Source organism: Polyangiaceae bacterium, assembly GCA_020633235.1.
Classification (GTDB): Bacteria; Myxococcota_A; Polyangia; order Polyangiales; family Polyangiaceae; genus JACKEA01.
This window is the reverse complement of sequence record JACKEA010000002.1, coordinates 402,138-458,716: the sequence shown is the minus strand read 5'-3', so window position 1 is coordinate 458,716 and position 56,579 is coordinate 402,138. Positions and strand designations below refer to the sequence as shown.

At 68.8% G+C, this 56,579-nt stretch carries 55 protein-coding genes (2 of these 55 cut by a window edge); 31 read left to right on the top strand and 24 right to left on the bottom strand.

Annotation, left to right across the window (positions count from 1 at the left end; genetic code table 11):
• The 3 genes from H6717_12625 to H6717_12615 all read left to right on the top strand — a co-directional run.
• On the top strand, positions 1-996 hold the 3' portion of the coding sequence (locus H6717_12625; GenBank protein MCB9577858.1) for a two-component sensor histidine kinase. 336 nt of this gene lie to the left of the window's left edge; only the last 996 of its 1,332 coding nucleotides appear in the window; the start codon falls outside the window, past its left edge; the stop codon is at positions 994-996.
• Between the two features lie 172 nt (positions 997-1,168).
• Positions 1,169-1,765 carry an ABC transporter substrate-binding protein gene (locus tag H6717_12620; protein ID MCB9577857.1) on the top strand — a complete coding sequence of 199 codons (597 nt, stop codon included), beginning with the start codon at positions 1,169-1,171 and terminating at the stop codon, positions 1,763-1,765.
• A gap of 175 nt (positions 1,766-1,940) precedes the next feature.
• A complete protein-coding gene (locus H6717_12615; protein MCB9577856.1) occupies positions 1,941-4,142 on the top strand; it encodes a tetratricopeptide repeat protein in 2,202 nt (733 codons plus the stop codon).
• Positions 4,143-4,189: 47 nt separating this feature from the next.
• Here H6717_12615 and H6717_12610 read toward each other — a convergent pair whose 3' ends face one another.
• Positions 4,190-4,879 carry a hypothetical protein gene (locus H6717_12610; GenBank protein ID MCB9577855.1) on the bottom strand — a complete coding sequence of 230 codons (690 nt, stop codon included), beginning with the start codon at positions 4,877-4,879 and terminating at the stop codon, positions 4,190-4,192.
• Between the two features lie 108 nt (positions 4,880-4,987).
• On the opposite strand from H6717_12610, the gene H6717_12605 reads away from it, so the two are divergent.
• Positions 4,988-5,518: a hypothetical protein gene (locus H6717_12605; GenBank protein MCB9577854.1), complete on the top strand. Its 531-nt coding sequence runs from the start codon at positions 4,988-4,990 to the stop codon at positions 5,516-5,518.
• Between the two features lie 34 nt (positions 5,519-5,552).
• Here H6717_12605 and H6717_12600 read toward each other — a convergent pair whose 3' ends face one another.
• Genes H6717_12600 through H6717_12585 form a run of 4 tightly spaced genes read right to left on the bottom strand, consistent with a single transcriptional unit; the run spans position 5,553 to position 10,979 of the window.
• On the bottom strand, positions 5,553-6,758 hold the full coding sequence (locus tag H6717_12600) for an aspartate kinase (GenBank protein MCB9577853.1): 1,206 nt from the start codon (positions 6,756-6,758) through the stop codon (positions 5,553-5,555).
• A gap of 49 nt (positions 6,759-6,807) precedes the next feature.
• Complete coding sequence (locus H6717_12595; protein MCB9577852.1) at positions 6,808-7,986, bottom strand: hypothetical protein; 1,179 nt, start codon at positions 7,984-7,986, stop codon at positions 6,808-6,810.
• Entirely contained in the window at positions 7,983-9,635 is a 1,653-nt protein-coding gene (locus H6717_12590; GenBank protein MCB9577851.1) for a HEAT repeat domain-containing protein, read from the bottom strand. Before H6717_12590 ends, H6717_12595 begins: the two co-directional genes overlap by 4 nt.
• Positions 9,636-9,638: 3 nt before the next feature.
• Positions 9,639-10,979 (bottom strand): hypothetical protein, encoded by a 1,341-nt coding sequence (locus tag H6717_12585; protein ID MCB9577850.1) that lies wholly within the window; start codon positions 10,977-10,979, stop codon positions 9,639-9,641.
• A 35-nt stretch (positions 10,980-11,014) separates the two neighbouring features.
• On the opposite strand from H6717_12585, the gene H6717_12580 reads away from it, so the two are divergent.
• The 6 genes from H6717_12580 to H6717_12555 are packed head-to-tail and all read left to right on the top strand — an operon-like array spanning position 11,015 to position 15,202.
• Positions 11,015-11,248 carry a DUF4911 domain-containing protein gene (locus H6717_12580; GenBank protein MCB9577849.1) on the top strand — a complete coding sequence of 78 codons (234 nt, stop codon included), beginning with the start codon at positions 11,015-11,017 and terminating at the stop codon, positions 11,246-11,248.
• A 46-nt stretch (positions 11,249-11,294) separates the two neighbouring features.
• A complete protein-coding gene (locus tag H6717_12575) occupies positions 11,295-11,960 on the top strand; it encodes a hypothetical protein (protein ID MCB9577848.1) in 666 nt (221 codons plus the stop codon).
• Positions 11,957-12,484 carry a TlpA family protein disulfide reductase gene (locus H6717_12570; GenBank protein ID MCB9577847.1) on the top strand — a complete coding sequence of 176 codons (528 nt, stop codon included), beginning with the start codon at positions 11,957-11,959 and terminating at the stop codon, positions 12,482-12,484. The genes H6717_12575 and H6717_12570 overlap by 4 nt, the downstream gene beginning before the upstream one ends.
• Positions 12,481-13,287, top strand: coding sequence for a 2-oxo acid dehydrogenase subunit E2 (locus tag H6717_12565; protein MCB9577846.1), 807 nt, complete (start codon positions 12,481-12,483; stop codon positions 13,285-13,287). Before H6717_12570 ends, H6717_12565 begins: the two co-directional genes overlap by 4 nt.
• Positions 13,284-14,495, top strand: coding sequence for an argininosuccinate synthase (locus tag H6717_12560; protein MCB9577845.1), 1,212 nt, complete (start codon positions 13,284-13,286; stop codon positions 14,493-14,495). The genes H6717_12565 and H6717_12560 overlap by 4 nt, the downstream gene beginning before the upstream one ends.
• Complete coding sequence (locus H6717_12555) at positions 14,492-15,202, top strand: histidine phosphatase family protein (protein ID MCB9577844.1); 711 nt, start codon at positions 14,492-14,494, stop codon at positions 15,200-15,202. The genes H6717_12560 and H6717_12555 overlap by 4 nt, the downstream gene beginning before the upstream one ends.
• Before the next feature lie 2 nt (positions 15,203-15,204).
• On the opposite strand, the gene H6717_12550 is transcribed toward H6717_12555, so the two are convergent.
• Together H6717_12550 and H6717_12545 are read right to left on the bottom strand one after the other, a co-directional pair.
• The gene (locus H6717_12550; GenBank protein MCB9577843.1) at positions 15,205-16,020 is read right to left on the bottom strand and encodes a hypothetical protein; all 816 of its coding nucleotides are present in this window, start codon (positions 16,018-16,020) and stop codon (positions 15,205-15,207) included.
• Positions 16,021-16,102: 82 nt separating this feature from the next.
• Positions 16,103-16,750, bottom strand: a complete 648-nt coding sequence (locus H6717_12545; protein MCB9577842.1) for a DUF4230 domain-containing protein — start codon at positions 16,748-16,750, stop codon at positions 16,103-16,105.
• Positions 16,751-16,882: 132 nt separating this feature from the next.
• On the opposite strand from H6717_12545, the gene H6717_12540 reads away from it, so the two are divergent.
• The 3 genes from H6717_12540 to H6717_12530 all read left to right on the top strand — a co-directional run bounded on the left by H6717_12540 (position 16,883) and on the right by H6717_12530 (position 20,435).
• A complete protein-coding gene (locus tag H6717_12540) occupies positions 16,883-17,491 on the top strand; it encodes a hypothetical protein (protein ID MCB9577841.1) in 609 nt (202 codons plus the stop codon).
• On the top strand, positions 17,488-17,838 hold the full coding sequence (locus tag H6717_12535) for a hypothetical protein (GenBank protein ID MCB9577840.1): 351 nt from the start codon (positions 17,488-17,490) through the stop codon (positions 17,836-17,838). The genes H6717_12540 and H6717_12535 overlap by 4 nt, the downstream gene beginning before the upstream one ends.
• Positions 17,839-18,056: 218 nt before the next feature.
• A complete protein-coding gene (locus H6717_12530) occupies positions 18,057-20,435 on the top strand; it encodes a hypothetical protein (protein MCB9577839.1) in 2,379 nt (792 codons plus the stop codon).
• Between the two features lie 211 nt (positions 20,436-20,646).
• Here H6717_12530 and H6717_12525 read toward each other — a convergent pair whose 3' ends face one another.
• Both H6717_12525 and H6717_12520 read right to left on the bottom strand, forming a co-directional pair.
• Positions 20,647-21,228, bottom strand: coding sequence for a hypothetical protein (locus H6717_12525; GenBank protein ID MCB9577838.1), 582 nt, complete (start codon positions 21,226-21,228; stop codon positions 20,647-20,649).
• A gap of 118 nt (positions 21,229-21,346) precedes the next feature.
• Positions 21,347-22,165, bottom strand: coding sequence for a Uma2 family endonuclease (locus H6717_12520; protein ID MCB9577837.1), 819 nt, complete (start codon positions 22,163-22,165; stop codon positions 21,347-21,349).
• A 341-nt stretch (positions 22,166-22,506) separates the two neighbouring features.
• On the opposite strand from H6717_12520, the gene xth reads away from it, so the two are divergent.
• The 7 genes from xth (at position 22,507) to H6717_12485 (ending at position 29,667) form a co-directional block, all read left to right on the top strand.
• On the top strand, positions 22,507-23,271 hold the full coding sequence (gene xth, locus H6717_12515) for an exodeoxyribonuclease III (protein MCB9577836.1): 765 nt from the start codon (positions 22,507-22,509) through the stop codon (positions 23,269-23,271).
• Positions 23,272-23,329: 58 nt separating this feature from the next.
• The gene (locus tag H6717_12510; GenBank protein ID MCB9577835.1) at positions 23,330-24,391 is read left to right on the top strand and encodes a phosphotransferase family protein; all 1,062 of its coding nucleotides are present in this window, start codon (positions 23,330-23,332) and stop codon (positions 24,389-24,391) included.
• Positions 24,392-24,394: 3 nt separating this feature from the next.
• Positions 24,395-25,345 (top strand): DUF72 domain-containing protein, encoded by a 951-nt coding sequence (locus tag H6717_12505; protein MCB9577834.1) that lies wholly within the window; start codon positions 24,395-24,397, stop codon positions 25,343-25,345.
• Positions 25,342-26,319, top strand: coding sequence for a DUF72 domain-containing protein (locus tag H6717_12500; protein MCB9577833.1), 978 nt, complete (start codon positions 25,342-25,344; stop codon positions 26,317-26,319). The genes H6717_12505 and H6717_12500 overlap by 4 nt, the downstream gene beginning before the upstream one ends.
• A gap of 877 nt (positions 26,320-27,196) precedes the next feature.
• Complete coding sequence (locus H6717_12495) at positions 27,197-27,619, top strand: rubrerythrin (GenBank protein MCB9577832.1); 423 nt, start codon at positions 27,197-27,199, stop codon at positions 27,617-27,619.
• Between the two features lie 103 nt (positions 27,620-27,722).
• Positions 27,723-29,093 carry a hypothetical protein gene (locus H6717_12490; GenBank protein ID MCB9577831.1) on the top strand — a complete coding sequence of 457 codons (1,371 nt, stop codon included), beginning with the start codon at positions 27,723-27,725 and terminating at the stop codon, positions 29,091-29,093.
• Between the two features lies 1 nt (position 29,094).
• Entirely contained in the window at positions 29,095-29,667 is a 573-nt protein-coding gene (locus H6717_12485; protein ID MCB9577830.1) for a DUF3501 family protein, read from the top strand.
• A gap of 21 nt (positions 29,668-29,688) precedes the next feature.
• On the opposite strand, the gene H6717_12480 is transcribed toward H6717_12485, so the two are convergent.
• The gene (locus H6717_12480; protein MCB9577829.1) at positions 29,689-30,093 is read right to left on the bottom strand and encodes an acyl-CoA thioesterase; all 405 of its coding nucleotides are present in this window, start codon (positions 30,091-30,093) and stop codon (positions 29,689-29,691) included.
• A gap of 57 nt (positions 30,094-30,150) precedes the next feature.
• On the opposite strand from H6717_12480, the gene H6717_12475 reads away from it, so the two are divergent.
• From H6717_12475 to H6717_12455, 5 genes are read left to right on the top strand one after another with little or no spacing between them, the layout of a single operon-like run.
• Positions 30,151-30,840, top strand: a complete 690-nt coding sequence (locus tag H6717_12475) for a hypothetical protein (GenBank protein MCB9577828.1) — start codon at positions 30,151-30,153, stop codon at positions 30,838-30,840.
• Between the two features lie 48 nt (positions 30,841-30,888).
• Entirely contained in the window at positions 30,889-31,449 is a 561-nt protein-coding gene (locus H6717_12470) for a hypothetical protein (GenBank protein MCB9577827.1), read from the top strand.
• Between the two features lie 57 nt (positions 31,450-31,506).
• A complete protein-coding gene (locus tag H6717_12465; GenBank protein MCB9577826.1) occupies positions 31,507-32,916 on the top strand; it encodes a protein kinase in 1,410 nt (469 codons plus the stop codon).
• Between the two features lie 19 nt (positions 32,917-32,935).
• Positions 32,936-33,991, top strand: coding sequence for a tetratricopeptide repeat protein (locus H6717_12460; protein ID MCB9577825.1), 1,056 nt, complete (start codon positions 32,936-32,938; stop codon positions 33,989-33,991).
• Positions 33,991-35,097, top strand: a complete 1,107-nt coding sequence (locus H6717_12455) for a hypothetical protein (GenBank protein ID MCB9577824.1) — start codon at positions 33,991-33,993, stop codon at positions 35,095-35,097. The genes H6717_12460 and H6717_12455 overlap by 1 nt, the downstream gene beginning before the upstream one ends.
• A gap of 59 nt (positions 35,098-35,156) precedes the next feature.
• On the opposite strand, the gene gcvPA is transcribed toward H6717_12455, so the two are convergent.
• Genes gcvPA through H6717_12410 form a run of 9 tightly spaced genes read right to left on the bottom strand, consistent with a single transcriptional unit; the run spans position 35,157 to position 45,439 of the window.
• Positions 35,157-36,512, bottom strand: coding sequence for an aminomethyl-transferring glycine dehydrogenase subunit GcvPA (gene gcvPA, locus H6717_12450; GenBank protein MCB9577823.1), 1,356 nt, complete (start codon positions 36,510-36,512; stop codon positions 35,157-35,159).
• On the bottom strand, positions 36,512-36,910 hold the full coding sequence (gcvH, locus tag H6717_12445; protein MCB9577822.1) for a glycine cleavage system protein GcvH: 399 nt from the start codon (positions 36,908-36,910) through the stop codon (positions 36,512-36,514). The genes gcvPA and gcvH overlap by 1 nt, the downstream gene beginning before the upstream one ends.
• A 9-nt stretch (positions 36,911-36,919) precedes the next feature.
• On the bottom strand, positions 36,920-38,035 hold the full coding sequence (gcvT, locus tag H6717_12440) for a glycine cleavage system aminomethyltransferase GcvT (GenBank protein ID MCB9577821.1): 1,116 nt from the start codon (positions 38,033-38,035) through the stop codon (positions 36,920-36,922).
• Between the two features lie 43 nt (positions 38,036-38,078).
• A complete protein-coding gene (locus H6717_12435; GenBank protein ID MCB9577820.1) occupies positions 38,079-38,588 on the bottom strand; it encodes a hypothetical protein in 510 nt (169 codons plus the stop codon).
• Entirely contained in the window at positions 38,585-42,238 is a 3,654-nt protein-coding gene (locus tag H6717_12430; protein MCB9577819.1) for a hypothetical protein, read from the bottom strand. Before H6717_12430 ends, H6717_12435 begins: the two co-directional genes overlap by 4 nt.
• 10 nt (positions 42,239-42,248) lie before the next feature.
• Positions 42,249-42,929 (bottom strand): hypothetical protein, encoded by a 681-nt coding sequence (locus H6717_12425; protein MCB9577818.1) that lies wholly within the window; start codon positions 42,927-42,929, stop codon positions 42,249-42,251.
• Entirely contained in the window at positions 42,923-44,185 is a 1,263-nt protein-coding gene (locus H6717_12420) for a prepilin-type N-terminal cleavage/methylation domain-containing protein (GenBank protein ID MCB9577817.1), read from the bottom strand. Before H6717_12420 ends, H6717_12425 begins: the two co-directional genes overlap by 7 nt.
• A 1-nt stretch (position 44,186) precedes the next feature.
• The gene (locus H6717_12415; GenBank protein ID MCB9577816.1) at positions 44,187-44,780 is read right to left on the bottom strand and encodes a prepilin-type N-terminal cleavage/methylation domain-containing protein; all 594 of its coding nucleotides are present in this window, start codon (positions 44,778-44,780) and stop codon (positions 44,187-44,189) included.
• Positions 44,777-45,439 (bottom strand): prepilin-type N-terminal cleavage/methylation domain-containing protein, encoded by a 663-nt coding sequence (locus H6717_12410; protein ID MCB9577815.1) that lies wholly within the window; start codon positions 45,437-45,439, stop codon positions 44,777-44,779. The genes H6717_12415 and H6717_12410 overlap by 4 nt, the downstream gene beginning before the upstream one ends.
• Positions 45,440-45,632: 193 nt before the next feature.
• On the opposite strand from H6717_12410, the gene H6717_12405 reads away from it, so the two are divergent.
• Complete coding sequence (locus H6717_12405; GenBank protein ID MCB9577814.1) at positions 45,633-46,730, top strand: hypothetical protein; 1,098 nt, start codon at positions 45,633-45,635, stop codon at positions 46,728-46,730.
• Positions 46,731-46,787: 57 nt separating this feature from the next.
• On the top strand, positions 46,788-47,933 hold the full coding sequence (locus H6717_12400; protein ID MCB9577813.1) for an acyl-CoA dehydrogenase family protein: 1,146 nt from the start codon (positions 46,788-46,790) through the stop codon (positions 47,931-47,933).
• A 59-nt stretch (positions 47,934-47,992) separates the two neighbouring features.
• On the opposite strand, the gene H6717_12395 is transcribed toward H6717_12400, so the two are convergent.
• The 3 genes from H6717_12395 to H6717_12385 are packed head-to-tail and all read right to left on the bottom strand — an operon-like array spanning position 47,993 to position 50,181.
• Entirely contained in the window at positions 47,993-48,502 is a 510-nt protein-coding gene (locus H6717_12395) for a peptidyl-prolyl cis-trans isomerase (GenBank protein ID MCB9577812.1), read from the bottom strand.
• The gene (locus H6717_12390) at positions 48,499-49,332 is read right to left on the bottom strand and encodes a peptidyl-prolyl cis-trans isomerase (protein ID MCB9577811.1); all 834 of its coding nucleotides are present in this window, start codon (positions 49,330-49,332) and stop codon (positions 48,499-48,501) included. The genes H6717_12395 and H6717_12390 overlap by 4 nt, the downstream gene beginning before the upstream one ends.
• Positions 49,333-49,341: 9 nt before the next feature.
• A complete protein-coding gene (locus tag H6717_12385) occupies positions 49,342-50,181 on the bottom strand; it encodes a MaoC family dehydratase N-terminal domain-containing protein (protein ID MCB9577810.1) in 840 nt (279 codons plus the stop codon).
• A 112-nt stretch (positions 50,182-50,293) separates the two neighbouring features.
• On the opposite strand from H6717_12385, the gene H6717_12380 reads away from it, so the two are divergent.
• The gene (locus H6717_12380) at positions 50,294-51,028 is read left to right on the top strand and encodes a flagellar biosynthetic protein FliR (GenBank protein ID MCB9577809.1); all 735 of its coding nucleotides are present in this window, start codon (positions 50,294-50,296) and stop codon (positions 51,026-51,028) included.
• Positions 51,029-51,084: 56 nt separating this feature from the next.
• Here the strand turns inward: H6717_12380 and H6717_12375 are convergent, their stop codons facing one another.
• Positions 51,085-51,801 carry a hypothetical protein gene (locus H6717_12375; protein ID MCB9577808.1) on the bottom strand — a complete coding sequence of 239 codons (717 nt, stop codon included), beginning with the start codon at positions 51,799-51,801 and terminating at the stop codon, positions 51,085-51,087.
• The gene (locus tag H6717_12370) at positions 51,798-53,735 is read right to left on the bottom strand and encodes a protein kinase (protein ID MCB9577807.1); all 1,938 of its coding nucleotides are present in this window, start codon (positions 53,733-53,735) and stop codon (positions 51,798-51,800) included. Before H6717_12370 ends, H6717_12375 begins: the two co-directional genes overlap by 4 nt.
• 220 nt (positions 53,736-53,955) lie before the next feature.
• On the opposite strand from H6717_12370, the gene H6717_12365 reads away from it, so the two are divergent.
• The 3 genes in view from H6717_12365 to scpB are tightly spaced (at most 1 nt apart) and all read left to right on the top strand, a layout consistent with a single transcriptional unit that may run on beyond the window.
• On the top strand, positions 53,956-54,621 hold the full coding sequence (locus tag H6717_12365) for a site-2 protease family protein (protein MCB9577806.1): 666 nt from the start codon (positions 53,956-53,958) through the stop codon (positions 54,619-54,621).
• Positions 54,618-55,541 carry a segregation/condensation protein A gene (locus H6717_12360; GenBank protein MCB9577805.1) on the top strand — a complete coding sequence of 308 codons (924 nt, stop codon included), beginning with the start codon at positions 54,618-54,620 and terminating at the stop codon, positions 55,539-55,541. Before H6717_12365 ends, H6717_12360 begins: the two co-directional genes overlap by 4 nt.
• Before the next feature lies 1 nt (position 55,542).
• A protein-coding gene (scpB, locus tag H6717_12355; protein MCB9577804.1) for an SMC-Scp complex subunit ScpB crosses the window boundary here: on the top strand, positions 55,543-56,579 show its 5' portion. It continues 289 nt past the right edge of the window; only the first 1,037 of its 1,326 coding nucleotides appear in the window; it begins with the start codon at positions 55,543-55,545; its stop codon lies off the right edge, out of view.

Genomic DNA, 56,579 nt, shown 5'->3' with positions numbered 1-56,579 from the left:
TCCAGCGGAGCGACGTCGTTCTATGGACTCAGCTGTCTGGTCGGCGCGGTGTACACGGGGCTCCGCGGCGCGGGCATCGCGGGCGCGGCTGGGGCCGGGGCGTTCGGCGGTTTGATCTTGGCGCTGCGCCAAGGCTGGCTGGCGCCGCCACCGGATCAGCCGCGGGCGCTGTATCAGATCTCCTCCAGCGAGCTTTCCTATTACATCGCCGTCAACCTGCTGATGCTGGTGGTGGTCACGCTGCTCGCGGGCTACCTCGCCGAGCGCTTGCGGCTGACGGGGGGTCAGCTGGCTCAGGCGGAAGAGCGTGCGGAGCAGGCTGAGCGCATGGCGGCCCTCGGACGGCTGGCCGCGGGGCTCGCCCACGAGATCCGAAACCCCTTGGGCTCCATCGCGGGCTCCATCCAGCTGCTGCGCGACAGCCCCGCGCTCAACGACGAAGATCGCCAGCTGTGCGAGATCGTGCAACGGGAGGCCGCGCGCTTGAACGATCTGGTGACGGACATGATGGATCTGTCCCGGCCGCGCGTGCCGAGCCTCACCCAAGTGGACGCCGCGGCGGTGGTGCGCGACGTGGTCGAGCTGGCGGCGAAGTCGGGCCGCGCCGTGTCCGACGTGCAGGTGAGCTACTCCGGCGTCGAGCACGCGCCGGTGCTGGCGGACGCCGCCCAGCTGCGTCAGCTGGTGTGGAACCTGGTCCGCAACGCCGTGCAGGCATCGAGCGCGGGGGATGACGTCGACGTCTCGATCTCTCTCGTGGACGACGATGTCGTGCTCGAGGTCGCGGACCAGGGTATCGGCATCGACGCGGACGCGCGGGAACGCCTGTTCGACGCGTTCTTCACCACCCGCTCCCACGGTACCGGCGTGGGGCTGGCGGTGGTCAAGCGCATCGCCGACGATCATGGCTTCGTGGTGGAGGTCGAGAGCGAGCACGGCCGGGGCGCACGCTTCCGCGTCCACCTCGGTCGGCTGGCCGTGAACGCTGGTGCGTGACGCCCCTGCCACAGGAGTCACCCCCGACGCCCCTTCCGGCCCGTGGGACGGGAAGCCGAGGGCTACCAATTTCCTTCGTTTTCGTGGATTTAACGCCGAGTACGCCCCCGGCATTGAAGGATTGGCACCCGAGTTGCGTACAACGGACTGAGTCCCAACATTGAGGAAACCCATGAATCGCCGTTTCGTCCTGTCCCTGCTGGCTGCTTTCGCCTTCGTCTTCGCCCTGCCTCGCGTCGCCGCGGCGGAGCCGACACCGGAAGGCTTCGTGAAGGATCAGCAAGCGAAGCTCACCGACCTGCTCAAGAAGGGCAAGTCCGCAGACGCCAAGGTGGATGCCGCCTTCGACGAGATGCTCGACTACGACACTCTCGCGAAGGAGTCCCTCGGCAAGCACTGGGACGGGCTCAAGGACGAGCAGAAGAAGGACTTCCGTGACGTCCTCAAGCGCCTGGTGCGCAACGCCTATCGCAAGAACCTGAAGAAGACCCTCGACTACGACGTCAGCTACAAGGGCGCTTCCGACGCCAAGGCGGGCAAGCTGGTCCGCACCGTGGCCAAGAGCAAGAACAACAAGCGCGAAGAGCCCGTGAGCATCGACTACGTGGTGCACAAGGTGAAGGGCAAGTGGCGCGTGTTCGACATCGTGACCGAGGGCTCGAGCCTGACGCGGAACTACAAGAGCCAGTTCAACCGCGTGATCAAGAAGAAGGGCTTCGACGAGCTGCTCAGCCGCATGAAGAAGAAGGCCGCCAAAGAAGACGTGTGAGCCTTGCCGCGGGGGTGCTCGGGCGGACTTCGGCACAGATGCCGGAGGCCGCCCGAGACGCGTTCGGGCCTTTGGCGCTGGATGTCGGGGCAGCGCGGAACCGGAAATGTCGCACTGCGTCAGCCTGGTTCGTCGCGAATTACCGGCCGGGCCGGGCGGCTGATACGATCCCTCGGTGACGCCGCCCCACTCGTCCCCGGCCCCGCCTCTGGTGGGGTTGTCGCCCCCGCCGGTCGACCCGGTGGACGACCGGGTGCCGCTCCGGCTCACGGTCGCGCGCGGAGCGTTGGGCATGGAGCTGTACGAGCCGGTGGAGATCGGCCCGCTCGTGGTGGCTCAGCTGTCCTTCACCCTGCCAGGGCTCAAGTTCCCGTTGGATCTCGCCGGCGGAGTTCCGAGCTTTCGTCACCGCCGCGGCGATCTGGAGCACGTGCGCGTGGAGCTGAGCTTGGATCGCCTCGGACGCTGGCTGCACTCACGAGTGGGGGACGTGCTCGGGCCGCTGTCGTCGCCGCCCCGCGCTTGGGGTGCGCCGGACGGCATCGCCATCGGCATCGCGTCGGAACGCTCCGCGCTGTGCTTCGAGCTGACCTGGGCGCCGATGCTCGGCAGCGCGCGCTTCGTCGTCGGACGCGCCCGCGGCGTGGGGCTCGATGGGCCGGCCCTCGGCTACGCGCTGCGCGCGGCGGACACCGTGCTCGGCAACATCTTTCAGCGCAGCGGGCGCGTGCTCTCGCTGCCACGGGTTGGCGCCCGCATCGGTCGCGTGGTGCTACCCGCGATCGGTACGCGCGTGCCGGCGGCGGAGCGCGTGCGTTTCGGCAGCATGGTGGTCACGGGAGATCGCGTCGCGGTGGAGCTCGACTCCACCTTTCTGCCGGCCGAGCTCGGCGAAGTGAGCGCGCGCGCTCTTTCCCTCGCGGACCTCTGCCGCGAGGCCGACGACGCCCTCGCCGCCGGAGATGTGGAGGGCGCGCGCCGGGCGTACGTCGCGGCGCTGTCCTCGGCGCCGCGCCACCCGGAGCTGGTCAAGCTGGTCGCGGAGATCGACGCTGCTCACGGCGACCGCGCGGAAGCGGCGCTGGGCATGCTGCACGAGACGGTGGCGGTGACCGAAGCCGGTGCTTTCGCGGCGGAGCTCTTGGCGCGCACGGGGGAGCTCGATGCCGCCGCCGAAGCGATGCGGCATTCCCTGAACGGCGAGGTGTACGCGCCGCTGGCCGCCCTGGGCCACTTGAGACTCTCGGAGCTGTCGCCGGGGGCGCGGGAGCGGCGCGCGGCCCTCGACGAAGCGGTGGCCCGAGCGCCCGGGCTCTTCGCGGTGCGCTGGGCCCGGTTTTCCGAGCGCCTGGGGCTCGGCGACGTGGACGCAGCCTTGGCGGACGCCGAGCATCTGGAAGCCGCAGCGCTCAGCGCGCGGGAGCGCCACGACGTGTGCCTGCGCGCGGCGCGGGCGCTCGCCGATCGCGGCTTCGTGCGCGACGCGGGCCGCGTGTACGAACGCGCGCTGCGCTACGCGCCGGATGACGCCGCCGCGACGGCGGGCCTGGCGCGGGCACTGATGGAAGTGGGCAAGAGCGAGCGCGCCTTCGCGCTGCTCTCGCGCGCGGTGACGCTCAGCGAGGAGAGCGGCCGCGCCGACGCCGACGCATTGATCGACATGGCGCGCTTGATGGCGCGGGATCTCGGCGACCTGCCGGGAGCGGTCGCGCGGGTGCGGCAGGTGCCGGCGTCGTCCGCGCGCGTGGTGGAAGCGCGCTACCTGGAGGCGACGTGGCGCGCGGCCATCGGCGATCTCGCCGGGGCGAGCCTCGGCTACGCGCGGCTCCGGGACGTGATCGAGCTCGCCGACGCGCCGCCCGAGGCGTCCGTCACCTGGCTCGGCGAAGCCGCGCGCTTCGAGCGCGAGGTGGTGCGCGACTGGGTCGCGGCGGAGCGCCACCTGGCGGTGGCGCTCCGCATCGCCCCGCGCGACGCCCACGTCGCGGCGGCTTATCGCGAGGTCGCGGCGGCCCTCGCTCTCAGAGCTCGGCGCGAGCGGGAACCGGAACCGGAGTCGAACGCGACGCACGACACCACGCCGCCCGAAGCCGAAGACACGGACGAGCGCGCCGAACGCCTCTCCGCGGCGCTCCGTGCGGATCCCGACAATCTCGAGCTCGCCGTCGAGCTCGCCGACACGTTGCTGTCGCTGTCCCGGGTGGAAGAGGCCCACGCCGTCTTGAGCGCGCGCATCGAGGACGCCACGGACGCCGAGCGCGAGCGGCTCCGCCCGCGAGTGCGGGAGACGCTCGCACGCCTCGTCGAGCGCGCCCGCGACAGCGGGCGCCTCGACGAAGCAAGCCTGTACCAAGCCGAGCTCGAACGCTCGAGCTGACCAGCGAGCCGCGGCGGTCTCGAGGCTCTTGGCTTGGAACGGAGAGCTCAGCCGTTGCAGAAGCCTGCCATCAGCTCACCGAGCAGGACGGTCAGGCACGCATGGGGATCCGCGGCGGAAGTCGTCTGCGTGCAGTGCAGCGCGGGAGAGTTGGGGTCATTCGGGGGATCCGGAAGCGTCGGGCAGCACGCAGAGAGCTTGCCGCACCAGTCCTGGTCCCAACCACCGACGCAGATGTTCTGGGCGTGCAGGGCGCCCAGGGTGCTTCCGCAGCTTGCGTCGTCTCCTTGAGCGTACTGGGTGAGACATGCGGGTTGCTCGGCCGCGGAGAGCAGGTTGCAGCACGCCGTCGTCGGGCCGCAGCCGTAGCCGTCGGCGCAGGTCCCGGGCTGATCCGGAAACGAAGGATCGATGAAGCTGCACGGTACGTCCAGCGGACCGGAGAGGTTCAGCGCGGCGGCGCTCTCGGAGCTGACGTAGTCCGGAAAGCTCTTCGCACACGCCGCGAGCTCCTGGCAGCTGGGGGCGCCCGAAGCTCCCGCCGTCCCGCCCGCGGCGCCCGCGCCCGCGCCCGCCCCCGCGCCCGCGGCTCCGCCCCCGCCGCCGGCTCCGGAGCTGCCACCGCTGGCGGCGCCGCCGCCGTCGTTGCCGTTCGCGGGTCCACCGCCGGAGCCGGAGCTGCACGCCGCGATCGCCAGCCCGAGGCCCAGGAATGCCGCGCACCGCATCTTCGTCATCACGTTTGCGAGCGTACTACAGCGCGGGCCGCCCCGGCTGACGCCCGGTGTCGATCGAAGAAATCAGTCCCATGGGCTCTTCGAGCCGTGGTTTGATCGGCTGACGCCATGAGCGCTCGGTCCGACGACGACATCTACGCGACGGTCCGCACGCTGCTGGGGTTGCACGGGGGAGACCGGCGGGTGGGAGCGTTCGTCCGCGGACACCGCGGCAAGCTGCCGAGCTTCGCGGCGGGGAGTGGCTTCGCCAGCGCGGACTTGCGACGCATTGGCGTGCGGCTGCTGTTCTGGGTGGGTTGGGGCAAGGGCGGTCCTGTCGGCAGCTACGCGGTCAAGAGCGGCACGCTCGTCGAAGCGCAGTTCTTCCAAGAGGGCATCGAGCGTTACCACGCCTTCGCGGGAGCTCTGCCTCGGGGCTTGCACGTCGACATGAGCCGTGACGAGCTCACGGCTGCGCTCGGTGCACCTTCGGAGGTCTGCGACTGCGGACAAGAGCCGCCCTGCTTCTTCGCTTGGCACGTCAGAGAGTTCGATGCGCCGCTCGAAGCGCACGTGACGCATCACGCGAAGCACAAGGGACGGACGCGCCCGCGCGCCGGGCGCGTGGACATTTGCGTGCACCTGCCGCGGGTGGAGTGACGCGGCGCGAGGGTTCGCGCCGCGCCAAAAAAAATCAAGCGGACAGCAGCGTGCCTTCGGCGGAGCCCACGAACGCGGAGTGCCAGCTCTTGGCCGCGTCTTCCAGCTGGTCGACGGGCAGCGCCACGCTGAGGCGCAGGGGATGCACGAAGCAGGCGCGCGGCGCTTCGGCGAGGAGGCCGAGGGCCTTGCCCAGGAGCTCGGGGCGCGCGGCGATCTCAACGCCCACCAGGCTCAGCAGGCCGAAGCCGTGCTCGACGACGAGCCCGGGGATCTCCGCGCTCTCGAGGATGCGCTCTGCCTCGCCGAAGTTCGGCACGTTGGTGAGCGGCGCCCAGGCCACGATGCCGTCGCTCGCGGCGCTGAGGTCCCCGAGGGGCACGGCGGCGCGAGCGAGCGCGGTGAAGAGCCTGCCTGCCGCGTTGCCGGAGGCGGACAAGAGCGCGGTGGCGCGTTGCACCACCACCGACAGCTGGCGGGCGCCGCCATCCGTGCTGACGATGGTCTCCCGCGGCGGGCTCTCGCGCAGCACGTCTCCGGTGCGGCGGGCGAGGATGGCGACGCGGTTCTTGCGGGCCCACTCCACGGCCTGGGCGTTCAGCACCTTGGCGCCGCTCTCGGCCATCTCCTGCATGGTCTCGTAGTCCAGCGTCGGCAGGTGCACGGCGTCGGGGACGATGCGCGGGTCGGCGCTGTAGACGCCGTCCACGTCACTGTAGATCTCGCAGCGCTCGGCACCGAGGGCTGCGGCCAAGGCCACCGCGGTGGTGTCGGAGCCGCCGCGCCCCAGCGTGGTGATCTCGCGCTTGTAGCTCATGCCCTGATAGCCGGCGACGATCACGATGCGCCCGCGGGCGAGCTCGTCCTCGATGCGATGCGGTCGCACTTCGATGATGCGCGCGTCGAAGTGGCGATCGTTGGTGATGATGCCGGACTGTGAGCCCGTGAAGCTCACGGCGTCGTGGCCCCGCGCCTGAATGGCGATGGAGAGCAGCGCCATGCTGACGCGCTCCCCGGTGCTCACGAGCATGTCGAGCTCGCGCTTGGGCGGCTCGGCGGCCCCGTCCGCGGCCTTCTGGGCCAGGGACAGGAGGTTGTCGGTGGTCTTGCCCATGGCACTGACCACCACGACGACGTCGTTGCCGTGCTCCTTCGCACGGACGACCTGATCGGCTACGGCGCGGAGCTTGTCGATGTCGGCGACGGAAGACCCGCCGTATTTCTGGACGACGACGGACATGCTCGGCGCGTACCACGGTCGTCTTGGCTGGGCCAAGAGACGGCGGTCGTCACAGTGACAGCTGCGCTACCCGGCATGGATCGCGAAGCACGGCGGCCCAGGGACTCAGGGCGATGCCCTCGGGGCCGAGCACCAGGGCGCCGCTCAGGGCCGCGGGCTCCTCGGACGCCGAAAGCAGCTCGAGCAACGCCTCGCCAGGGGCGCCGCGGGCGACGGACAGGCTCTCGCCGTCTTCGTCAGTCAGGGTAATGCTGCCGCCCTTGCCCACGGTGATGGTTGCGGGCGCCAGGAACACCGCCCGGGGCAGCGCGGCCAAGAGCAGTGGGCGCTCGCGGATGTCGCGCGGCAACGCCAAGGATTTCTCGGCAAAGCCGAGGGCGCGCTCGAGCTCCTCGCCGCTGGCGGCGGGCCGGAACTCGTATTGGAAGATGCGCAGGCGCTCCGGTGCGCCGCTCTCCTCGCGACTGCCGAGGTCGACCATCAGCTTGCGACCGCTCGGGCCGTAGGAGAGCTGCGCCGGTAGCCCGTGCTCCCGATACAGGATGCCCGTCGCCAGCTCCACGAGCAGCCGAGTCTCGGTCGTGAAGTGCATCCGCTCGCGGTGCCGACCCACGTCCACGAGCTCCGTGGCCCCGATGGGCACATCCTCGCTCGCGCGTTGGCCGAGCTCGGCGAACACGGCCGGCGGCTCTCCGCTCTCGAGCACGTCCACGACCTCGGCGATGGCGCCGAGCAGCAGCGCGGTCTCGTCGCCGGCGCGCTCGTCGCCGAGGGCGACGTCGAGGCGCGTGAGGAGCCGCGCGACGGCGGACAGCTCCTGCGCGACGACCAGCTCCGCTATGGCGTCGATGGCTTCGTCCACGCTCTCCGTGAGCGTGAGACTTCCGACGCGCAGCACCGCGCTGTTCAGAGCGCGCAGGCGATCCGCGAGGGACTCGAGGCGGCCGGCGACGGCTTCCGGCGGCGGCGTGGACACGTTGACCGGCGGCGGCGTCGCGCTGAGGCGCACGCTCGGGGGCGGTGCGGTGGCCAGGGGCGCCGCGGGCCGCAGCGAAGCCGGAGCGCCGAGGCCCAGGCGCGCGAGGGCGGCGTTCACCTCGGCGCCCGTGGCAGGCCCCGCGACGAACACGCGCTGAGTCGGGCTGTCGGGGTTTCGCACCACCACGGTGCTGCCACCGTGATCCGACTCCAGCTCGATGCTCACGCTGCGAATGCGCGGCTCGCTCACGACTGGCTCTCCCCGGGCAGCGATGCGATCGCCATGCGACGGCGACGGCGACGGGCGGCGTGGCGCACGTGGGCCGGGACGCTGGAGAGATCCAGGAACATGAGCTCGTCGACCAAGGCGCGGGCCGCTTCCACGCGTTCGGCGCGCAACAGCTCGTCGGTGCGTGCCAAGTAGGTGGTCGTGATGGCGGTCATCACGTCGGCGTTTGTCGCGAGCGTCTCGGGAGCGATGCCGAGCGCGCGGCGAAAGGCCGCGACGGCGCGGCTCCGGTCGCCGGACGACAGCCACAGCCGGCCTTGATACAGCGCCGGTCGGTACCAGCCGGGATCGGCCGCCAGCGCGCGCTCGCACAGGCTGCTGGCGGTCTCGCGCAGACCCACGAGACGCGCGAGCACCGCGCGCAGCATGAGGAGCCAGGCCGCGAAGCGATGACGCTTGGTGGGCGGAGCGCCGAGCTCCCGCGTGAGCGCCGTCACCTTGGGGGCCGCGCGCCGGGTCCGCTCCGCCAGCTCGTCGGCAACCTCGCCGCGCATCTCGATGCGCGCCAGGATGGCGCTCTGGGCGGCGCGCGCGTCCCGAGCCACGGCCTTCGAGTCGAGCAACTCGTCGAGCCAAGGCAGCGCGCGCTCGTCTCCGGCGCGCCCCACGGCGCGCAACGCTGCGCGCTGTTCGTCGGGGCTCTCCGAACGCGCGGAAGCCATCGCCAGCTCCGCCAGGCTCGGGTCGTACAACGCCTCCAGGGCGAAGATCCGGAGGCCCTCCCGGGGATCCGCCAAGCACTCTCGCACGATGTCGCTCCCGCGCATGTCGCCCCAGATGCCGAGGGCCTCCGCCAGCGCCAGCCGCTCCCCCACGTCCGAAGCGCGGGCGGACGCTGCCGAGAGCAACAGTGGTACGCGACGATCGTCGATGCGCGCGACGGCGCGAGCCGCTTCGGCGCGCACCTCGCTGCGCGGGTCGTCGAGCAGCGCCGCGGCGAGCACCGGCAAGGTGCGCCGATCCGCCGCGGGCCGCAGGGCCGCCAGGCGATCGCACGCATCCATGGTGTTGCCCCCGTCGAGCAACTGCTGCAGGCGATCGCAGACGAAGGCGACCACTCTGTCAGGGGCGGCACGCAGGTGCAGCATCAGCCGCGCGCGCTCGTGGGGATCGAGATCCAAGAAAGGATCACCTCCGCGCACGCCGTCCAGCGTGCGCATCGCTTCAACGGCGAAGCGCTCGATGGTGGCTTCTGCGGCGCGCGTCTCACGGCCTGCCGAGCGCGCACCCGCGAGCTGGCGATCGCGCTCGAGCTCCGCTTCCAGCTCCAGGGAGTCCAAGTCGATGTCGTCGCAGTCGAGCGCGGCGAGGCGTTGAAGCGCGGCGCGGCGTTCGAGCAAGGTGCCGCCGCGAGCGGTGGCCCACAGCGTGCTCACGTCACTGCTGGCCGCCAGCGCTTGTCGGCGTACGCGAGCCGCGACGATGGCTGCTTCCATCGAGCGGCTCGACTGCGACGCCGCGACGGGCACCGCCGGTGCGGCGCGCGCGAGCCGCGGCCCGAGCTCCCGAACCACGCGCAGGAGGAAATCGTCGACGACGTCGGAGAGCTCCGCGTCGGGGGCATCCCCCGCGAGCAGTCCGGACTCCACGCGTCGATACAGTTCTTCCAAGTGTCAGCTCGGTGCCAAGGCCAAGAGCCCGCGGCATCCGTGGATCCACAGGATATCCCCATCCCAGGCCAAGGTGCGGGCGACCGGCTCGTCATCCTCCGCGTCGGGGTCCGGTCCCAGCTCCGCCACGGTTTCCGCGCTCAGGCTCGTGGGATCCACCCGCACGATGCGGCAGGAGCCATCCAGCGGGCTCGCGACGCTCAAGAACACCGCGGCCTCGGTGACCAGCGCGGCGACGGTGCCTGCCGTTCCCGGCACGCTGTCGAAGCTCGCGCCGCCATCGCGGCTCACCAGCGCGCCGCGCTCGCGGCTGCCCAGCACCACCACGTCTCCGCGCGCCGCGAAGCTGGGTTCCGGGTCCTTGGCCACGCGCGCGGCGTCCGCCGACAGCGGCCACCACCGATGGCGCCACACGCCAGCTTCCGAGAGCACGACGCGGGCGTGGCGCGCGAGGGCGATGCCTTCCACGGTGGTGGTCGCGAGCGTGGATCCAGCGCCTGCGTGGAGCTGCCCCGCGATCAGCGCGAGCAAGGTGTCGCCCTCGCGCCCCACTACGGCCAGCGAAGGTTCCCGCGGTGCGGCGAACTCGACGGTTTCGACGCCGTCGCAGCGCACCAACAGCAGCGTGCCGCGCACGGTGGCGACCAGCGCGCTGGTGCCGGCATCGTTGGCGGCGACGACGTCCACGCAGTGTTCGTCCAGAGCGATCTCGCCGATCAGCGATCCCTCGCGGTCCACCCAACGCACGCCGCTGTCGGAAGCGAGCAGGGCGCGTCCGCCCGCCGCGTCCATCGCGATGGCATCGTGCTTCGCCAGGTCAAGCGCGACCCATGTCACTTCGGCCAGGGGAGGGGGTTCTTCGTCGCCCACGCTGTCGAGCTCTGCCCAGCTCGGTTCTTCGAAGTCACCCTCGGCGTCGGCGTCCATGCCCGGAAGCTCGTCGGACACCAGGGATTCTTCGTCATCCACCCCCAGAGCGTCATCGCTCGTGGAAGCGTCGTCGACGGGCTCGCTCAGTCCCGCGGAGGGATCGAAACCGACGGGCCCGGCGGTATCGTCGTCGTCGCGGGTTTCCTCCTCGTCGATGCTCAGCAGCGAGGCGATATCCAGCACCAGCTCGCCTTCGGGCTCATTGTCTTCGCCTTCCGGCTCGCCCAGCTCCAAGCCCACGTCCAAATCAGCGGCTTCTTCGTCGTCGAGGTCGATGCTCGCGTCGTCAGCAATGTCGATCAGAGTTTCGATGTCATCGCCGACCGGACCATCGCCACCCGCCTCATCATCCAAATCCAGCGGAGGCAGATCGGCGGGCAGGTCGGAATCACGGGGAATCGTCAGTCGTTGCATGGGTTTGTCCGCGCTCTCGCTATATCATGCCAAACATGCCGGTCGCTCCGCTGCTGGATTCCGACTTGATAACGCGCAGTGTGCGCGTGCGTCCGCGGGACGTCGTGTTCGTCAAGGGCGTGTTCGAGGCGAGCGAGGGACTCGGCGCCCTGTTTGCGGAGCGCGGCGGCGATTTGGTGATTGCCGCGCACGAGAGTCGAGCTCGAGAGCTCGACGAAGTGCTCGCCGATCTCGCGCGGGAGCTCGACGCCATGGTGGTCTCGGATTGACGACACCGTTGCAGGGTCTCGTGTGATCCTCTAGCTTGCCGCTGTCATGACGCGCGTGCCCAGTCAGCCCGAGCTCCTCGCGGAGTCCGCCGGTGTGGACGCGCGCGTCGCTGCCGCTTGGCGAGAGTGGCTCGGCGCCATGGCGACGGACGCCGAAGCAGCGTTGGCGGCGGCCATGGCGTACGAGGATCTCGACGCCGAGGATCGCGATCGCTGGCTCTTGGCGCTGGAGAACGACGCCCCGAGCCTGGGCGTTCCGCGCATCGCGGTGTACGCCCCGCTGCTCGCGGTGGAGTCGGACCCGGAGCGGCGCCAGCGCATCACCGCGGCCATCGGCCCGGACGAAGAGCTGGCGCTGCCGCGAACGGATCCTCGTGGACTGTCGGGCAGGGCAGGGGACGGCACGCGAGTGGCCACCGTGGTGTGGCCGCTCTATCTCGACTTCGTGCAGGTGCTCGCCTGCGGCTATCGACCCAGCGAGGGCTTCACCTGGGTGCGGCACGATCCCATCGTGCAGCAAGACGCCGCGCCGCGCCCCGGACAGGTGCTCTTGGGTGCGTTGTTGGAGACGGCGCCCCTCAAGGCGTTGGTGGACGAGCTGGCGGTGACGGTGCTGGCCCACAAGCGCAGCGGCCGCGCCCTGCCGGAGGCCCTCAAGGTGTTCGCGGACCTGTTCGGGCCGCTCGTGGGGCCCGCCCCGGCCGTCCCGTGAAGTGGCGCCTGTTTTGCGTCCTCGCGCTGGTCGCCGGCTGCGGGGGTGAGCCGCCCGCCCGAGCTCCCGAAGCGCAGGCTGGCGGAACCCCGGTGGGGTTCGTGTACACCACCACCACGGGAGACGAGCTGTCGACGGACACCACTCGGGGACGCGCCACGGCCCTCTTGTTCGTGACGACCTTCGATCTCGCGAGTCAGTTGATGGCCAAGCGCCTCGACACCGTGCTCCGGCGTCACAAGCCGCGGGCCAACGGCGCGGCCATCGTGCTCGAGGCGCCGAAGTACTCGGTGATGGCCGACGCCTTCGGTTCCGCCCTGGGGCTGTCGTACCCCATCGCCATGGCCGACGAGTGGGGCAGCGGTCAGCCCGGCCCCTTCGGCTTGATCGACCGCGTGCCGACCCTGGTGGTGGTGGACGCGTTCGGAGTGGAGACGTTTCGGCGCTTTGGAGTGCTGTCCGAGGCCGACGTCGAACAAGCCCTTGCGGCCGCTCAAAAGCGCGGCTTTGCTCCGCCGCCGTGAGCTTCCGCCGCCTCCGTGACGTGCCCGAATGGCGATCCATGGCGATCCACGCCTGGAACGCGCCGCGCGACCCGACCGTGTACGGCGTCCTGGACGTCGATGCGGAGAACGCCATGGCCTACGTCGAGCGGCAACGCGCCGAGAGCGGCCAGCGGGTGACCCTGACGCATGTCATCGGCAAGGCCGTGGCCGTGGCCATCGCCGAGCGTCCGGAGGTGAACGCCATCGTGCGCCGGGGGCGCCTCTACGTGCGGGACAGCATCGACGTCTTCTTCCAGGTGGCGTTCGATGAAGGCGAGAACCTCGCTGGCGCCAAGTTGACCGGGGTGGATCGCATGCGCGTGCCGGAGATCGCCGAGGCTCTGGGCCGCCGCGCGGAGCGGATCCGCACCAAGAAGGACGACCCCACCCAGAAATCCGCCTCCATGCTGTCGCGCCTGCCGCCGCTGGCAATGCGCATCGCGATGCGCGCTGCGGAGCGCCTGACCTACGACATCGGTCTGAACCTGTCCTCCGTGGGCGTGCCCTACGACGCCTTCGGATCGGCAATGATCACCAACGTCGCCGGTTTCGGCTTGACGGTAGGACAGGCTCCGCTATTTCCCCCCTCCCGCACGCCGGTGGTCCTCACCGTCGGCGCGGTTCGCGAAGCGCCCATGGCCGTGGATGGCAAAGTGGTCGTTCGTCCGGTGCTCACCATCGGAGCGGCGTTCGACCACAGAGTCCTCGACGGCTATCAGGCGGGCCGAATGGCCAAACGTTTCCGCGAGGTCCTGTCGGACCCCGAGAAGGAGCTGCCGTGAAACCCATCAAGAAGGTCGTGCTCGCCTATTCCGGCGGGTTGGACACCAGCGTCATCCTGCGCTGGGTGAAGGAAACGTACGACGCCGAGGTCGTGGCCTGGTGCGCCGACGTCGGCCAAGCGGAGGAGCTCGACGGGCTCGAGAAGAAGGCCCGCGACACCGGTGCTTCGGAGTACGTGCAGGTGGACCTGCGCGAGAACTTCGTCCGCGACTTCGTGTTCCCGTCTCTCAGGGCCAACGCCCTGTACGAGGGCGAGTACCTGCTCGGCACCTCGCTGGCCCGCCCGTGCATCATCCAGGGCATGATGAAGACGGTGAAGGACGTGGGCGCGGACGCCATCGCCCACGGCGCCACCGGCAAAGGCAACGATCAGGTGCGCTTCGAGCTCGGGGCCATGTTCTTCGACCCCGAGGTGCAGGTGATCGCTCCCTGGCGCGAGTGGGACCTCAAGAGCCGCACGGACTGCATCGAGTACGCGAAGAAGCACAAGATCCCGATCACGGCCACCGCGGAGAAGCCGTACTCCATGGACCGCAACCTGCTGCACCTCTCCTTCGAGGGCGGCATCCTCGAAGATCCGTGGAACGAGCCGCCGAAGGACATGTTCATCCTCAGCAAGAACCCCGAGGACGCGCCGGCGGAGCCCGAGTACCTCGAGATCGGCTTCGAGCAGGGCAATCCCGTGAGCATCAACGGCCAGTCCTTCGCGCCCGTGGCGCTGCTGGCGCGCATGAACGAGATCGCCGGTCGTCACGGCGTGGGCCGCGTGGACCTGGTCGAGAGCCGCTACGTCGGCATGAAGAGCCGCGGCGTGTACGAGACGCCCGGTGGCACCGTGCTGCACAAGGCGCACCGGGCGATGGAGAGCATCACGCTGGACCGCGAGCAGATCCGCATTCGCGATGGGCTGATCCCGGAGTATGCGAGCTTGGTGTATCGCGGGCTGTGGTTCTCGCCGGAACGCGAGATGCTGCAGAGCATGATGGACGCGATCCAAGAGGTGGTGAGCGGCGTCGTGCGCGTGAAGCTGTACAAGGGCAGCGTCACCGTGGTCGGTCGCAAGAGCGACAACTCCCTCTATCGCGAGGACTTCGTCACCTTCGAAAAGGACGAGGTGTACGACCAGCGGGACGCCACTGGTTTCATCCGCTTGGCGGGGCTTCGCCTCCGTCTGGAAGCACTGCGTCGGCAGAAGATGAAGAAGTGAGCCAGCTCCTGCTCGTGCGCCATGCGCAGGCGTCGTTTCTCGACGGCGACTACGATCGGCTGAGCGAGCTGGGGCGGCGACAGAGTCGGACCCTGGGTCAGCGCTGGGCGGCGCTGGGCCAGGGTTTCGACCGCTTCGTGGCAGGTCCGCGCACGCGGCAGCGCGACACCGCCCTCGAGTGTCGTGGGGTGCTGGTCGCCCACGGCGTGGCCGTGCCCGAGCTCGAAGTGCTGGACGGCTTGGACGAGTATCCTGCGGAAGAAATCCTGCGCGGCCTCGCCCCCGAGCTATCCGCGGAGCACGAGAGCTTTGCCGAGCTCGGCCGCGTGTTCGCCAGCGATGCGGATCGCCGGACCCGCGGCCGCGCCTTCGACAAGATGCTCCAGCGTGCGCTGTACGCTTGGGCGGAGGGACGCACCGTACCCGGCGTGGAGAGCCACACCGCGTTCGTCGAGCGCATCGAAGGCACACTTTCCGAGCTCACGCGTGGCCGCCAGGTGCGCGTCGCGGCGTTCTCGTCGGCGGGCAGCATCGGCGCGCTCTTGGGAGTCGTCCTTGGCACCGACGCCCGAAAGACGCTGGAGCTCGGTTGGATGCTCGAGAACGCCAGCGTGTCCGAGATGGCGTTCTCACGCGGGCGCGTTGGCGTCGCCCGCGTGAACACCATCGGTCATCTGCCGGATCCAGCGACCTGGACCCGGCGTTAGAGCTACTTGGGAACCTCGGAGCAGTCCGCCATGGAGTAGTAGGCGTCGATCTTCGGATCGTCGCCGATCACGTGCCAGGTGGGCACGTTCACGTTCTGGAACTGCGGATCGAAGGTGACGCGCACGGTCTTGTCGCCGGTGAGCCCTTTGGACGCCAGGGACGCCGTGACCTGCTTTAGCGTGCAGGTGGGCGGCGGCGGCGGCACCACGTTCTTCCACTGATTGGTGGCGTTCCACTTCTTGGAGAAGTCCACGCCCACGGTGGAGAACTGGAACTTCTTGATGCTGTCCTCGCGCAGCTTCTTGCTCACGCTCTGGACCTTGCTGGGCGAGACGTACTCCACCACCGCGCCCTTATCGAGCAGCACGGTGCCGTCCGCGCGCACGGCTTGGTAGTTCACCGACCACCACACGGCGTCCTTCTTCCACTTGGTGGCTAGGCCGGACACGCTGGTGATCATCTTGTCGCCGTCGGCCTTGCTCTTGTCGATGCCGAGCTGGCCGTACCCGATCTTCCCCTTGCCACCACCGCCGAAGAAGTAGGACTTCACGTACCAGCCGCCGATCGACAGTACGCCGATCACGATCGCGCCGCCCACGCCGGCGATCATGCGCCCGACCGGGAAGCCGCCGCCGCTGGCCGCGCCCATGTTGGGCATGCCGGGGTACTGCTGCGGGGCTGCGGCTTGCGGCGCACCGCCCGCGAGCGTGTTCTGAGTATGGCAGGACGGACATATCCCCATGCCGGTGGCCTGGGGGATCCACACGACAGTTCCGCACTTGGAACAGGGCTGCTGGGTAAATCCGGCTTGTTGCACGAGCTCTCCCTTCCGGGAGGCTCCTCCGTCCCCCCGTCGCGCCGCATCCTAGACGAAGCCGCGTACGCTCGGGGGCCGATTTTCACTTCGGCCGCGGTGACTCGACCGTCACCGAGTCGTAGCCCAAGGACCGCACCAAGCTCTCTACCGTGCGCTCGGCGTTCTTCTGCGCGCGGGCCAAGATGCCGTTTTGCCGGGCGCCCTCCACGATGCTCTTCTCGGCTTCCTGACGCGCGCGGCTCTCCAAGGACTCTTGCCGTTTGGCCAGCACGTCCGTGGAGCGTGAATGTACGTAAGTGTGGTCGTTGTCCAGCTTGGAGCCGAGGATCTCCGCCTTGGGCAAGCGGATGTGAGCGGTCTTCTTCTCGGAATCGACCTGCACCGCGTCGTCCCCGAGCTTCGACAGATCCACGCCCGCCGTCACCGTACCCGTCGCCACCAGCAAGAGCGCGTCCTCTGCCTCGACCAGCCCGAAGAAGCGCGACTGCTTGTCGCGCAGGTCCAACACGCGCTCCACGTGGAACTCCGCGCTCTCGAGCCGCGCCAGGTCGCGCACCGCCGTCACCACGTTGGGCGTTGGGCGAATCACGGTTACCGTCGCCGCCGGCTTCGGCGCCGGAGTGGAAGCGAGGCGCCCCGCCACACCCCCGGCGATCGCCCCCGCCAACAGCGCTCCGACGAGCCAGCCGATGGAAAAGCGTCGGTCCGTCGTCGGAGCGGGTTCGTTCATCGCACGCAGTGTCACCACGGATGCTGGACGGCGCAAGCCGAGGCCCCAATCTCCTTTGCCGGAGATCCTTTTGTTGGCTCGCCGCGGAACCTCGCGCGACGCCGGCCCGCCGGGCCACGCTATAGTCCCGTCGTGCAGCGTCCGCGCATCACGGCGTTCGTCGTCGCTCTCGTCGTCGCGGCGCCCGCCCGCGCGGAGCGTCCCTTGTCCGTCGTCGCGGCGCCCGCCCGCGCGGAGCGTCCCTTGTCCGTCGTCGCGGGTCCCACGCTGGGCGGCAGCACCGGGAACGGCTGGAGCGGCGATGGCGTGATCCCGGGCGCGCAGCTCCGCGCCGGCTACCGCTTTGCAAACCTCGTTGGCCCCGTGTTCGTCGGTCGCGAGGCCTACGCCAAGGAAGATGAGCGGCTGCTCACGCTGATCAGCCTCGGGGCGCAAGTCTGGTGGCCGCCCATCGAGCCGCGCCCCTACGCGCGGCTCTCTTGGGTGCACCAGCACGAGGAGTTCGTGGGCTACGCCCAAGACGAGCCTTTCGGCGTGCTGTTCGGAGTGGGCAACGGCATCCGGCACCGGGGCGGCGTGGAGCTGGCCCTCGGCACCGACATCCGCTTCGCGGAATCCGAGAGCATCGACTGGCTCCTGTCTCCGGAGCTGTACGCGGACTGGATCCTCGCCAGTGAAGCGCCGGGACCGAAGTACTACCTGGGCGGCGGCTTGTCCGTCGGCCTCGCCTTCGCACCATGAAACGGCCGTTCCTGCTGGTCCTGCTCATTGGCCTTTCGGGCTGTCTCGACTTCACCACCATCGACGACGTGGACTGTCCCGACGGCGGCACGCCGCTCACGTACGACAACTTCGGCCGCCCGTTCATGGCCGTGTGGTGCAACCGCTGCCACTCCGCCCGGGTGGAAGACCGTCAGGGCGCGCCGGTGGACGTCGTGCTCGACACGAAAGAGCGCGTGCGCGCGCTCCGGGATCGCATCTTCGCCCGCGCCGCCGCGGACAACGACTCCATGCCTCCGGGGCCCGACAATCCGCCCCGAGCGGAACGCGATCGACTCGCCGTGTGGCTCGCCTGCGGCGCGAACTGATCCGCGAGCTACATTGCTCGAAAGCGCACGGGGAACTACCGCGTCACTTCTGGCCCGAGCGCCCGCAAAGCCCGGTCGAGGCCGAGGCTTCGGCGAGCACCGAAGCGGAGCGTACTCGAGTACGTGAGCATCGGAGCGCAGCCGAAACGCTGCCATCGGCCAGGATCTGCGGGAGTGGTAACTGTGTCGAAATCACGCAGTAGTGCTACCATCGTGGCATGGTGACCTCCTTTTCGCGCGCCACCGTCGCGCTCTGGCTTTCCGTCGTGGTGGCCGCGGGTTTTGCGGCCTGCGGTGGCAACAGTGACGTCGCGAGCCCGGGCGACAAATTCCCCAACAAGGACGCCAGCGTGGAGGGCAGCGCGGGCGACTCGGGGATCATCAACGAGGGCGGTGGCATCGACGTGGGCGTCAACGACGCGCCCCAGACCTTCGACGTGCAGCCGTCCGCGCTGCAGACGATCACGGTGCCGATGGGCACGAACGCGCCGACGGTGAGCTACGACGCAACCCTCGGCGGCAAGCCCACCGCCGTGGCGTGGTCCCTCGACCGCGGTGACATCGGCGACATCACCCTCGGTACGGCGGCGACCGGCGTGTTCACGCCCAAGGGCACCGTCGGCGGCATGGTCAAGATCATCGCCGGTCTCAACGGCCAAACCGTCACTCGCGACGTGCAAGTCAACCTCACGGCCGAGCAGAACGGTGCGGATCCCAACGACCCTGCTCAGGCAGCGCAGATCGCGAACACCGTGGCGGAGCTCACCGAAGGCGGCGGCATCGGCGGCGTCGGTGGTGACGGCCTCGGCGGTGCGGTCACGGACGCCGGCGCCCTGGCGGCGTTGGGCACGCCCACCAGCAACGGCTCGGCGGAGAACCTGCGCCTCATCTATCCCTACGACGAGACCGTGTTTCCGCGCGGTATCTTGGCGCCGATCCTGTCGTGGGATTGGTCCGTCGGCGACGCGGACGCGATCCAGATCGAGCTTGAGACCCAGAGCGGCAGCTTCAGCTACAAAGGCACCTTCGCGAAGCCGGCGATCCTCAGCCAGACCGGCGGCAAGTTCATCCGCCACCCGATCCCCGGGAACATCTGGGCGGCGGCGACCAACACGGCCGGCGGCAAGAGCGACCAGCTCACCCTGAAGCTCACCCTCGCCAAGGACGGCGTGGGCTACGGTCCCATCACCGAGACCTGGACCATCGCGCCGGCGCGCCTCTCGGGCATCATCTACTACAACTCCTACGGCACGAACCTGGCCAAGAACTACGGCGGCGCCGTAGGCGGCGATCACATGTTCGGCGGCGCGGTGCTGTCCATCGCCGTGGGCGATACCGGGCCCAAGCTGGTGGCCGGCGGCAACGGCGGCACCTCGCAGTGCCGCGTGTGCCACTCGGTCGCGGCGGACGGCTCGCGCCTCGTGGTGCAAAGGGGCGACAACTACTCCGCGAGCGCGGCCTACGACCTCACCCCCACCGGCGTGACGGAGACGCAGATGGGCGTCGGCGCGGAGTTCCCCGGCATCTACCCGGACGGCTCTTTGGCCCTGTCCCCTTCGGGTCAGGTGCTGTCGCTGCCCACCGCCGGCGCACCGGTGGCGTCCACGGGGCTCACCAGCGTGGCCACCAACGTCGGCACCCCGATGTTCTCGCCGGATGGCAAGCGCGTGGTGTTCAACCCCATGGCGGGGCCCGGCGTCACGAACCCCACCCAGAAGCTGGTGGTGATGGACTTCGATCTCGCCACCATGACCTTCTCGAACCCCATAGAGGTCGCGGACGAGACCGGGCAGCCTGCAGAGTCGCGTCCGGGTTGGCCGGCGTTCTTTCCCGACAGCAAGGGCATCGCTTTCCACCTGCAGAGCGTGGCCGGCTCGGACGGCAACGGCATCGGCGCCATGCACACCCGCAAGGGCGCCAAGGCGCAGATCCACTTCACCAACACCGACGGCGCTTCCAGCTCCACGCCGCTCTACCGTCTGAACGGTTTCGACTCCACCGGTGCGCCGGATCTGCCCAAGCTCACCACGGCCGTGAGCCTCGCCTGCACGGGCGACGGCGTGCAGGTCGGCGGCATCGATGCGGATCACGGCGACGACGTGAACCTGAACTACGAGCCCACGGTCAATCCCATCGCCTCCGGCGGCTACGTGTGGGTCGTGTTCACCAGCCGGCGCATGTACGGCAACGTCGCGACCATCCCGCCGTTCTGCAGCGACCCCCGGGGCGTGGATCTGGTGCAGCACATCACCACCAAGAAGCTGTGGGTGGCCGCAGTGGACGTGAACATGGCGCCCGGCACGGACGCCAGCCATCCCGCCTTCTACCTGCCCGGCCAGGAGCTCCTGGCGGGCAACTCGCGCGCCTTCTGGGTCCAAGACCCGTGCCGCGCGGACGGCGAGAGCTGCGAGTCCGGCGATCAGTGCTGCAACGGCTACTGCCAGCCCGACTCGACCACCGGCGAGCTGGTGTGCTCCAACGACACGCCCAACAACAACTGCTCGAACCCGAAGGAAAAGTGCACCACCGCCGCGGACTGTTGCGACAAGAGCAACCTCTGCCTCAACGGCTTCTGCTCCCAGCAGGTCCCGCAGTAGCCCCCGCGCGCTGCTTCCGCGCCTGGCAAGTCCGCAGCAACGGCCGTTTTCCGCAAGCGCCGCAATGGCCCGCGTTCCTTGCCGCCCGCGAGCCCGCTCTCGGGGCTCGCGGGAGATCATCGCAGCGACCGCCTCGCAGCTCCCCGGTTCACGCACCCCAATCGCGGCGCGACCTCGAGTCGTCGCGTGTGCGGTGCGCGAGGCGATGCCGCTATCCGACGAGGATGGCGCCGGTGCTGTCCGGCAGCTCCCACCAGGCGATGTCGAATACGCTCTGCAGGTAGCGAGTGACGGCCTTGTGGTCGAACCAGCCCTCCCCAGGCTCGTCCTCGGGCTCGGTCTCTAACGGAACGGGCTCGCCGTCGAGGGCCCCGCCGTCGTTCTTGATCCAGCCCACGTCGGCGGCGAACTCGAGCTCTCGCTTGCATGCGCCGCGATCGAGCACGGTCACCAGGTAAGCGTCGGACGTCGTCTGCCCCTGGGTGTCCACCACGACGCACTCGAGCCGTCGGGACACGTGCTCGGCGAGCTCGTTCGGCGCGCAGAAGGAGCCGTAGAAGGTCGTCACCCAGCGCGGCGACTGGCGGTACACGGCGACGCGGCGTGGTTTCTTCGCGGCGCCGAGTAGCGTCCAGTTGTTCGCCAGATCGAGGTCGCTCACGGCCGTTTGCCGCACGGCTTTCTTCGTCAGCCGCGCCCAGGCACTGCGATTCTCCGACAGCCACTCCGCACAGGCTTCGGCCGTGGCGGCCTCGTCGCGACCTTCCACGTAGAACGCCGCCCAGGAACCCATGCGCGAGCAGTAGCACGGGGAGCCGCCGCATCGGGACTGCCAACGGCCAGCGGCCGTTCCGTGGGATGCCGTCCGTTCTTTTTGCAGCGCCGAGCCGCGCTGAACAGCCGGAGGGAGCTCAGCCCCTTGAACGGCGTAGTCGTTCGAGCTCGGTCAGCGCTTCGCGGAGCTCGGACTCCGCGCGGGCGGCACGCTCGGCTTCTTGGGCGGCGCGCTCGGCTTCTTGGGCGGCGCGCTGCTCCGCTGCCTCGATACGCGTCTCCAGGTCGTCTACGAAGCTCTCCAGCTTGCCGACCAGCTCGCCGGCGTCCGGCAGCGCCGCGTCTCCCGCGTAGAAGCGCAGTCGGCCGGCGTCGACCACGAGATCGAGGTCGAGCACGGTGGACGCGAAATGACCGTGCTGCGGGACGATCGGCTGGTAGCTGGTCGAGCCCGGCGCCAGCCGGTAGCCCGTGAGCCGCAGCTTCGGGCGATCGAACACGAAGTACTCTGAGATGCCGAGACGCGCGTAGCGCTCGACATTGAGCACGACGTTCTCCCGTCGGGAGTCGAGAACCTGCACGTCGAGCGCGAAGCCGAGTCCCATGCCCTCCTGCGACACGCGCCAGCTCGGACGCGGGTGCGTACCGGTGTCGAGGGCGGCCATCACGTCGGGCGAGAACATGGGCTCTCCCGGGTAGTGGACGGGCAGGTTCGTTCCGACGTAGATGCTTCGTCGGGTTCTGCTGAAATAGCGCCGGAGGGCGGTCCAAGCTCCGTAGACTTCCTCCGTGTGCGCGTCGCCCTGCGGTGGTCGCGCCCTCGCCGGTTCGAAGTGCGACGGAAGGCTGTCCACCACGCGCTGTCGCTCCTCTTCGCTCATCCGGTCCCAGACATCCTGGGGCGGGGCGCGAGGGTCGTCGGGATCTACGATCCACGGGTCCGGACGCTGCGACATCCCGGCCAGTCCAACGCAATCCGGTCAGGGTCGCCGGTGGGCGGTTCAGTGCCGGAGCGCGGCGGACAGGGTGGCGGGACGCGAGGTTCCGCGGCGAACCGACAACCTGAAAGAGTCCCTTTGGCGTCGGGAGTGACGGCTCTCAATCAACCGACTCAATTGCGGGCCGGTGCCGAGCCGGGCACTGGCAAAGCCTGGGCGTGGGCGAGGCCTGGCGAGCATCGCAGCGAGCATCACCGTGCAGGCGAGCATCGGAGCGCCGCCGAAACGCTGCCTAGGTGTGGGATCTACGGGTGTCGCGGCTCTGGAAATGGCGAAGTAGTGCTATCCATGCGGGCAGCATGCGAATCGCGACGTGGAACGTGAATGGGCTTCGGGCGCGGCAGGACTTTTTGCTGCATTGGCTGCGAGCGCGGCAGCCGGACGTGGTGGGGCTGCAGGAGCTGAAGCTCACCGACGAACAGTTCCCGCACCTGGAGCTCGAGGCCGAGGGCTACCACGCGGTGACCCACGGGCAGAAGAGCTGGAACGGCGTGGGAGTGTTGACCAAGGAGCGCGCGGAGGTGACCGAGCGCGGGCTGCCGGGGCAGGAAGATTTCGGCGCGCGGCTGATCACGGTGAAGGTGAGCGGCATTACCTTTTGCACGGTGTACGTGCCCAACGGCAAGAGCGTGAGCCACGAGGACTACCCCAAGAAGCTCGCCTGGCTGGATCGCTTGAAGGAGCACCTCGCGGAGTCGTCGGTGGACGTGGTGTGCGGAGACTTCAACGTGGTGCCGGAGCCCATCGACTCCTGGAACGAGGACGGCCTGGCGGGGCACATCTTTCACACGGACGAGGAACGCCGGCGCATCGCCGCGCTGAAGGAGCTCGGCTACGTGGATCTGTTCCGCACGCAGCACCCGGACGAAGCGGCGTTTTCCTGGTGGGACTACCGCGGCGGCGCGTTCCACAAACGGCAGGGGCTGCGCATTGACTTCTTACTGGGGAAACCCGGCGTGGCGGAGCGGGTGACGAGCGCGGAAATCGACCGCGACTACCGCAAGAAGAAGGACGGGCTGACGCCTTCGGATCACGCCCCGGTGATGGTGGAGCTGTCGGGTTGACCCGGGGGCGGCGGCTCTGCACGCTGTGCCGAACGGAGGACCTGTCGTGAGCGAGCACATCGACCGAGCCGGCAACATTCGCTCCGGGGAGGAGCTGGAGCTGGAGCCCTTGGCGCGCTACCTGCGGGAGCACGTCGACGAGATCGCGGCGAACGCCGAGATCGCGGTGGAGCAGTTCCCCAAGGGGCACTCGAACCTCACCTACCTGATTCGCTCCGGCGACAAGGAGTACGTGCTCCGCCGGCCGCCCTTCGGCAGCAAGGTGAAGTCGGCGCACGACATGGGGCGCGAGTACCGCGTGCTCTCGAAGCTCGCCCCGCACTATCCGCTGGCGCCGGAGCCGCTGCTCTACTGTGAGGACGACAGCGTGATCGGGGCGACGTTCTACGTGATGCGGCGCATTCGCGGCGTGATCCTGCGCCGCGAGCTGCCCGCCGGCGTCACGTTGAGCGAAGCGCAGACCAAGGCGCTGCACGAAACGCTGATCGACGAGCTGGTGCGGCTCCACGGCCTGGATTTCGAAGCCATCGGCCTCGGCGGTCTGGGCAAGCCCGAGGGCTACGTGGAGCGGCAGGTGAGCGGCTGGACCAAGCGCTACGGAAACTCCAAGACCGACGAGATCCCGAGTGTGGACCAGCTGGGTGCGTGGCTCGCGGAGCACTTGCCCGAGAGCGGTGCGCCGGCGCTGATCCACAACGACTACAAGCTCGACAACGTCGTGCTCGACGGCCAAGACCTCACGCGCATCGTGGGCGTGCTGGACTGGGAGATGAGCACCATCGGGGATCCGCTGATGGATCTGGGCACCAGCCTCAGCTACTGGGTCGAGGCCACGGACGCGGACGAGTTCCAGTGGGTGCGCTGGGGGCCGACCTCCGTGCCCGGGAGCCTCACGCGCACGGAGCTGGTGGCACGCTACGCCGAAGGTTCCGGTCGAGACGTCTCGAACGTCCTCTTTTACTACTGCTTCGGGTTGTTCAAGACCGCGGTGGTGCTGCAGCAGATCTACTACCGCTACAAGCACGGCTTCACGAAGGACGAACGCTTCGCGCCGCTGATCCACGGCGTGCGCGTGCTCGCGAACCGCGGCGTCGAGGCCATCGAGCTCGGCCACGTGTGAGCCATGGCGGGGCGACAGCTCAGCCTGTTCGGCCCGCCGGCGGCCGCACAGCTCGACACCCGCGCGGATGAGGAGCTGATGCGTCACGTGCCGGAGCACGTGCGCTTCGGCACCTCGAGCTGGACCTTCCCGGGCTGGGCGGGGATCGTGTACGCCGGCTCGCCCGGCGAGCGGGAGCTCGCGGCGCGTGGCCTGGAGGAGTACGCGCGCCACCCGCTGTTTCGCACCGTCGGTATCGACCGCAGCTACTACGCGCCGTTGGACGGGGCCACCCTCGACCGCTACGCCGCGCAGCTGCCCGAGGGGTTTTCGTGCGTGATGAAGGTGTTCAGCGAGATCACGAGCGCCGTGCACCCAAAGACGCGCGAGGAAAATCCGAGCTTTCTGTCTCGTGAGCGCGTGCTCCGGGAAGTGATCGAGCCCGTGAGCGAGCACTTTGCGGCGCACGCAGGGCCGCTGGTGTTCGAGTTTTCGCCGCTCCGGCGAAGTGAGCTGCCGGAGCCCCGGGCCTTCGCCGAGAGGTTGGGGGAGCTCTTTCGCTCGTTGCCGCGGGAGCTGCCCTATGCGGTCGAGCTTCGCAATCGCGAGCTCTTCACCCACGCCTACCTGGACGTGCTGCGCGACGTGGGCGTGGGCCATGTGTTGAACTTTTGGGAGCGCATGCCCGACGTCGGCGAGCAGCTCAGCGTGCCCGGTGTGCTGACCGCGCCGGTGGTGGTCACGCGCCTGTTGATCCCGCCGGGGGAGCGCTACGATTCGCGCAAGCGGGTGCTCGCGCCCTTCGACCGCATCGTGGACCCCCAGGAGAAGATGCGCGCGGACGTGGAGCGGCTTTCGGAAGCGTGCCGCGAGCTCGGCAAGGCGTTGCTCGTGATCGTGAACAACAAGGCGGAGGGCTCGAGCCCGCTGACGGTGCGGGCGCTGGCCGAGCGCCTGGCGCAGGTTCCGTTTTGACGAAGAAGGCCGTGGTCCCCGCGCCGGATCCCGAGCTCCTGGCGCGGGCCACGGAGCTTGCGGATCGTGCCCTCGAGCCGGCTCGCGCAGGGCGGGTGCTGTTCGGCACCGCGGGCTGGACCGACAAGACGCTGATTGCCAGCGGCCGCTTCTACCCCAAGGGCAAGAGCAGCGCGGAAGAGCGGCTGCGCCACTACGCGCGGCATTTCTCCATGGTGGAGGTGGACGCCACCTACTACGCGCTCCTGCCCCCCGCCACGGCGGAGAGCTGGGCGGCGTGGACGCCGGCGGACTTTTGCTTCGACGTGAAGGCGCATCCCATCGTTACCGGGCATCCGGTGGACGTGGGGCGCTTGCCCGCCGATCTGAAGCAAGCCCTCGGCGGTGAGGGGCGCGTGTATCCCGACAGGATGCCGCGCGAGATCGCAGACGAGATCGAACGGCGCTTCCGCGCGCTGCTCGATCCGTTGGTGGCGAGCGGCAAGCTCGGTTGCCTGATGGCGCAGTTCCCGCCGTGGTTCACGGCGACCCGCGGCAATGCGCGGCGCTTGGAGCAGCTGGCGCAGCGCTTCTCGGACCTGCGCGTCGCCGTCGAGTTCCGCCACAAGAGCTGGCTAATGTCGGAGCGCCGACAGCGCGTGTTCGATTTGCTGCGCGCGCAACATCTCTCCTACGTTTGCGTGGACGAGCCGGACGTGGAGCGCGGCGGCGTGCCACCGTGGGTGGAGGTGACGACGCCCGCCCTCGCCGTCGTGCGTTTCCATGGGCACAACGTGGGCGGCTGGCAGAAACGCGGCGCGTCGGTGCACGAACGCTTCGACTACCTGTATTCGCCGGAGGAGCTGTCCGCCTGGCGGGAGCCGGTGCGGCGCCTCTCGCGGGAAGCGGAGGCGGTCCACGCCGTGTTCAACAACTGCGTGCAGAACTTCGCCGTGCTCGGTGCGAAAGGGCTCTCCGTCATTTTGGAGAAGTGACCCCGCTGGCCTGCGCGGTCGAAGCGCGCATGTCCGCTGACTACCGGAATGGAGGGGGTGGGGAGCGGACAGAACCGTTCGAATCCGAACGAATTTCCGAGAGCGGAATCCGTCGTTGCGTCGGGGGCGGCGTGAACGGTCTGAGTCGGCAAGCTCAGATGTCCGCGTGTCCGCGCGGTGAGGCGGGGAACAAGGTCAAATGTCCGCGTGTCCGCGGGGGAGTGTCGAGGCCGCAGCGCGGGACATGGGAGGCCAAATGTCCGCGTGTCCGCGGGGGAGTGTCGAGGCCGCAGCGCGGGACATGGGAGGCCAAATGTCCGCGTGTCCGCGGGAGAGTGTGCCGCGGAGACTGCGCGGGACATGGGAGGTCAAATGCCCGCGTGTCTGTGGGCGACGGTCGAGGCCGCAGCGCGGGACATGGGAGGCCAAATGTCCGCGTGTCTGCGAGGGAGTGTGCCGCGGAGACTGCGCGGGACATGGGAGGCCAAATGTCCGCGTGTCTGTGGGCGACGGTCGAGGCCGCAGCGCGGGACATGGGAGGCCAAATGTCCGCGTGTCCGGTTGGTGACGTGTTGCGACCGGACCGCGGAGGGCGCGAGTGCGGGAGCGCATGGCCGAGACGTGGGTGAACGAATGGGCCGTGGCCGAAGGGCGTGGAGCGGGAGGCCGAGCTCGGAGACAGGGCGCTTGACGGCGAGCCCAAGAGGGCGACCCTGGAACAGTCGCCAGAGCCCGACCCTGGAGCGCGAATGATGCGCCGCAGCATTAGACATCTTCTAAAATTCGACAGAGTCGGGTTGACCCCCCGGGGGGATTCTCTATGTTGAGCGCCCAACTGTTCCGCCGGCGGGTCCGGCGTGTGGAGGACGACACCAAGATGGCCAAGCTCGAAGGAACCAAGACCCACGAAAACCTCAAAGAAGCGTTTGCCGGCGAGTCGCAGGCGAACCGCCGCTACCTGTACTTCGCGAAGGTGGCGGACGTGGAGGGCTACCCGGACGTTGCGGGTCTGTTCAAGGACACCGCGGACGGCGAGACGGGCCACGCCCACGGCCACCTCGACTTCTTGAAACAGGTCGGCGATCCGGCGACCGGCAAGCCCATCGGCAACACCGCCAAGAACCTGCTCTCGGCCGTTGCCGGCGAGACCTACGAATACGAGACCATGTACCCGGGCTTCGCGAAGACCGCGCGTGACGAGGGCTTCGACGAGGTCGCCGAGTGGTTCGAGACCCTGGCGAAGGCGGAGAAGAGCCACGCCGGGCGTTTCAAGAAGGCATCGGACGAGCTCGGCGACTGATTCGCGCGACAGTCCCGAGCCAGTAACGAGGGCCATCGGCCGCAGCGCGCGGTCGGTGGCCTTCTTGATTTTCGAAGATCCTCTTGTCCCCGCGAGTACCCCGATGAGCGTCATTCCGCGCAACCCCACCGTCACTCCCGCCTTCGACCCCAACTCCTCCCGCTACTGGGAGCCGCGCGATCTGGAGCAGGAGCTCCTGCGGACGTTCCAGATCTGTCACGAGTGCCGCATGTGCGTCACTTACTGCGGCTCCTTCCCCATCCTGTTCGACGCCATCGATCGCGACGTGGATGCGGGCAAGGCCCAGGGCGCCGAGACCATCGGCGCCGAGACCATCGCGCAGGTGAGCGATCACTGCTGGCAGTGCAAGCTCTGTTACATCAAGTGCCCCTACACGCCGGACGAAGGCGCACGGGAAGAGCTGGACTTCCCGCGGCTCATGGCGCGGGAGAAAGCGCAGCGGGCGCGGCGCGAGGGCATCCCCCTGGTGGATCGCATCCTCGGTGAGCCGCGTTTGATCGGCGCGCTCGGCTCGGGCATCAACGCCAAGCCGGCGAACTTCGTCAACGCCAACAAGCTGGCGCGCAAGGTCACGGAAAAGGTCACCGGCATCAGTGCCGAGTTCCCGCTGCCGCCCATGGCGGAGCACACGTTCACTTCTTGGGCGCGCAAGCACGCTCCGCTGCCGGAAGCCGGCAACGAGGGCGCGGTGGTGCTGTTTCCGACCTGCTACGGCGAGTACAACTTCCCGGACGTTCCCGAAGCGGCCGTGCTGGTGCTGGAGAAGAACGGCTTCGAGGTGGAGGTGCCGGAAGCGCTCGCCTGCTGCGGCATGCCGAACCTCGACGGCGGCGACGTGGTGGCCGCCAAGAAGAAGATGCAACAGAACGTCGACGCGCTGCTGCCGCTGGTGCGGCAGGGCCACAAGATCGTCGTCCCGGGGCCGACCTGCGGCTACACCATGAAGAAGGAGTGGCCGCTCTACCTGGGCACGCCGGAGGCCGCGGAGGTCGCCGCCGCCACGCTGGACTTGATGGAGTTCTTGGACGGCCTCCGCCGGGAAAAGAAGCTGAACAAGGACTTCGAGCGGGGCTTCGGCAACGTGGCGTACCACGCGGCCTGCCACCTCCGAGCGCAGAAGATCGCGATCCCCGGCGCTCGCATCCTGAATCAGCTGCCGGACACCGAGGTGCGCATCGTGGAGCGCTGCAGCGCCGTGGACGGAACCTGGGGCATGAAGGCCGCGTACTATGACGAGGGCGTGCGCTACGCGAAGCGCATGGCCAAGGCGCTGTCGCCCGAGGACGACGCTCCGGACGCCATCGTCACGGATTGCAACCTGGCGGGGCTCCGCATCTTGAAGGAGAACCGCACGACGGCGCTGCATCCCATCGTCGCGCTGGCGGAGGCCTACGGGCTCACACCCGGTCGGCCGCGGCCGGCGCCGCGTGACCCCGAAGCAGAGGAGAGCTGAGATGAAACCCGTGCACAGAAACGAGCTACTGGACCTCGGCGCTTACGAAGAGATCCGTGAGCGCTTTCGAGCACGGGTCATCGAAGAGAAGAAGAGCCGGCGCGTGCCCCTCGGGGATCACATGACCGTGCTGTTCGAGAACCGCGACACGGTGCTGTTCCAGATCCAGGAGATGTTGCGCACCGAGCGCATCACGCAGGAGAAGGCCGTGTTGCACGAGCTCGAGACGTACAACACGCTGGTGCCCGCCGATGGCGAGCTGTCCGTCACGGTGTTCGTGGAGTACGCCGACAAGGAAGAGCGGGATCGCGCCCTCGAGGCGCTGGCCGGCGTGGAAGAGCGCTTCTACGTGAGCGTGAACGGAACGCGCGCGAGCGGCCGCCCGGAAATGCGCGGGGATCGCACGGACCGCACCACGGCGGTGCAGTACGTGAAGTTTCCGCTCGGCGCCGAGCTCGCCGCCGCGGCGAAGAAGGACGACGCGGATCTCCGTCTGGGCGTGGACCATCCCGAGTACAGCGCGGAGACGCCACTCGCCGGCGCCCTGCTCGCGAGCCTCAAAGACGAGCTCTGAGGTTCCGCGGCGGACCGACAATCAAGCGTAGCGGGCGAGCAGCTCGGGGGGCACGCGCGTGGGGCGGCCGGTGGCGATGCTCAGCAGCACCCAGGTGGTGGCCGCGCGGCAGAGCAGCTTGCCGTCGCGGTAGAACCGCGTTTGCCGCAGCGAGGTGGCGCCCTTGATGGAGTCGACCCAGGTGGCGGCCTCGAGCTCTTCTCCAGCGAAGGCGGAGCCGAGGTACTCGATCTCGTGCTTGCGCACGACCCACAGGAGGCCAAGCTCCTTGTAGGCGGCGAGATCCAGTCCCACGGAGCGGGAATGCTCGGTGGCGGCCTCGTTGACCCAGCGCACCCAGCTCACGTTGCCCACGTGGCCGAGCTCGTCGATGTCCGAGGTGGGCACGGTGAAGCGGTGCGTATGGGCGTTCGCAGGCGGAGTCATGGGGGCGGCGTCCGAAACTGTCACGAGTGGCCGAATTGCGCTAGATCCATGGAGTCCATGATCGAGTCCTCGCGCCTGCGTTCGCTGACGGCCTTCGGGCGAGAAGCGCTCGCGTACGCACGACAAGCGTCGCTGCTCCATCGTGACATGTCTCCCTCGGCGCCCACGCATGCGCTACCAGGGGATCACGTGGTGGTGGTGATCCACGGGCTGTTCGCCACGGCCGGCGTGCTGCGGCCGCTGCGCATGCACGTGGAGAGCGAGACGGACTCGCACACGGCGTCGTTCACCTATGCGCCGGGTCGCGGGGTGCATCAGATCGCGCGGCAGCTCGGCGCCCTGATCGCGGACATTCCGTCGGACGCTCACATCCACCTGGTGGGCCACAGCATGGGCGGCATCGTGGCGCGTTGGTTCGTGCAGGAGCTGGGGGGCGATCCACGCATCGTGCAGTCCATCTCCATGGGCTCGCCTTTCCGCGGAACCCACCGCGCGCGGCTGATGCCGAACGCCGCCGGCCGCGACATCTCGCCGGACAGCCGCGTGCTCCGGCGGCTGGAAGAGCATCCGAACCCGGCGGTGCCGCACTTGTCGATTGTGGGCAGCGAGGACACCGTGACCGGGGTGGTCGGCTATCGCCACGGGGAGCGCCTCGTGATCGACGACTGCGGCCACAACGCCCTGCTCTACCACCCGCGGGCGCTCGCCGCGGTGGCGAGCCAGGTTCGGGCATTTCGCAGCAGCTGAGTGGACGGTGGTTGCCTGCCCAAGGGCGGGCGTGGTAGCTCCGCGCGCGTGACGCGCATTGCCCACCCCCGCCTGCTGGCGCTCGCCTTTGCGCTCGTCACCACCTGGCCGGCGGTCGCCAGCGCGGATACGTCGAGCTGGCTGTTCGTCGGTACGGGTCCCTCCTGGACCAAGTTCGGCAGCCAGAGCACCGAGCAGAAGCTGTCCCTCAAGCTGGACACCGGCGTGGGGACGCCGCCCGGGGGCGACGTGATCGTGGGCGGCCTTTTCAACTGGCAGACGCATTTCGGCCTGGGGACCGACGTGGGCGTCAGTGTCCGCACTGCCACCCATGGCTTCGTGAACGGCGACTGGGGCGCGGCCATCGACCTGGGCGGCTATCAGCGCTGGTGGGGGCAGCAGTCCACCGGCGTGCAGGGCTCGCTGGTCTTGGGGGCACCCTGGGGCGTCACCCTGGTGGCCACGGCCGGACGAGGCACTCACGAGGCCCAGAGCTACTCCGGCGTCATTGGAATCGACCTCGCTCGGCTCACCGTCTATCGGCGAAGCGGCGAGAGCTGGTGGAAAAATACGTTTCCGGCGTATCGCCCGGAAGACGAGCGCCACTGAAAATCCGTTTCCCCGTGATGCTCGCTGACTGTCGTCATTTCGGCTAAAGTGCGCACGATGGGACTAGCACCTGTAGCAGAGGGGGATCTGATCGCGGGGGGTAAGTACCGCGTCGAACAGATCCTGGGGGAAGGCGGCATGGGTGTGGTCGTGGCAGCGCGCCACGTCGAGCTCGATCAGCGCGTCGCCGTGAAGTTCCTGCTCCCGGAAATTGCCGAGCACCGGGACGCCGCGGAGCGCTTCCGCCGGGAAGCCCGCGCGGCGGTGAAGATCACCAGCGAGCACGTGGCGCGCGTGTTGGACGTGGGCACCTCGGAGTCCGGCGTGCCGTACATGGTGATGGAATACCTCTCGGGCAACGATCTCGCGGACGAGCTCGTGAGTCGCGGCACGCTGCCGGTGGAAGAAGCCGTCGGCTGGGTGATGCAAGCTTCCGAGGCCGTGGCAGAAGCGCACGTCGCGGGCATCATTCATCGCGACCTGAAGCCCGCCAATCTGTTCTTGCACCAGCGTGCGGACGGCTCGCGCTTGGTGAAGGTGCTCGATTTCGGCATCTCGAAATCCGTGAACGGTGGCTCCATGGCGGATCTGGCGCTCACCAGCACTGCCGCGCTGATCGGCTCGCCGCTGTACATGTCGCCGGAGCAGATGCACTCCGCCAAGGGTGTGGACGCGCGCACGGACATCTGGTCCCTGGGCGTGATCCTGTTCCAGCTGCTCGCCGGGCGTCCGCCCTACGTCGGCGAGTCCTTGCCCATGTTGTGCTCGGCGCTGCTCCACGACGCGCCGCCGCCGCTGTCGGATTTCCGAAACGACGTGCCCCCGGCGCTGGAGCAAGCGATCCTCGGCGCCCTGCAAAAGGACCGCACCAAGCGCTATTCCAGCGTCAGCGAGCTGCTCACGGCCATCGGCCCCTTCGGTCCGCCGAGCATGCGCGTTCACCTGGAGCGCGCGTCCCGCATGCTCTCGAGCGCGGATCTCCGGCTGAGCACCGACGAGCCCCTCACCATCGTGTCCGGTCCCAAGACCGGGGAAGGCGCGCCGGTGACCGCGCACAGCGGCTCGTCGACCCAGGCGTCCTGGGGCAAGACGGGGGATCCCGTCGAGCCGACGCTTCCCCCGAAGCGATCCCGGCGTTGGATCCCGGCGGTGGCGGCGAGTGGCGTGGTGGTGCTCGGGCTGGTGGCCTTTGGCGCGACGCGCACCACTGCCGTGGCCGAGCCCAGCGGCAAGGCCGCGGCTCAGCCGGAGCCGCCCGCTCCGGCGGAGCCGGCCGCGCCCGTGAAGACCGCGGAGCCCGCACCGGTGGTGACCGCGAAGCCCACGGCGGAGCCGGAGGCACAAGACGCGGGCGCTGCACCGAGTGCGGAGCCCAGCGTTACGGCGAAACCGCGCGTCGTTCGTCCGGCGGCGCCGGCGAAACCCAAGGCTACCGGAGTCCCCACCGACTTCGGTGGTCGTCGTTGAGCTGACGAAAGGGAAAGTGTTGACGAAGAGGAGCCTCGCGGCAGCGCTCGCGCTTAGCTTTGGATTGACGCTATCGGCACGGGGAGAGGCGCAGACCTCGGCGGCGGACAAGGCCGCTGCGGAGGCGCTCTTCGATCAAGCCCAGGCGTTGATGAAGAAGAAGGACTTTGCAGAGGCCTGCACCAAGTTCGAGCAGAGCCAACGCATCGATCCCGCCATCGGGACGCTGCTGTACCTGGCGGACTGCTACGAGCGGGTGGGCAAGCTGGCCAGCGCCTGGGCCACGTTCCGCGAAGGTGCTTCGGAAGCTCGGGAAGCCGGGCAGATGGATCGCGCCCGCGCGGGGGAAAAGCGCGCGGCACTGCTCGAGCCCCGGCTGAGCAAGCTGACGGTGGTCGTCGCCAAGGACAACGACGGCATCGATGGACTGACCATCACGCGCGGCAAAGAAGACGTGCTCAAGGGGCTGTGGGGCGTGGCCGTGCCGGTGGACGCCGGACAGTACACGGTGCGTGCCAGCGCCCCGGGCTACAAGCCCTTCGAGACCACCGTGACGGTGGCCGCGAACGCCGCGACGGAGTCCGTCGACATCCCGAAGCTCGAGGCGGACCCGAGCCAAGCGGCGCCGCCCGAAGAGCCGCCGCCCCCGGCGGAGCCGCCCCCGGCGCCCATCCCCGTCACGCCGCCTCCTGCGACGCCGGGGCCCGATCAAGGCACCCGCGACGAAGATCCCGGCGCCTCGCAGCGCACCATCGGCTTGGTGGTGGGCGGCGTTGGGTTGGTCGGCATCGGCGTGGGCACGTTCTTCGGACTGGACGCCATCAGCAAGAACGACGACGCCAAGAGCCACTGCCCCCGCGGCACCGTGTGTGACGATCAAGAAGGCGTATCCCTGACGGACGACGCCAAGAAGGCGGCCACGGTATCCAACATTGCCTTCGCCGTGGGGGGCGCGGCGCTGGTCGGTGGCGTCGTGCTGTTCCTCACGGCGCCTTCCAAGAGCGACACGGCGATTCGGGTGGCGCCAGCCGTCGGTCCTCGGCAGGCGAGCGTGCTCGTAGGAGGTCGCTTCTGATGCGCCGGGCTTCGATTTTCATTTTGGGTTGGTTCGCCGCGCTGGCCGCCCTGGGCGGCTGCCAGTCCATCGCCGGCATCGAGGACCGCACCTTTCAGCCGCAGATCACCGGCAGTGCGGAGTGCGAGGCCTACTGCGACGACATCATGAGCGCGTGCAGCGGCGCGAACGCCATGTATCCGTCCCGGGACGCCTGCATCAGCGTGTGCGGCAAGCTGCCGGACGGCGAGGCGGCGCTGGCCAACAGCCTGCAGTGCCGCGCGGCGCAGGCCAAGCTGGCCGTGGAAACCGGCGAGCCGGTGACCTACTGCGCCGCGGCCGGACCCTACGGCGCGGGCACCTGCGGCAGCACCTGCAAGGGCTACTGCTCACTGCTGACCGCCGTCTGCCCCGGACAGCTCGACAACATCAAGGATTGCGAAGCGAGCTGCCAGGCGCTCAGCAACGCCAACGGCTACGACCTCGCGTCGCTCGCCACGGGCGATACCCTCGAGTGTCGCGTGGCGGCGGCCGTGCGCGCCACGCTGGACCCCGCGGAGTGCGCCAACGCGGCGATCCTGCCGCGCGACTCGAGCTGTCAGGACCCCCTGACGCAGCCGCTGAACTGCGACGACTACTGCCGCGTGACCATGGTCGCGTGCCAGGGCAACGTGGCGGTGTACGACGACGAAGCCGAGTGCAAGGCGGTGTGCGCGGCGCTGGAGACCGGCACCGTGGGCGACACCACGGAGAACACCGCCGGCTGTCGGCTGTATCACGCGTACAACGCCGTCGCGGATCCCGCGGTGCACTGCAATCACGCAGGACCTGGGGGCGACGGGCACTGCGGGCAGGACAGTGGCGCGTCCTTCGGCAATTGCGTCTCCTACTGCCGGCTGGCGAAGGCGGCGTGCCCCGCGGACTTCGACACGGCGTTCACGGACGACGCGGCGTGCCTCACGGAGTGTGCCAGCATCGACGGGCACACGGCAGACTCCAAGTACGCCATCGCCAGCCCGACCGCCAGCGGCGCCACCGTGCAGTGCCGGTTGCTCCACGCGAGCCGCGCCCTTGCGGGCGACGCGACCGAGTGCGCCGCCGTGTTCGGCGGCGCGCCGTGCCAGTGACCCGCGCGGTTCCGCGGCGGACCGACATGAGAACGAAGAGGGCCGAGTAGCGGATTTTCTCAGACGCGATCGAGGGCAGCGACGAGGCGGTCCAGATCTTCGCGGCGGTGCTGCTCCGTGACGGCGACGAGGAGCAAGTCCTTCCAGGCGTCGGAAACGCGGCCGAGATCGAGTCCGGCGATGATGCCGTCGGCTTCGAGCTTTTGGCACACGGCAGCGGCGGAGCCGCCGCGCACGCGGACGCTGAGCTCGTTGAAATACGGAGCGCTGTCGAAGCCGCGGGAGTAGCCGCCGAGGGTGAGGATCTTGTCTTCCAAGTAGCGTGCCTTGGCCAGGCACTGCTCCGCCACGGACACGAAGCCGCTCTTGCCCAGCAAGCTGGTGCGGATCAAGAGCGCCAGAGCCAGCAGGCCCTGGTTCGTGCAGATGTTGCTGGTGGCGCGCTCGCGGCGGATGTGCTGCTCGCGAGTGGAGAGCGTGAGCACGTAGCCGCGCTGTCCGTTCACGTCCACGGTCTCGCCACACACGCGGCCCGGAAGCTGCTGCAGATAGCGGCGCTCGTCTCGACACGCGAACAGGCCGACGCCGGGGCCGCCGAACTGCGGCGGACAGGCGAGGGGCTGACCTTCGCCCACGGCGATGTCCGCACCCATGGCGCCCGGCGGCTGACACACGGCCAGCGCGTAGGGCTCGGCGGTGGCGGTGACGAGCAGCGCGCCCTTTTCGTGCACGGCATCCGCAAGGGCGGAGAGATCGCTCACGGGGCCGAGGAAGCTCGGATAGCCGACGATCACCGCGGCGACGTCGTCCGACAGCGCGGCGATCAAAGCCTGGGTGTCGGCGCGGCCGTCTTTGCCGACGGGGACCTTCACGATGCGGTCTTGTCCCTCACCCGAAAGATAGGTGTGGGTCACCGCGCGGTAGTCCGGGTGCACGCACTCGCTCAGCACGACCTTGTCGCGCTTCTGCAGGCGGCAGGCCATCAGCGCGGCCTCCGCGGTGGCGCTGGCGCCGTCGTACAGGCTGGCGTTGGACAGCGGCAGACCCAACAGCTCGCTGACCACGGTCTGGAACTCCCAGATCGCTTGCAGCGTGCCCTGTGCCACCTCCGGCTGGTACGGCGTGTAGGCGGTATAGAACTCGCTGCGAAGCAGGAGCTGATCCACCGCCGGGGGAATGTGATGGGCGTACATGCCGCCGCCGAGGAAGGAGAGCATGCGCTTCGCGTCGTTCTTGTCCGCGAGCTCTGCCAGGTGCGTCATGAGCGTGGGCTCGTCGAGCGCAGCGGGCACGTCCAGCTGTCCGTTGAAGCGCGCCTTCTCCGGCACCGTCTCGAACAGCTCGTCGATACTCCCCTTGCCGATGGTGGCGAGCATCTCGGCCACCTCTTCCGGCGTGTGCGGCAGGTAGCGCATCAGTGGGCGGACTCCTCGACGTGCTTGGCATAGGCGGCGGCGTCCATCAGCTCTCCGCCTGCGTCCGTGGGCTCGATGGCGACCATCCAACCGGCGTCCCAGCAGTCCTCGTTCACCAGCTCGGGATTGTCCTCGAGCTTGTCGTTGATGCGGGTGATCTTGCCGCTCACGGGAGCGAACAGATCCGACAGCGTCTTCACGCTCTCGATGGTGCCGAAGGTCTTTCCGGCCTCCACCGTGTCGCCCACTTTCACGTCCAGGCCGACGAGGGTGATGTCACCGAGCTGATCGACGGCGAAGGCAGTGATGCCCACGACGAGCTCCTTGCCGTCTTGCCGGGCCCACTCGTGGTCCTTGGTGTATTTGCGGTCGTTCTTGACCTCTTTGGCTCCGCTCATAGTCGCTCACTAGCCCTTCTTCGGGCGCTTGTAAAAGGGCGTCTTGACCACCTCGGCTTCGATGCGCTTGCCGCGGCAGTCGACCAAGAATCGGGTGCCGACGTCGGTCATTTCCGCGGGCAGGTAGCCGAGGCCGATGTTCTTGCCCAGGGTGGGAGAGGGTGCGCCGGAAGTACACACGCCGACTTCCTTTCCATCGCTGTCGAGCAGCGGGTAGCCATGGCGTGCGATGCCTCGGCCGGTCATCTCGAAGCCGACGATCTTGCGGGGAAGCCCCGCCTCCTTGATGCGAACCAGGGCCGCGCGGCCCACGAAGTCCTCGGCATCGAGCTTCACGGTCCAGCCCAGGCCGGCCTCCAGGGGGTTCGTGGTCTCGTCGATGTCGTTGCCGTACAGGGAGAGGCGCGCCTCGAGTCGCAGAGTGTCGCGGGCGCCGAGCCCGGCGGGGGCGATGCCGTCGGCCTCGCCGGCCGCGAGCAGCGCGCGCCACACGGCGGCGGCGTCTTCGCTCTTGGTGAAGAGCTCCACGCCGTCCTCACCGGTGTAGCCGGTGCGCGCGACGGTGGCCGGGAGCCCGGCGACCTTGGCGTCGCGGAAGCGGAAGGGCTTGAGCGAGGTCTCGACGTCGGGGATGTCCACGCCGGCGCGGGTCAGGATGCCCAGGGCCTTCGGTCCCTGCAGGGCGATCAGCGCCGTCTCGTCGCTGGTGTCCCGGAAGTCACAGTGGTTGTCCGCCGCCTTCGCGAAGTGGCCGGCGATCTTTTCGCGATTGCTCGCGTTGCACACCACCAAGATGCGATCCGGAGCGCGCTTGTAGATGATCAGGTCGTCGAGGATGGTGCCCTGCTCGTTGCAGCAGCAGGTGTACATTGCCTGGCCCACCTCGATGCGTGCCAGGTCGTTGGTGACGAGGTAGTTCACCACCGCCGCCGCGTGCTCACCGGTCAGCTCGAGCTCGCCCATGTGGGAGACGTCGAACAGGCCGGCCCGGGTGCGCACGGCTTCGTGCTCGGCCGAAATGCCGGCGTACTGCACCGGCATCTCCCAGCCGGCGAAGGGTACCAGGCGGGCGTTCAGCTTCTTGTGTTCTTCGTACAGGGGCGTGCGGGCGAGGGAGTCAGTCACGGTCCGAAGGCGTACCGTGAAGCCCGCCTCGCGACAACCTGGACTATTGGGCCTTGTCCCGATCCAGCTGGGCGCCGTTCGGGCCGAAGCCGGCCTTCTTCCAGCGCTCTTCTTCGCTGAGGCCGGGGGCGGTGGGCGGGGGCGTGATGTCGCGGATCACGAGCCGCGTGTTGGGCGTGTCGTTCACGACCTCGATGCGGAACACGTGGCCGGCGGGTCCGCCCTTGATGGCCACCCGAGGAAACACCGTGCGGGCGGCGCCCATCTCCACCCGCTCCACGGCGACGCGCTCGCGCACGTAGTTGGCCACGGCCTCCGGACGTGCCTGGCCGACGAAGTGCGCCGCGTCGGGGTAGCGCCGCTCGAGGCGCAGCTGGGCGGGCGCCACGAAGCCGAACACCTTCACCTTGCCCGGGCCGAGCTCGCCGGGAGCCAGGCGGTCCGGGGGCTTCTTCTTGGTTTGGCTGGCCACGGGTAGGGGAGCGCTGTCGCGCTCGCCTCCCTTGCAGGCCGAGAGCAGGGCCAGCAGGAGCACGAGGGAGAGGGTTCTCATTCGACGATCGCGGCCCAGGAGTCGATCTGCGTGGTGCTCGGCGGCGTCGGTAGATCGATCTCGAGCTTCTTGCTCTTTCCGCCCGAGACGGTGTCACCCACGGTGCCGGTGTGCATCACCAGCTGGAACTTGCCGGGAGCCACGTTGCTGATCGACGTGTGGCTGCCCGAGCCGAAGTACGGATCCGTGACGTTGACGTCGTCCGTGCAGGAGGGGAGCTGGGTGACGCCGACGCCGAAGATGATGGCGCCGTCCTGGAGCAGGGTGCTGCTGCTGTCGATGAACTGCACCAGGGAGGCGCCGTCCGGCAGCCGCGCCCGGCCGCCCTGGGACAGATCTCCGCTCTGGGCCGGATCCAGGTAGTCCACGCCCCACACCCGGCTGGACCCTGCCTTGCAGACCTGCGTTGTGTTGCTGGGCTCCGGCTTGAAGGTGGAGAAGAACAGCGCGCCGTTGAACAGCGTCATGGGGCCGGCCACGCGCTCGCCCGCGTCGAAGCGGGTGTACCAGTTCACCTTGGAGGTGAACTTGGTGCCGGTGGCGTCGACCTTCTCCGTGAGGGAGTAGACGTAGTTCTTCATGCCCGCCGGCGCTGTGAGCACGTCCTGGTCGCCGGTGGAGAAGGCGATGGTCACGTTGCCGTAGATGTCCACCGAGAGGATCGGCGGCGTCTGCACCGGCTGGCCGTCGTCGTACACGTGGGACAGTCCCGGATAGGCGTCGAGGAAGAGCTTCATCTTCCAGTTGGACGGATTGACGCTCGAGAGATCCACGCGCCACAAGGTGCCGTCGCGATCGCCGACGAACACGCGATCTGCGATGGCGCCGGTGGTGCCGGGGAACGCCACCGGTGTGCCGGTGACGGGGGAATCGAGGGGGGAGTCGATCACGCGGTTGGCGGCGGACAGACCCGCGGGCGCGTCCGTCGCGTCCCGCCGGAAGCTGCGAATGACCTCGCCGTCGTCCAGCCGCACGATGGTGAGGGAGCGAGCGCCACCCACGGCCGGGCCGGAGCCGTAACACGGCACCCGCGTCCGCGGCAGGAAGGAGGTGTCGACGCCGTCGAAGGTGTTGTCGATGCGGCCGCAGTCGCCACCGCTCGGCGAGGCGTCTCCGCCCGGCAAGATGGCCACCGCCACCTCTTTTTCGTCCCCGTTGCCGGTGTCGAAGAAGAGCGTGGTGATGAGGGGGGTGCCGCTGTTCTTGCCGAACAGCGGATTGCCGGCGGAGTCCTCCGTGAGCTGCCACAAGAAGCGCGGACCCGCGACCGGGTCGGTCACGTCGAGGGCGAAGTAGCCACCGCGGCTGCCACCGAAGCCCTGGACCAGCACCGTCCGCCACACGCCGAGGCCGTTGCGGGCGTCATCCGGCGAGCGCTCGAACTTGTAGCTGTTGTTGATCTGCTTGGCGACGACGTCCTTCACGACCGGCATGCCGTCGAGCAGATTCTGATGGGTACCGGGGTACTCCGCGGGAACCGAAGGCAGCACGGCGGGCGGCATGAAGGCCCACAGCTCGTTGTTCTCCTTCTGGTCGACCTTGAGAGAGTCGTTCGGCGGATCTCCGCTGGCCACCTTGAAGGCGTGCAAGAAGCCGTCGTTGGTGGAGGTGTACAGCACGATGGGGCGCTTGGACTGGTTCGAAGCGAACAGCGTGTAGGACTCGTCCGCCAAGAACTCGTTCGGGCGCCCCACGATGCGCGGCGTGGAGTGGTACACGTCGCCGATCAGGTTGCAGTCGGTGCCGCCCGGGGTCGGGCAACGGCTGTAGGCCGTGCCATTGTCGAGGCCGACCAGCCACTTCATGTACTTGTCCCGGCACTGAGCCGCCGTCAGTCCTGGACAGGTGGTCGAGTCGATGGACATCGACGCGGGCACCGTGGCGGTGTTGAACGCGGAGGCGTCACCGACGACGTCGATGCCGCTGTAGATCCCGACGCCGTCGGGGTTCGATGCCAACAGCGGACGGATGGTGCGGGTGGAGTAGATGTTCCCGCCGGAGACGTCCCCCCGGAAGCTGATGAACTTGCGGGCCGGGCCGGTGCCGGAGTTGACGTTCGCGACGAAGTCGTCGCCCTTGGAGTCGTCGATGTCCTGAGGCTCCGGGGTGAGATCGCCCGTCACCGCGTCCTTCTTGCAGACGTAGCGCTGCCGCTCGAGGACGCCGGACCAAAGGTCGAACTGCTTGGGCTCGAAGGAGCTGTAGAAGCGATAGCCCGCCGCGAAGGGGTCGCTGACGGTGGGGGACGACGCGAACACCGGCAGCGTGCGGCTGGTGGTGCTGGTGGCGATCGAGGAGAGCACCGCCGACAGCGCCGAGCGGAGCTCGTCGATGTCGTCTGCGAAGAACGCGCGGGTCGTGCCGCCGTTGTACGCGATGCGGTTCAGATTGCAGCAAGCCTGCAGCTTGCTCTCGTCGGGATTGGTGGCGCACAGGCCCGTGGGGCTGTTCAGGTCCGTGTCGGTGAGCGTCTCGCAGTCGACGTTCGTGGAGTTTTGGAGCGTCACGTTCGAGACCGAGAAGCCGATCACGAAGGTCTTGGTGCGTCGCGCCGGATCCGGGTTGCTGGCGAGGTCGAAGGCGATTTCCTCGGGCTTGTCGTAGGGGCACACGCCGGCGGGGGGACCGGCACCCTCACAGAAGGGGCGCAGATCCAGGTTGGGCTCGCCGTCGCTGAGCAGGACGATGAAGTTGTTGCGGCAGCCCCCGGTGATGTACGGGTCGGCGTAGGGGCCGAAGTCCTTGCTGTTGTCCAGCGGATCGCTGGAGGTGTCGTTCCACAGGAAATCCCGCACGTCGTGCAACATGCCGGCGATGGGCGTGGCGCCGTAAGGTCGGGTGGCCAGCAAGACCTGTTGGATCTGCTGGTTTCTCTGCGAGAGCGAGGCTCCGGACGCCGCCGGCGCCCCGAACGCGACCATGCGGCCTTCCCAGGGCGGCGCCGCTGCGTTGCGTGCACCGACCTCCATGTCCGCCATGGTGCTGCAGGCGGCGGGCTTGCCCTGCTTGGCGCTGCCCAAGAAGTAGCTCCAGGTGCCGGACACGCCGGTCGCGTACTGCGGAGCCGTTCCGCTCACGCCGGTGCCTGCGCCGGTGTGCGTGTCGAAGGTCATCAACCCGAAACGCACGCGGTCCGCGAAGGAGTCCATCAGGCCGTCCGACGCCTGGGAGAACGTGGCGCACGGCGTCCCGGTGCTGGAGAACAGATGGTACTGAATTGCGTTCGCCGGGAAATCGTAGGCGTTCGAGGGCAGGGCGCCAGGGCCGGGCGTGCAGGTGCCGGACATCGGCCGGTGGTAGGGGTTCGAGTAGTTCGCGTCCGGTGGCAGCACGCCGCCCAGGGAGTACTCGTTCTTGAAGGCCGTGGAGTTGCGGTCCACCGACTCGCAGCGGTAGTCCTGGATCTTGCCGGTCAGCACCTCGACGAGCTCGATCCAGCGGCTCTTCTCGCTGGCGGTATTGCCGTTCGGATCGCAGGCCGGGAAGGTGTTGTTCGCCGACTTGTATTCCATCGACCCGGACGAATCGACGAGCAGCATCACGTTCGGCAGCGGCGGGTTGACGTCGACCTGTGCTCGAGCGCCGGGCGCGACTGCCACGAGGGCCGAAAGCGCCGCCAGCGAAGTCAGGATCTGGGAGGATCTTCTCATCGCTCTCTCCTCATCGCGGCACGTTCTTCAAGGTGACGTGGGCTCGTAGCGCCGACACGCTGGCACTGGTGGACGACGCGTTGACGGCGCACCAGGGGCTCGCGCCCAGGTTGACGAGATCGACCGGACGGACCTGTCCGTAGGCGGTCAGGGTCAGCTGCACGTCGCGGAAGGCGTTGTTGCCCAGACCCGCGACCTCCGACCCGGGGTTCGGAATGCTCTCGTAGGGCTCCGTCATCTCCACCACGAACACGCCCTCTTGAGACATGGCGAGCCCGGCGGGGCCGACGGGGGGACCGAGGCTGCCGCCGTTGATCACGGTCTGCTGATCGAGCACCGTGTTCCCCGTCTTCGCGTTCACACGGTTGGCGATCTCCGAGATGTACAGCTTGTAACAGGGGATCGGCGCGCCGGGCGTGAGCGGAACGACGTTCTGGTTCGCTTCGCAGGCGTCCGTGCCGAGGGCGACCTTGTCCAGGTAGGACTTGCCCGCGCCGTCACCCAGCTCGGCGGTCACGGCGCGACCGGCGTAGGCCGTCAGGTATTGGGTCTGCACCGCTTGACGGTCGAAACCCGTCGCTTGGTCCACCAGGCTGGCAGAGCGCGCCGCGAAGATCCCGATGGCCGTGAGCAGCGTGATGACCAGCAGCACGATGAACACCGCGGCGCCGCGTTCGGACCTGTTCACCATAGCGTCCCCACCTGGTTATTGAGCGTCACGTCCGCCTGCAGCGTGCGCACGCGGGCGAAGGGAGTGGTCGCGCCCGCGCCGAGCCCGATGCGATAGAGCCCCGGCGCTACCGGTGTGCCCGAGGCGCCGACGATGGGCGCGTCGCGGTCCGGGAGTCGCGAACGCACCGAGAAGCGCACGCGAACCGAGCGGACGCGCTGGGGACCCTGGTTCGGGTTGGTGAGGGAGGTGACGTCCGCGGTGTAGTTGGCGATCTGGGCGTCCCCCGGGACGTAGGTCTCGAGGGTCGGATCCGTGCCGTTCAGCACGTTGTTCACCACCGTGATGCCCAGCTTGAAGTCCACGGCGAGCTCTGCCACCAGCTCCTCCGTGCCTTGAATGGGGCTACCGGTGGTGTCGAGCTCCACCCGGGCGAGCTCCGTGCGGTCCGCTTGCCACTGGGTCTCCGCGGCGTCCGTGTAGGCCGCTGCATAGGCCGGGTTTCCGCTCAGGTTCCGCAGGTCGTAGCGGACGATGTTGACCACGTTGACCATGGCGCCGGTCACGTTGCCCTTGAGACCACACACGTTGCCCGCGCCCTGACGGAAGCGGAGGATGGGATTGCGGCTCAAGATCACGTGGGGCGTGTTGCCGCCGCCCACGCCCACGATGGTGCCGAACTGGATCTCGCCGGCCTGGTCGACGATGCGCAGGGCGCGGCCCGCGCCGAACACGCTGTTCAGCAGGTCCACCTGATTCGTGGCCGGGTTGTTGTAGCCGAGGCGTGCCAGTGGCCCCGTGTTGCGCTGCAGGTACACGTTGAAGTTGGCGCCGTCGTCCTGCACGTTCCAGACGGGGAACTCGTCCACCGACGAGTAGCTGCCGGACAGGGTCAGGCGGTCCGGGGTCAGGCCGTTCGCGGTGAGCGTGGCGTTGGGCGGGGAACCGCCCTGCTCGATGCGCAGACTGGCGAGGCGGGTGAGCTCCGCCGGCCAGCTCGGGTCGGCGATGGGATTGCCGCACAGCCGGGGGTCCCGGCGCACGTTGGGGGTGGACAGGAAGCCCGCGCGAGCGATGTCGTTCCTCAGGCGCTCGAAGCCCACCAGCGCGTTCATGTTCGCGTCGGAGATGCGGCTCTCCTGGCGATAGAAGCGGGAGGCGTCGCTGGCCAGGGCGAACACCGCCAGCGAGATGAACAGTCCTCCGGTGACGGCCACCATCAGCTCCACCAGCGTGAAGCCGCGTCGGGTCGATCGATGTCGGAGTGCGGGAGTCATCTCAGATCGCGGTGTTCTGCTTGATGGCGGTGGTCTGATACACGAAGTGGTAGCGATCCGTGGCGGCCTCGATGACCGCCGGATCCGTGGTCGGGTCGCACACGGTGGCGTTGTTCACGGTGCCGCCCCCGCCGTCGCGCAGCCAGAAGACGCGCACCTCGGCGCGGAGCAGACCGTTGCCGGCGTTGTCCGGGTACAGCCAGCTGAGGCGGATGTGAGTGCAGTAGCGGGCCTGGGCCAGGTCGTTCTGGTTTTCGATGGGGCGCCCGAGGGCGTCGAAGGCGGGGCCGAACTTGAGCTCGGGAACGTAGGTGGGCCGGAACCAGACCCCGGTGTTGCCGACGGCGTTCACCAGCCAGCGCGTCTCGTCCAGATCCTCGGCGCTCTTCTTGGGAGACGGGTGGTTCCAAGCCGCCGCGTCCGCCGTGAGCTGCTCTTGCCACGCCTGAGCCACGTGGGTGGCGATGGCCAGCTCCTTGGCGTGCTGGTTCGCCGACACGGTCACCTTCTGCATGGCGATGATGCCGGTGACTCCGATGGCGAAGATGGTGACCGCCATCAACAGCTCGACGACCGTGTAGCCGCGTCGGTTCATGGCGGTGCCTCCGCTGCGCCCAAGCGGGAGTAGCCGTTCGGCAGGATCAAGACCTTGCGCGTCAGTCCCGCCTGGGCCGCGTCCGTGCCCATGCGGAAGACGGCGGCCTCTGCGGCGCCCGTCATCGGTTGCCACTGGCCCAAGGGATCGTAGCGAACGAAGGCGCGGCCCATGGGCGAGAAGCAGACGTCCATCGTGTTCTGCTTGCCGTTGTTGGCGGGGGCCACGCCAAACACCTCCACGCGGATGCCGGACAGCTCGCTGCGATTCGCCGTGTCGAGCTTCTCGAGCAGCTTGTTGTCGGTGCCGGCGACGTCCCAGGTGGACAGCGAGCAGCTCGAAACCGGCAACAGCTGGCAGTTGGCGTCGGCGCCCGGGCCGCGGACGGCTTCTCGCACCTCGATGGTGCCCTCGGGGCCGGAAGTGCCGTCGTAGCGGACCATCACCGCAGCCCCGCGACCCATCGCCCGCATGCGGGCGTCGCGGTAGAATCCGGCGACCCGCTGGGCGACCTCCTGGGTCCGGCGGTCGCGCATCTGATTGGTGATGGCGGGGATCGCCAGCACCGCGAGCACCGCGATGATGATGACCACCACGATCAGCTCGATGAGCGAAAAGCCCCGCTGGGATGGGCGACGGTGGGACAGACGGTTCACCAAGGCAGTGCATGCAGCAAGCCCTGTGCCGACTTCAACGAACGGCCCAGGGCGATTTTCCCCGTGATTTCGCCCGGGCCGACCGCTCGGGACAGTAAGGATTGCGGCGCTATGTAATCGTTGCAGAGCGCCGCGCCGGCCCGCGGGCCGGCGTCTGGGAATTGCCCGGGCCGCTGCCCCGTTCTATTCGGCCCCCATGAAGCGCCCCTTCTTCGCCGTCCTCGCCCTGTCCACCCTTCTGGTCGCCTGCGACAAGAAGGAGAACCTCGAAAAGGAGCAGGGCGCGGCGCCGCCCCCGGTGCAGAGCTCCAAGCCTGGGGTCTGCGCGGGGGGAGGGGGCACGGTGAAGGACAGCCACAGCGCGGCCTTCTTCCCCCGGACGGCGGCCAGCTACTGCATCGATCCCAACGGCGAGGTGCGCGCCTTCGGCAAGGATGCCCCGGCGAGCCTCGACAAGGTGTGCACCGAGCTCTTCGACGGCGAGTGTGAGGTGTACAAGAGCTTCGGCCTCGAGCGCGTGGTGACCCTACGCTACGTGGATGGCGCCGGCTCTCCGGGCGCCGTCAACGTGAACCTCTCGCGCTTCGCCTCCAAAGACGGCGCTTACGGGTTCTACACCAAGCGAGTGATCGCCGATGGCGATCCCCTGGAAGTCGCGCCGGCCAAGCTGGAGGCCGGCGGTGCCGCCGCCATGGGCACCGGTATCGCGTACGTGTGGCGTGGGCCTTTCGTAGCAGAGCTCTCCTACACCAACGAGCTCGAGTCCCCCGATCAGCTCAAGGCCACCAGCGCCAAGGTCATCCCGCCCATTGCGCAGAAGATCGGTGAGCAGCTCAGCGGGGACAAGGAAGCGCCGAGCGCCGTCGCCGCCCTCGCCACCGACAAGCGCGTGCCCATGGGGGTCAGCTTCGAGGCCAAGGATTTGCTGGACGTGTCCGGCGTGGGACCCGGAGCCCTGGGCTTCTACAAGGACGGCGACAAGCGCTGGAGGGAGCTGTCCTTGGTGCGCGACGACGAAGCCGCGGCCAAGGACGTGCTGAAGACGCTGGGCAAGCTCGAGGGCGCGAAGACCGTGAAGGGCGTCACCTTCGATGCCGTGCGCTTCACCCGTCAGGCCGACGAATCGAGCCCCAAGGTGGCGTGGATCGTCGGTCGCAAGGGCAACGCCGTGGTCGGCATCGGCGACGAGGAGCTGGTGCTTTCCGCGGATCAATCCGCGGAGGCGGCCGCCAAGGTCAGCCTGTCGGAGAGCGAGAAGCTCGACCACCTCAAGGCGCTGGTCGGCGGCAGCTGATCTTGCTCGGGTCGCCGCCGGAAAATTCGTGGTAGCTAGTTCGGCCTAGGAGGCCCCGTGGACTTCGAGCTACCCGAACAGCACCGCATCCTGCGCGCCTCGGTGCGCGAGTTCTGCGAACGCGAGATCCGGCCTCGCGCTCGCGCCTGGGACGCGGAAGAGCGCTTCCCGATGGAGATCGTCCCGCAGCTGGCGGAGCTCGGATTGCTCGGCATCCGCATTCCCGAGGAATACGGCGGCGCGGCGATGGACACGCTGGCCTACGCCATCTGCGTGGAAGAATGCGCGCGGGTGGACGGCTCCCTGGCGCTCACGGTGGCCAGTCACAACGGCCTCGGCACCGGACACATCCTGGCGTTCGGCAACGACGAGCAGAAGCAAAAGTACCTGCCCAAGGCCGCCAGCGGCGAGTGGCTGGCAGCGTGGGGCCTCACGGAGCCGGGCTCCGGCTCCGACAGCGCGGCGCTCCAGACCACCGCCGTTCGGGATGGTGACCACTGGGTGCTGAACGGCACCAAGATGTTCATCACGCAAGGCTCCGTGGGTGGCTTCTGCGTGATCCTCGCCCGCACCAACAAGGACGTGCCCGCAAGCCGCGGCATCACCGCGTTCATCGTGGATCGCGGCACGCCGGGCTTTTCGGCAAGCAAGAAGCTCGAAAAGTACGGCTGCCGCTCCAGCGACACCGTGGAGCTCTCGCTGGAGAACGTTCGCGTTCACGATCGCCAGCGTCTGGGCAACGTGGACAGCGGCTTCTACGACACCATGAGCATCCTGGATCGCGGTCGCATCTCGATCGCGGCCATGGCCCTGGGCCTCGGCCGCGGCGCACTGGAGATGGCCATCACGTACGCCAAGGACCGCCAGGCCTTTGGCCGTCCCATCGCGAACTTCCAGGCCATCCAGTGGAAGCTCGCGGACGCCGCCACCCAGCTGGACGCCGCGGATCTCCTGATCCGCCGCGCCGCCTGGAAGTGCGACCGCGGTGAGCCCTACAGCCAAGAGGCGGCGATGGCGAAGCTCTTCGCCAGCGAGGCCGCCACCGCCGCCTGCAACGACGCGCTGCAGATCCACGGTGGCTACGGCTACACGCGGGAGTTCGACGTCGAGCGCCACCTGCGAGACGTGAAAATCTGCGAAATCGGCGAAGGCACCAGCGAGGTGCAGCGCATCGTGATCGCCAAGCACGTGCTGCGCGGCTGAGCACCCACCGCTTCTCGCGTCCGCCTGTCGGTCCGCCGCGGAACCTCTCGCCGCGCGCGCTACTCCGTGCGCTTGATGATGTGGAAGCCGAAGGGCGACTCCACGATTTCGGAGACCTCGCCGGGGGCGAGGGCGAAGGCGGCTTTCTCGAAGGCGGGATCCATGACGCCGCGGGGGAAGCGGCCGAGGGAGCCACCGCGGGCAGCGGCGCCGGGCTCGTCGGAGTATTCGCCGGCCAGGGCGGCGAAGTCCTCGCCGGCCTTGGCGCGGGCGAGGGCTTCCTCCGCCCGGGCGCGGGCTTCGTCCTTGCTGCGGGTGATGCTGGGCGGCGCTCTTCGGCTGCCCTTGTACATCACCAGGATGTGCGACGCGCTGATGGCCTCCACGTTGCCGTTGGCACGATGGCCGCTCGAGCCGCTGGTCGGATCTTCGCTCGGTGCCGGCTTGCCGAGGGGCGGCCAGATCGGCTGTGCCGGCCCGCGCGGAGCCTCCGAAGTGCCTTCGTAGGTCGTCACGACGCAGCCGCTCAGCACCAGCGTGCCGAGCAGCACTGACAGGATGCGGCTCATTCTGTGCGTTTGATCACGTGGAAGCCGAAGGGCGTCTCCACGACCTTGGAGATTTCGCCCACCTCGAGGGCGAAGGCGGCGTTGCTGAAGGGTGCCACCATGCGGTCGCGGGTGAAGCTACCGAGCTTGCCCTTGCGCTGCTTGGCTCCCGGCTCGTCCGAGTACTCCTCCACCAGCTTGTCGAAGTCCTCGCCCTTCTTGGCCTTCGCATAGGCTTCTTCGGCGCGCTGCTTCGCTTCTTCCTTGGTGCGGGTGACGCTCGGCGCAGCCCGCGCCGCGCCCTTGTACTGCACCAGCAGGTGCTGTGCGGAGATGCTGCCCGTCGGGCCTTCGGCTTGGGACGAGGGCGTCGGGGTCGGGACGTCGGCCGCCGTGGGGCCGTCCGCCTTCTTGTGGCCGAACACGCCGGCCGCCCCGAGGATGCCGACGGTGACCAACGCGATCAGCACGGCCCAGGGCAGCCAGCTCGGAAGGTTGTCTTCCACGCTGGGCTCGTCGTCCGCACGGTACGTCCGCTCCTTGCGCTTGGCGACGACGGGCTCCTTGGGACGCGACGCTCGTCCGGCGGCGCGACGACGCGGCGGCGGTGCGACGTCTTCCTCGTCGTCCTCGTCGTCGTCGTCCTCGTCTTCTTCTTCCTCGTCGTCGTCGTCACGCTCATCGTCGTCGAGGTCTTCTTCCTCGTCGTCGTCGTCCTCGTCTTCTTCTTCCTCGTCGTCGTCGTCGTCGTCCTCCGCCTCCGCTTTCTTCCACGGGGGCTCGGACTTCGAGGTCTTCGAGGGACGGGGCTTGCGCTTCGGGTCGTTCCGCTTGCTCTTCTTGGCAGCCATGATTTCTTCCTAGCTCGCGAGCTTGGCCCAGGCGTTGCTGATCACCGGCTCCGGCCGGCCACCCGCGTAGGCGGTCACGGCGACGGTGGATCCATCCACGACGACGCCATCGGTCTTGATGCTCTCGCCGGGCCACACGGGCTTGCGGAACTGCGCGCCGAACTCCAGCAGCTTGTGCGCGTCACCGCCGCAGGCGTGGTGCACGACGGCCCGGGCGACGTAGCCGTAGGTGCACAGCCCGTGGAGGATGGGCCCCTGAGGGAAGCCCACCATCTTGGCGAAGTCCGGATCCGCGTGCAGCGGGTTCAGGTCGCCGGACAGGCGGTAGAGCAGTGCCTGCTCCGGGGCCGTGAGCTCTTCGTGGGAGAAGTCCGGCGTCTCCTTGCTGGCCGTGGGGATGTCCGCCTTGGGGGGCGGCTCGCCACCGAATCCGCCGGCGCCGCGAAACAGGATCGACCACTCGGTATCGAAGCAGGGCTTGCCGTTGACCGAGCTCTTCGTCTGCACCACCACCTGCGCCATCTTCCGGAGGTCGTAGATCGCGCTGATGGTGCCCACCGTCTCCAGCTTGCCTTCGGAGGGAATGGGTTGATGCATGCGGACGATCTGCCCGCCGTGAACCACCATCGCCAGGTTCCCCTGGGTCTTGCTCAAGGTATCGCCGAGCACGGGGAAGACGGGAACCACGGCGAAGGTCGGGTACACCTTCGGGCCCTTGGCCTCGTACAGGTACTCGAGCTCGTCTTTCTTCGCGCCGATGCCGAGGGCATACAGCACCACCGTCTTCCAATCGTATTCGAACACGTACGGCTCCGTCGTGTAGCCGACCGTCGAAACATCCAAGCTCATCGATTTGTTCTCCTTGACCGGCGAAACCGGTAGCCGCCCGTGGCCTTCGCGTCAACGTGGGTGAAAACCTGCCTTGCAGGCGCCTCCGGACCATGGCTCGATGCGCCCGGAAATGGCGCCCGGGCTCGTTTCGTCCTTGGCCCGTGCTCTGGAGGCGGGCGGCATCGACCTCGCGGCGTGGGGTCTGGCCTGGGCCCGTGTCTCGCCCACCGTCACCCTGGTGCCGGCCTTCGGTTTGCGCGCCTTGCCGGGGCCGGCGCGGGTCGTGCTGGGCCTCGCCCTCGCGGCCAGCATCACCCCGGCGCTGGTGCATGCACCAGCCACGAACCTGCCCTGGGCCATCGCGGCCCTGGCGGAGGTGGCCAAGGGCTTGCCCGTTGCGATCACCGCGAGCACGGCCTTGTGGGCCGCGAGCATGGCCGGCGGCGTGGTCGACAATCTGCGTCAGGCTCGGGAGACCGCGGCGCTGCCCAACGTGGAGCCGGGCGTCACGCCCACCGGCGCGCTGCTCTCCATGTTGGTCTCCATCGCGTTCCTCGAGAGCGGCGGTCCCGCCCGGGTCGCGCGCGTGTTGGCGCACCCTGCGCTCTCGTTCCAAGAGCCGCTGGCCCGAGCCGCCGCCACCCTCGCGTCGGGGATCGAGCTCGCCATCGCCGTCGCCGCTCCCGTCGTGGCAGCCGCCATCGTGGTCGAGGTCGCCAGTGCCCTCGTCGCCCGCGCGGCAAGCCCCGCCTACGTCCAGCCGCTCTTGGCGCCGCTCCGATCCATTGCCATCCTCGGCGTCGCCGCCCTGGTCCTCGATCGCATCGTCGAGCTCGTCGCCCTCTACGCCTTGCGCGCGCCCTGACGTTTCCGCGGCGTACCGACAAGAATATCGTCAGCAGGTTTGTCGGGGCGGCGCGGTCACAGCCCGATGCGATAGGACACACTGACGGCGAGGCTGAACACGTCGTTCTGTCCCACCAGTGACGCCTCGTCGCCCAGCGGATCTTGCGCGGGTTGGGACGGCAAGAACCAACTGCCGTAGCGCAGCGTCCCGCCCACGCTCCAGCGCGGCGCGAAGCTGTAGGCGACGCCGGTGGCCAGACCGATGGTGTACCCCTCGGTGCGGATGGTCACGCCGCGGGGGCCGACCAGCGCCTTGTCGTTGCTGCCCTCGGCGGACTCGAAGCGGTCGCTCACCACCACCAGGCCGCTGGTGAGCCCGAGCCACACTTCGAAGGGATCTTCGGCGTAGGGGTAGTAGCGGAAGATGCCTTCAACGGTGAAGTAGCCGCGCGAGTGGTTTCTGTGCACGCCGGCCGGATCCTGTCGGGGTGCGTCCGTGGTGGGCGTGAGGCCCAAGGTGATGCCGGCGCCGAGGGCGAAGCGACGATTGGGGCGATACAGCTGCCAAGCGTCGAGCTCCAAGCTGGAGTCGCCCTTGGTGCAGCCTGCGATGTCACGCTCCACGCACACCTCGGCGGCGGGCAGCACCAGCCAGCCGAGGCCCACCTCCGCCATGCCGGTGGGGCGATCCGGAAGCTCGCTCGACGCGTGGGTTTGTCCGACCTCGCTGCCGTACGCCGCTGCCGGCGGGGCGACCGACGTCAGTGCCAAGAAGACGAGGGCACGCCTCACAGCCAACGCCCCCCGGTCGCGCTGGTCGCGGGCTTGGCCGGAGCGCCGGCGTCTTCGGGCTCCGCAACGGACGCTGAAGGAGCCGGCGTGGGGTGCGGCGCGCTCGGTCGTCGCGGCGTGGGGGCCGGAGTGGCCGTGGAGGCTTGCTCGGCGCTGGGCAGGGGGGCGGCGAGCTTGTCGACCAGCGCGCGAGCGGCGTCGTTGGCCGGATCCAGCTCCTGCGCGAGGCGCGCCGCGCTGAGCGCGCGCTCGCGATCCGTCGGGCGATCCCGCTCCGCTTGGAGCACGAGCTTCTTCGCTGCCTCCCGGCGGACCGCCACGATGGCGTTCGCGTCCGGCCAGCGGCGCAGCGCCGTGTCGGTGATGTCGCGCACGTTCTCTTGCTCCGGAGCGTCGTAGGCTCCCACGGCCATCGCGCGTCGCGCCCGCGCGGCATAGCTCTCCACCCCCGGCTCGGGAGGCGCGAAGGCGCCGAGGCGTTGTGCGACCAGCACCGTGAGCCCGGCGCCGAGCACGAAGCAGGCGGCGATCACCAGGATGCGCCGCCAGGGCGATGCCGGGCCGTGCACCCACTCCGGCGGCGGCAGCGAGGGCACGGACGCGGGCGCGTGGGAGCTCCGCAGCGAATCGACGGGGGCGTCGCTCACGGTCGGCGTGGGCGAGCTCCGCAGCGAGTCCGCCGGCGCGTCGCTCATGGTCGGCTCCACGCTGGCGGGCCGGCTGGGTGCGGGCTCGGACACGGGCGGCGCGCTGGGAGCGCTCGGCCGCGACGTCGGCTCGTCGATCAGCGTCTCCGGGGCGTTCACCACCGTCGGCGATTTGCCCGCCATGCGGTCGGCGAGCTCCGGCGTGAGGGCCAGGCTCTTGGTGCGTTGAATGCTCGCCAGGCCCAGGGCGGCCTGCCCGAGGAGCGTGGAGCGCGCCACCAAGCTGTCCGGCGAGATGCCGCTGTCTCGTGCGGCGGAGAGCAGCGCGCGGCCGAGCTCCCGAGCGTCGCGGCAGCGGTCTTCGGGGTTTTTTACCAGGTTGCCGGCGATCACCCGGGCAATGGGCTCCGGCACGTAGCTCGAGCGCGCGATGCCGCGGATGTCGGGAGCCGGCTCGTTGGTGTGCTTGATGAGGATGCCGACGGGATTGTCGGCGTCGAAGGGCGTCTCGCCGGACAGGCACTGGAACAGCATCACCGCGATGGAATACACGTCGCTGGCGGACACCACGGTCTTGCCCTGCGCTCCCTCGGGGGAAATGTAGCGGGCGGTCCCGAAGATGACACCGGCTTGCGTCGCCACGGTGCTGTCCGCCCAGTCGATGCGGGCCACGCCGAAGTCGAGCACCTTGACGAAATCAGGGTCGTCACCGCGGCGGACCAACATCACGTTTTCCGGCTTGAGGTCGCGGTGCACGATGCCCTGGGCGTGCGCTTCGCCCACGGCGTCGCACACCTGCAGCACCACGTGCAGGGCCCGAGGCAGAGGCATGGCGCCCCCCGCCGCGGCCAGCGCGCTGCGCAGGGAGATGCCGTCCAGGTATTCCATGGCGAGGTAGGCCTCGCCGCCGACGTCGCTGCTCGCCTTGTCCACGGTGCCCGTCATCAGCACCTGCACCACGTTCGGATGGGTGAGGCGGCTGGCGACCTTCGCTTCGCGCACGAAGCGACTCATCACCGTGGGGTTCCGGAGCAGCTCCCGATGCAGGATCTTGACCGCGACGGCGCGCTCGATGCCGCGCTGGTGCGCGCGATACACGCGTCCCATGGCGCCGATGCCGATCAACTGCTGGATCGTCAGCTGTCCGGCGAGCTCGAGCCCGATGTAAGGATCGTCCGCGACTTCCGTCTTCTTGCTGCCCAGGGGTGTGCCGTCCTTGGGACAGAAGATCACGTCGGCCGCGTAGCTCTCGCCGCACTTGGAGCAGACTCGGTCCGGCTCCTCCATTGCCGGGAAGGCTATCACTACTGCGTCATTTCGCCGAAGCCTCGCCCTCGAGGTGCTTTGCGGGTGCTCGGCCCAGCAGTCGCGCTATCCCGCGGTGGCCGAAGGTCGATTGCCGACGCGGCGTTTGGCCATCTTTGCCCAAGTTTGGCCGATCCGCCCGGTGCAAATCATCCGGCTTTGATCTAGCCTCCGGCCCCCCTTGGAGATAGCCGACACCTCGATGCGCGTCGGGCTGAACCTGGTTCCGATGCTGCTTTCCCTCAGTGTGCACGAGTTCTCGCATGCCTGGGTGGCGGACCGGCTCGGGGACGACACACCGCGCCGCCAGGGACGCCTGACCCTCTCGCCGCTGGAGCATTACGACGTGTTCGGCACTTTCATCGTGCCCATCGCGGCGGCCATCTTCGGCGGTTATTCCTTCATTGGCTGGGCGCGCCCCGTGGAGGTCAATCCGGTGCGCCTCACGCGGCGCTTTCCCATGCGCACGGGCATGGCCTTCGTGGCCCTCGCGGGGCCGCTCTCCAACTTGCTTCTGGCCGTCATTTCCGTGGCTTTGCTGGCGCTGGTGCAGCGCATGAGCCCAGAAGCGCTATTTGCGCAGGACGGCCGCGGCGCCATGGTGTATCTGCTGCGCGCGATGTTCTTCGTCAACGTCGGTCTGTGCGTGTTCAACCTGCTGCCGCTCCCTCCGTTGGATGGCAGCCGGCTGCTTCCGCGCCGTCTCGACAAGATCCAGGAGATGATCGCGCCGATGTCGGTGCTGATCCTGCTCCTCATCTTGTCGTCCGACTCGCTGCGTCGGGTGCTGGTGGAAATCCCGGTGTTCTTCCTGAGCGGGCATCTGCAGAAGCTCTTCGGCGTGGTGGTGTTTGGAGGCATGGGGTGAGCGAAGAGCATCCGGAGCAGGAGCCCAGCGCGGCGCCGGAGCCGCCGGTGGAGGCTGCCGCCGGGGAAGAGGGCCACGGGGCGCCCCGAGGCGGCGTGGGCTACACGGTTCAGCTGCCGAACTTCGAGGGGCCGCTCGACCTCTTGCTGCATCTGATCCAACAGCACGAGCTGGACATCCTCGACATCCCCATCGCGTTCATCACCGAGAAGTACGTCGACTACATCCTGTTGATGCATGAGCTGAACATCGACGTCGCCAGCGAGTACCTGGTGATGGCGGCGACGCTCACCCACATCAAGTCCCGGATGCTCCTGCCCACGCCCCCGGACGACGCCGAAGAGGGAGACGAGGAAGAGATCGATCCCCGGGCGGAGCTCGTGCGCCGGCTGCTCGAGTACCAGAAGTACAAGCTGGCGGCGGGGGACCTGTCGGAGCGCAGCATCTTCGGTCGGGACGTGTTCGCCCGCGGGCTGCCTGCGCCCCAGGCCGAGGGAGCGGCGCCGCTGGCGCCCATCAGCCTGTTCAAGCTGCTGGATGCGTTCCAGTCGGTGCTGGATCGCGCCAAGACGGTCATCGATCACGAGATCGAGCTGGATCGCTTCTCGATCACGGATCGCATCAACGAGCTGGCGGATCGGCTGCGCGTGCGCGGACGGGTCGCCTTCGAAGAGCTGTTCGAGGGGCAACGCTCGCGGGCCGATCTGATCGTGACCTTCCTGGCGCTACTGGAGATGACGCGCTTGCGCATGACGCGCCTGATGCAGGCGGGGCCGCTGGAGCCCATCACCGTGGAGCTGTCCGTGTCCGAAGACGACGAGGACGCTGGCCCCACGGTGGCCAAGGCGGAGGAGCGCGAGCCTGAAGATGATGTCGGTCCGGCGCGGGAACCGCCCGAGACCGACACGGAGTCCGACTGAGATGGCGAAGAAGACGACGACCACCAAGCGGAAAGCCTCGCGCAAGGGCAAGAAGCAGCAGGCGCCGGCGAACGGTGCGGCGCAGCGCGGCAAGAAGGGGCGCGGCAAGGCTGCGGAGACGGAAGCGCAAGCGGTGGCGGACGCGGAGACGGACGCGGCGGCGGAAGCGGACGCGGAAGCGGTGGCGGAAGCGGACGCGGACGCGGTGGCGGAAGCGGTGGCGGAAGCGGACGCGGTGGCGGAAGCGGCGGAGACGGACGCGGACGCGGCGGCGGAAGCGGCGGAGACGGACGTGGATGCGGAGGCGGAAGCGGCGGAGGCGGACGCGGAGACGGACGCGGCGGCGGAGGCGGAGGCCGGTGCGGAGGACTCGGGGGTCGATCTGGTGGGGGACGGTGAGGAGGGCCTCGACGAGGAGGCCGTCGAGGACACCCGCGCATACTTGAAGGGCCTGATCGAGGCGCTGCTGTTCGTGAGCGATCGTCCGCTGGAGCTCAAGGAGCTGGCGCGCGCCGCCAAGATCGACAAGAAGCGCACCGAGGAGCTGCTCGCGGAGCTGTCCGAAGACTACGTGGCGCGGGGTCTGCGGATCGATCTGGTGGCGGGCGGCTACACCTTTCGCTCGAACCCGATGTACTCGGCGTCGGTGCGCAACTTCCTCTCTCAGCGACCGGTGCGGCTATCGCGGGCGCAGCTCGAGACCCTGGCCATCGTCGCCTATCGGCAGCCCATCACCCGCCCGGAGATCGACGACATTCGCGGCGTGGACTGCGGCCCGGTGCTGAAGGGGCTGCTCGAGCGGGAGCTCGTGCGCATCATCGGCAAGAAGGACGAACCCGGCCGTCCGATGCTGTACGGCACCACTCCCGCGTTCCTCGAGCTGTTCAGTATGCAGTCGCTGCGGGATCTTCCGACCCTGAAGGAGTTCACGGAGCTCAGCGACGAGTCGAAGGCGGCCTTCGAGCAGGAGACGGGGGAGGAGGCTCCGGAGGGGCCCATCGAAACGCCGGTTGCGGAAGCCGCGGCGGAGGGTGATGC

Bases quoted from the DNA above. Each gene is read 5' to 3' on its own strand.
- H6717_12405 (MCB9577814.1), top strand. From the start codon at position 45,633: ATGAAGCGCCCCTTCTTCGCCGTCCTCGCCCTGTCCACCCTTCTGGTC.
- H6717_12390 (MCB9577811.1), bottom strand. From the start codon at position 49,332: ATGGCTGCCAAGAAGAGCAAGCGGAACGACCCGAAGCGCAAGCCCCGT.
- H6717_12480 (MCB9577829.1), bottom strand. From the start codon at position 30,093: ATGACTCCGCCTGCGAACGCCCATACGCACCGCTTCACCGTGCCCACC.
- H6717_12530 (MCB9577839.1), top strand. From the start codon at position 18,057: ATGGTGACCTCCTTTTCGCGCGCCACCGTCGCGCTCTGGCTTTCCGTC.
- H6717_12575 (MCB9577848.1), top strand. From the start codon at position 11,295: ATGACGCGCGTGCCCAGTCAGCCCGAGCTCCTCGCGGAGTCCGCCGGT.
- H6717_12435 (MCB9577820.1), bottom strand. From the start codon at position 38,588: ATGAGAACCCTCTCCCTCGTGCTCCTGCTGGCCCTGCTCTCGGCCTGC.
- xth (MCB9577836.1), top strand. From the start codon at position 22,507: ATGCGAATCGCGACGTGGAACGTGAATGGGCTTCGGGCGCGGCAGGAC.
- H6717_12600 (MCB9577853.1), bottom strand. From the start codon at position 6,758: ATGTCCGTCGTCGTCCAGAAATACGGCGGGTCTTCCGTCGCCGACATC.
- gcvPA (MCB9577823.1), bottom strand. From the start codon at position 36,512: ATGCGCTACCTGCCGCACACGCCGGAAGAGGTGGCCGAGATGCTCGCC.
- H6717_12385 (MCB9577810.1), bottom strand. From the start codon at position 50,181: ATGAGCTTGGATGTTTCGACGGTCGGCTACACGACGGAGCCGTACGTG.
- H6717_12520 (MCB9577837.1), bottom strand. From the start codon at position 22,165: ATGTCGCAGCGTCCGGACCCGTGGATCGTAGATCCCGACGACCCTCGC.
- H6717_12580 (MCB9577849.1), top strand. From the start codon at position 11,015: ATGCCGGTCGCTCCGCTGCTGGATTCCGACTTGATAACGCGCAGTGTG.
- H6717_12370 (MCB9577807.1), bottom strand. From the start codon at position 53,735: ATGGAGGAGCCGGACCGAGTCTGCTCCAAGTGCGGCGAGAGCTACGCG.
- H6717_12620 (MCB9577857.1), top strand. From the start codon at position 1,169: ATGAATCGCCGTTTCGTCCTGTCCCTGCTGGCTGCTTTCGCCTTCGTC.
- H6717_12610 (MCB9577855.1), bottom strand. From the start codon at position 4,879: ATGACGAAGATGCGGTGCGCGGCATTCCTGGGCCTCGGGCTGGCGATC.
- H6717_12475 (MCB9577828.1), top strand. From the start codon at position 30,151: ATGATCGAGTCCTCGCGCCTGCGTTCGCTGACGGCCTTCGGGCGAGAA.
- H6717_12605 (MCB9577854.1), top strand. From the start codon at position 4,988: ATGAGCGCTCGGTCCGACGACGACATCTACGCGACGGTCCGCACGCTG.
- H6717_12535 (MCB9577840.1), top strand. From the start codon at position 17,488: ATGAAACGGCCGTTCCTGCTGGTCCTGCTCATTGGCCTTTCGGGCTGT.
- H6717_12525 (MCB9577838.1), bottom strand. From the start codon at position 21,228: ATGGGTTCCTGGGCGGCGTTCTACGTGGAAGGTCGCGACGAGGCCGCC.
- H6717_12585 (MCB9577850.1), bottom strand. From the start codon at position 10,979: ATGCAACGACTGACGATTCCCCGTGATTCCGACCTGCCCGCCGATCTG.
- gcvH (MCB9577822.1), bottom strand. From the start codon at position 36,910: ATGAGCGGAGCCAAAGAGGTCAAGAACGACCGCAAATACACCAAGGAC.
- H6717_12495 (MCB9577832.1), top strand. From the start codon at position 27,197: ATGGCCAAGCTCGAAGGAACCAAGACCCACGAAAACCTCAAAGAAGCG.
- H6717_12545 (MCB9577842.1), bottom strand. From the start codon at position 16,750: ATGAACGAACCCGCTCCGACGACGGACCGACGCTTTTCCATCGGCTGG.
- H6717_12505 (MCB9577834.1), top strand. From the start codon at position 24,395: ATGGCGGGGCGACAGCTCAGCCTGTTCGGCCCGCCGGCGGCCGCACAG.
- H6717_12430 (MCB9577819.1), bottom strand. From the start codon at position 42,238: ATGAGAAGATCCTCCCAGATCCTGACTTCGCTGGCGGCGCTTTCGGCC.
- H6717_12425 (MCB9577818.1), bottom strand. From the start codon at position 42,929: ATGGTGAACAGGTCCGAACGCGGCGCCGCGGTGTTCATCGTGCTGCTG.
- H6717_12420 (MCB9577817.1), bottom strand. From the start codon at position 44,185: ATGACTCCCGCACTCCGACATCGATCGACCCGACGCGGCTTCACGCTG.
- H6717_12485 (MCB9577830.1), top strand. From the start codon at position 29,095: ATGAAACCCGTGCACAGAAACGAGCTACTGGACCTCGGCGCTTACGAA.
- H6717_12490 (MCB9577831.1), top strand. From the start codon at position 27,723: ATGAGCGTCATTCCGCGCAACCCCACCGTCACTCCCGCCTTCGACCCC.
- H6717_12415 (MCB9577816.1), bottom strand. From the start codon at position 44,780: ATGAACCGACGCGGCTACACGGTCGTCGAGCTGTTGATGGCGGTCACC.
- H6717_12455 (MCB9577824.1), top strand. From the start codon at position 33,991: ATGCGCCGGGCTTCGATTTTCATTTTGGGTTGGTTCGCCGCGCTGGCC.
- H6717_12395 (MCB9577812.1), bottom strand. From the start codon at position 48,502: ATGAGCCGCATCCTGTCAGTGCTGCTCGGCACGCTGGTGCTGAGCGGC.
- H6717_12380 (MCB9577809.1), top strand. From the start codon at position 50,294: ATGGCGCCCGGGCTCGTTTCGTCCTTGGCCCGTGCTCTGGAGGCGGGC.
- H6717_12465 (MCB9577826.1), top strand. From the start codon at position 31,507: ATGGGACTAGCACCTGTAGCAGAGGGGGATCTGATCGCGGGGGGTAAG.
- H6717_12365 (MCB9577806.1), top strand. From the start codon at position 53,956: ATGCGCGTCGGGCTGAACCTGGTTCCGATGCTGCTTTCCCTCAGTGTG.